Genomic DNA, 55,892 nt, shown 5'->3' with positions numbered 1-55,892 from the left:
AACCCCTCGGCGCGCCGCGCGACCGGCTCGCCGTCGACGAAGAGGACGAACAGCGGGACGCTCCGCACGTCGAACCGCTCAACCAGCGGCGGGTCGTCGCGGGGGTTCACCAGACCGACGGCGAGGTCCGTCTCGACGCCGCGGGCCACGTTCCCGATCACCGGCTCCATGCTCGCGCAGATGCCGCAGCCGTCGGTGTAGAACTCCACGAGCGCGGCGTCCGCGTCGGCGACGAAGGCGTCGAGGGCGGCTTCGTCCGATAGCGACACCGGCCGATCGGCGCCCGATCTCCCGTCGCCGGACGCGCCGGCATCCTCGGCGTCGTTCGATACAGTATTGGATTCCATACGCATTATTGGGTGCGGGGAGGGATAACTGCTTGTGTCGTCGGAGTCGACCGCGGTCGGGAAGACAAAATCCGGTGAGAAGAGATCTGCGCGTCGGAAATCGCGTCGCTACGCCGGCTTGTCGCCCTCGGGCTCGGTCCGCCACCCGCCCTTCAGCGTGACGAACCAGATCGAGAGGCCGGCGAGGACGAAGACGGCCGCCATGTACGGGATGATCGGCAGTTCGATCCCGACGAAGTCGAGCACGGTCCGGAGCTCGTAGACGATCACGCCGAAGATCGCGAGCGTCACGAGCAGTCCGCCGCGGCTGATGTCGACGGTCATCGGACCACCTCGGCGAGCGAGGCCGACGCGTCGACGACCGCACTGAGCAGCGTCGCCGCGTTCGCGAGCGCGTCGACCAGCGGCGAGAGCCACACCGGATACGTGCCGACGCCCGGACCGAGCAGCCCGCCGCGGCTGATGATCGCCGCCAGCGGGAGCGCGTACGCGAGGACGACGAGCGTCAGCGCGATACCGACCCACAGCCGGAGGTTGTCGAGCACCTTCGGGGAGTCGTCGGGGCCGGAGAGCGCCGGCGGCAGCGGGTCCGCAAGCCCGGATATCTTCGGGTTCCCCATCGTGAGCACGAGGTTCCCGATGAACAGGACCGTCGAGACGAACAGGAGCGTCCCGCCGATCGCGATCTGGATGTTGAGCTCCTCGAATCCGCCGAACATCGTCGCGTACTCGAACCCGGAGTACTCGGGTTCGGCGGTCCGGCGCGGAACGCCCATGATCCCCTGTGCGTGCATCGCGTTCGACATCAGCGCCATCCCGATGAACCAGACGACGACCTGGACCAGTCCGATCGTCCGGCTGTAGAACGGCTTGTTAGTGATCTGCGGCCAGAGCCAGTAGGTGGCGGCCATGAACGTGAGCGCCACCGCGGTCCCCACGGTGAGGTGGAAGTGCCCCGGGACCCAGATCGTGTTGTGGATCATATAGTTGATGTTCATCCCGGCGTTCACCATCCCGGAGAAGCCGCCGGCGGCGAACATCAGTCCCGCGAGCATCATCCCCGTGAACTCGGGCTTCCGCCACGGGAGGTCGGTGAGCCAACCGAGGAGGCCGCTCCCGCCACGCTGTCGGGCGCCGTACTCGACGCTCGCGACCACGGTGAACGCGGTAAGCAGGCTCGGCAACAGCAGGAACATCGTGTTCGTCATCGAGATGAATTTGAACCCCTCCGCGATCCCCGGGTCGAGGTACTGGTGGTGGATCCCGACGGGAGTCGAGAGGAGCAGGAACAACACGAACACGACCCGCGCGAGGGGGTCGCTGAACAGCCGCCCGCCGGCGATTTTCGGCAGCACGGTGTACCAGAGCAGGTACGCCGGCATCAGCCAGAAGTAGACGACCGGGTGGCCGAAGAACCAGAACAGCGTCCGGGTCAGCGTCGGGTTCACCTGGTCGATCAGCCCGAGCGACCACGGCAGCAGGAAGATCAGCACCGAAGCGGCCACGGCCGAGGAGGCGATGTACCACATCGCCATCGTCGTCAGCACCATGAACGTCTGTAGCGGGATCCGCTCGTCCGGGTTGTCGCGCTTCCACGCGAGCCACGTCCGGAAGTAGTCGGCGCCCGCGATCCACGAGCCGACGATGAACACCGCGAGCCCGGCGTAGAACATCGGGTGCGCCTGTAGCGGCGCGTAGAACGTGAACAACACGTCCGCGCTCATATCGATGGAGTCGACGAAACCGGCGAGGATCGAGACTCCCGTCATCGTCATCCCGGCGGCCATCAGCCCGTACCACGTCCACGTGATCTTGGTGTTGAGCAGCGGCCGGTCGAGGCTCCGCACGACCGCCCACGTGAACAGGCCGACGAGGAAGAACGTCGTGAAGCTGAGCGCGAGGAACACCCCGTGTGCGGTGAGCGAGGTGTAGTAGTCGGTCGAGGAGATGAACCCGCGGAACACGCCGGTGCGGTGGAGCGTCTGGATGATGCCGAATATCGCGCCAAGCGTGAGCGCGAGGAACGACCCGAGCAGCGCCGCGCGGACGATCCGCGCCTCCTCGGGGAACTTGTCGGCGAACGTCTGCTCGGCCTCGATGGCCTCGCTCATTCGCCGTTACCCCCGTCGTTCCGGTCGTCGAACTCCGCTTGACTGACGACGTTCACCTTCCCCTCCATCACGTGATGGCCGGCGCCGCAGTACTCGTTACAGATGAGCCCGTACTCCTGTCGGTCGTCGGTCTCGACCGTGATCTTCGAGACCTCCCCGGGGACGACCATCGTGTTGGCGTTCGTCCCAGCGACCTCGAACCCGTGGATCACGTCCCGAGAGGTGACGTAGAACGTCACGGTGCTGTTCTCGGGCACGACGATGGGGTCGGGCTGGAAGCCGAACTGGTAGGCGACGACGTACGCCTCGTACTCGTTCTCGCCGACCTGTTCGACTCGCGGTTCCGAGAACCGGTCGTCATCGTCTAAGCCGCCGGCGTCGATCGCCTGCTCGCTGTCGCTCACCATGGCGACGCCGGGCCCGACGGCGCCGTAGGTGACGGAGCCGAGGAGGAGCAGGATCAACAGCACCGACGCGGCCAGCCAGATTTTCTCGTAGTTGTGAATGTGCATTCGTGATCACCCCACGACGACGAGGTCGCGGCCGAGGAACTCGATGTAGTAGATGTACACCCACGAGAGCACCAGAATGACGAAGTAGATCGCGATGAGTGTGAGGGTCCCGATCGGGTCGAACTCCTCCGTCTCACCGCTCGCGTCGTCCGTCGGAGCGTGTGCGGTCTCATTTTGGCCCATGGGCGGCCTTATCGGTAGTAGACCATATAACACCTACCCGTTCCCGAACCCTGAAAACACGGGTGTTATATATTTTCGGCGGCCGATAGGAGACGATATGGACTTCTCGATCCAACAGGCCGTGCTCCTGATCCTCGGCGGGCTCGTCCCCGCGGCGGTGTTCATCGCGGATCGGGCGGAGCTGTTCGTCGCGATCACGCTGGTGAACGTCCTGCTCATCTGGGCGAGCCTCCGGATCGCGACCGGCGGGAGCCTGCCGGGATTCGGGGGCGACGCGACCGATCCGGAACGAGCGTAGTCGACCGAAACGGGCGTAGTTGACCGGAACGCGCCGAGCCGGGACCGACAGGCCGGGGGCGCGGGCGCCCGGCGGAACGGCGGAAGCGACCACACATGACAGGCTGTACGCTCTGTGACCTCCCGACCGGGGACGACCCGCACACGGCCCCCGACGTCGACGGCGAGTTCTGCTGCCGAGGCTGCCTGACTGTCGCGCGCTCGCTCGACGACGTCGAGGACCTCGAGGACCTCGACGCCCGGCGCCCGGACGCGACGCCGGGCGAGGAGTTCGACGGCGAGACGACGTTCCTCCACGTCGACGGGATGCACTGCGCGACCTGCGAGTCGTTCCTCGAGATGACGGCGGGCGAGCAGGACGGGGTCGCGGCCGCCGAGGCGAGCTACGCCACCGACACGATCCGGGTCGACTACGACCCCGAGACCGTGGACGCGGACGAGCTCCCCGACAGGCTCTCGGTCGCGGGCTACTCGGCGAGCGACCGGGCGGACCCGGACGCGGCGGACAACGACGCCGTCGTCCGGTTCCTCATCGGCGGCGGCTTCTTCGGGATGATGGCGATGCTGTGGTACGTGCTCTTCCTGTACCCGACCTACTTCGGGTACGAGCCGATCGTCGACCTCGGCGGCGTCTCCGGGACCTACCTCTTCGCGCAGATCTGGCTGTTCGCCTCCATCGTGCTGTTCTACACCGGCTACCCGATCCTACGAGGGGCGTACGTGAGCCTCCGGGCGCGACAGCCGAACATGGACCTGCTCGTGTCGCTCGCGGCGACGAGCTCGTACGCGTACAGCACGCTTGCGCTGCTCGTCGGCCGGACCGACCTCTACTTCGACGTGACCATCGCCGTCATCCTCGTGGTCACCGCCGGCAACCACTACGAGTCGATCATCAAGCGGCGGGCGACCGGAATGCTCGCCGACCTGACGACAGCCGAGGACCGCACCGTGCGGACCGAGGCGGGCGAGACGGTCGCCGCCGACGCGGTCGACCCAGGCGACCGCCTCCTCGTTCGCCCCGGCGAGCGCGTGCCGTTCGACGGGACCGTCGCCGAGGGGACCGCCGCGGTCGACGAGGCCTTGGTCACCGGCGAGTCGCTGCCGGCGACGAAACGCGAGGGCGACCCGGTCCGCGGGGGCACCGTCGTCACCGACTCGCCCGTCGTGATCGAGGTCGGCGAGGACGCGGCGAACACCCTCGACACCCTCGTGCGCCTGCTGTGGGAGATCCAGAGCTCGCGGTCCGGGATCCAGCGGCTCGTCGACCGGCTGGCGACCGTGTTCGTCCCGCTCGTCGTCGCGGTCGCGGCCGTCGGCGCCGCGGCGACCCTGGCGCTCGGATCGGCGCCGATCGACGCCGCGCTCGTCGGGCTGACGGTGCTGATCGTCTCCTGTCCGTGCGCCCTCGGACTGGCGACCCCGCTCGCGGTCGCCGCCGGCATCCGCGACGCCGCGAAGCGCGGGATCGTCGTCGTCTCCGACGCCGTCTTCGAGGCGGCCGACGACGTCGACACCGTCGTCCTCGACAAGACCGGGACGCTCACCGACGGCGAGATGCGGCTGCTCGACGCGACCGCGGCCGAGGGGGCCTCGGTCGACCGCGTGCGCGAGCGCGCCGCCGCCGTCGAGCGCGCCTCGGCCCACCCGGTCGCCGAGGCGATCGTCTCGGGCGTGCTGGGGGACGCGGGAGACGGGACGACAGGACGACCGGCGACGGACGGCGGCGCCGCGGCCGCCGGCGATTCGACCGTCCCCGACTCGGCCGACGACGGTGTCGACGCGGCCGGCGAGCCCGTCCCCCCGGCCGGCCCCTCCGCGACCGACGTCGACGTCCTCGACCGCGGGGTCGCGGGGCGCGTCGACGGCGACGAGGTCGTCGTCGGCCACCCCGACCTCTTCGAGGAGCGCGGCTGGCCGGTTTCCGACCCGCTCCGCGAGGCCGAGGCGGCCGCTCGCGACCGCGGGAACGTCCCCGTTTACGTGGGCTGGGACGGCCGGGTGCGCGGGGTCCTCGCCGTCGGCGACGAGGTTCGCGACGGCTGGGAGGCGGTCGTCTCCGACCTCGACGCGGACGGTCGCCGAGTCGTCGTACTCACCGGCGACGCGCCCGCGGCCGCGAGGCGGTTCGCGGACCACCCCGCGATCGACGAGGTGTTCGCCGAGGTGCCGCCGGAGGCGAAAGCCGAGACGGTCCGGCGGCTCCGCGCCGACGGGTCGGTCGCGATGGTGGGCGACGGGAGCAACGACGCCCCGGCGCTCGCCGCGGCCGACATCGGCGTCTCGATCGCCTCCGGGACCGACCTCGCGGCCGACGCGGCCGACGCGGTCCTGCTGGAGGATCGGCTCTCCGCGGTCCCGGAGCTGTTCGCCGTCACGCGCGGGACGAACCGGCGGCTGAAGCAGAACCTCGGCTGGGCGTTCGTCTACAACGCGGTCGCGATTCCGATGGCGCTCTCGGGCGTCCTCAACCCGCTGCTGGCCGCGCTCGCGATGGCGTCGAGCAGCATCCTCGTGGTGACGAACTCCGCCCGCGCCGTTTATAAGGGCAACTGAGGGGCGATGGCGCGGACGAGGCGATTTAAAAATGGGCGGCGGCGCGTGCCTGCGAGCGGCCGCCCTCGGCGGCCGCGAGTAGGGAGAGACCGAAGGTCTCTCTGACAGCCGGCGGCGAAGCCGCCGGCGAGAGCACGCGCGAGGTCGTCGGGCTTCGCCCGACTGCCAGAGGGACCTTCGGTCCCTCGCTGGAGTCGGCGGTCCGGAGCGAAGCGGAGGACCGCCGACGAGGCTGGGGAGGCGTGAGGCTGCGGTCCCGCGAGCAACGCGAGCGGGAGCACGGAAGTCGCAGCCCGCGCAGCGAACGCAGTGAGCGAGCAGGACCGTCTTCTGGTGGTGCTGTGCGGGGTGAGACTCAAAGGGGCAGCCGTGAGGCGGGCGCACGCCCGCCTCACGGCTGGGGCTTTGGAGTGGTTCGTCGTCGATCCGTCACCGACGAGTTATAAGGGAGCGGCTTGGCTTTTGGCGACGCTGCCCGCCGATCCGTGCGACGCTGTTTATAAATAAACGGCCGAGTGTTACGCCGCTGCGCCAACGTGCGGCTTGACCGCGCGGACGATGGCGTCAACGTCGTACTCGTCTTCCGTCTTGTCGAAGACGACCTCGTCGTCCGCCCGGACGACGAACACGCCCGCGTCGCCGGTCACGAGGGCGACCTCGTCGATGCTCTCGCCGAACTGTTTGAGGATCGCCTCGGAGACGTCCTGCGCGCGGTTCAACATGCCACAGGGGACGCAGTACTCGACTTCGACGCGTGTCATGCGCGGAGATAGAGCGCGAACCGGATTAAAAGGGAGGGTCGCGATCGACCCGCTTCACGCGCCGAAGAGAGACGACCGCCTCAGACCACCAGCGCGTCAAAGACGACGGCGAACAGCAGCAGGCCGAGGTAGGCGTTCGAGGCGTGGAACGCGCGGAACGCCGCGCTCTCGGTCTGCTCGTAGTGGAGCCGGACGACCGCCCAGAGGAAGACGGCCCCGACGCCGACGCCGACGACGGCGTACAGCGCGCCGAGCGGGTCGGCGGCCGCGGCCAGCGCGACCGCGGCGACCAGCGTCGCGCCGAGGTACCAGAGGATGTGCCGGCGCGTCGCGGTCTCCCCGCGGACGACGGGCATCATCGGGAAGCCGCCGCGCTCGTAGTCGTCCTTGTACGCCAGCGCGAGGTTGTAGAAGTGCGCGGGCGTCCACAGGAAGATGACCGCGGCGAGCAGCAGCCCGCCGCCGCCGACCTCGCCCGTGACCGCGGCCCAGCCGATGAGCGCCGGCAGCGCGCCGGCCGCGCCGCCGATGACGGTGTTCTGGACCGTGTTCGGTTTAAGAACGAGCGTGTACACGACGCTGTAAAATAAGATTGCGACCAGCCCGAGCGCGGCCGTCAGCGGGTTCACCGTCCAGAACAGCGCGAGCGAGACGACCGTCAGGACGCCGCCGAACGCGAGCGCGTGCGAGACGGGGACGAGGTCGGTCGCAAGCGGGCGGTCGCTCGTGCGCTGCATCCGCTTGTCCACGTCGCGCTCGAAGACGTGGTTGAACGTCCCGGACGCGCCGATCGAGAGCGCGCCGCCGGCCAGCGTCGCCGCGACCGCGTACGGGGTGAAACCGGGGCCGCCCCGGAGCGCCATCGCCGCGGCGGCGACAAGGCAGAGCAGCCACATCAGCCGCGGCTTCATCAGCCGGAAGTAGGCGGCCGCGGTCGCCTTCAGGCGCGGGAGCGTCGCGGACGGGATCTCCGGCTCCGGCGCCTCCTCAACCGGCGGCAGGTCGTCCGTCCCGGGCTCGAAGTCGTCGGGGGCGTCGCCGGGGGTTCCCGTCTCGGCCTCCAGCCACCACGCGAGCGCCGCGAGGACGGCGCCGAAAATGCCGATCCCGAGGAGGAGGTGGGCAGAGCCGAGCGCGGCCGGCAGGTCGCCGAGCGCGACGAGCGCGCCGACCCCCGCTTGGGCCGGATAGACGACCAGCGCGGCCGCGAGCGCGAACCGGACCCGGCGGTCGGCGCCGCCGCGCCACGCGAGCGCGGCGGAGAGCGCGACGAGGAGGCCGACGAGGACCGCGAGGACGCGGTGGCCGAGGGCGATCCACCCGGCGGTCTCCGCGGGGAGGGCGGCGCCGCTCCCGCAGGCGGGCCAGCCGCCGCAGGCGGTCGCCGCCTCCGTGAGGGAGGTGGTCGCGCCGACAACGACGAGCAGGTACACGCCCATCGCGGCCGCGGCCAACACCGCGGGGAATCTGTCTGGGAGCGTCACGTGGTCTCGATTACGGAGCCGACCCATATATGTTCCGCGCTTCGAAAAAACGGCGGCAAGAAGGGGGGACGACGCGGTCCGCGAGCGGTAGACGACCGCCCGGGGTCAGCTCCGGTTCGCGTCTGCCTCGCCGCCGCGCTCGCGCAAGATGCGGTCGACGATGTCGCCGCTGGAGAGCAGCTCGTCCTCGTAGTTCGGCTCCCGGCCCGACGCGCGCTCGACCCGGCAGTCGATGCCGCGGGCCTCAAGCGCGGCCGCGATGTCGGCCTCGTCGTGGTGCTGGTCAAACCCCAACACGATCACGTCGGGGTCGAGCCGCTCGATGGGGACGAACACGTCTTCCGGGTCGCCGAGGTGCGCCTCGTCGACGGCGTCGAGCGCCTCGACCATGTCGCGCCGCTGGCGGGCGCAAAGCACCGGCGCGGGCTTGTGCGTGACGTTGGTGCGGCGAGCGACGATTGCGTGGAGCTCGTCGCCGTACGTCGCCGCGTCCTCCAGGTAGTGGACGTGCCCGGGGTGGAGCAGATCGAACGTTCCCTGCGCGACGACCCGCGTCATTTGAACCACGAGAGGAAGCCGCCGGCGTCGCGATCGTCGAGCTCGCGGTCGATATCCTCCTGAGTGAAATCGAAGAAGTGCTCGTCGGGCACCTCGACGTCGAGGACGTCGAGCGTGGTCTGTTCGCCGTCGTTGTCGAACGCCTTCCAGTTGCCCCAGCCGTAGGGGGCACCAACGATGATGTGCACCTTTCCCTGCCCGAACGTCGCGAGGTCGGCGTCGCTCGGGCGCAGCGCGCCGTTCGGATGCGAGTGGACCGACCCGACCGCGCGCATGTCGTTCGGCTTCATGTGCGTGCGGACGCTGGCGCTTGTCGGGCTCGACTCCGTGCCCGGGATGACGAGCACGTCGGTGATCACCTGGCCGTCCCGGTCGAGGTCCAGCTTCCGGGCGTCGTCCGCGCGGAGGAACCCCATGTACTCGTTGGGGTGGGTCTCCTCGCTCGCCTCGAGCACGAACTCCAGCGTCTCTCGGGCGATGCCGAGGAGCTCGTCCGAGCGGAACAGTCGCATAAGCGAGATAAGTCGCCGTCGCCTCATAGGGGTTCCGGACCGCGGGACGCGGGACGGGCTCTCGGCGGACGGCGAACGGAGTCCGGAGCCGTGAGCCCCGAGAGAACAGGCTTAACACCGCCCGTTCCCGAGACGTGTCCATGAGCGAAAACACCGCCGGGGATTCCGGCACGCGGGGCGATTCGAGCCCCGAACCCGACGCCGACGCGGCGGAGGGGACGGTCGAGGACCGGTCGGAGCGCGCCGACGACCGCCCGACCGTCTACGACCTGGCACCGGACTGCACCCTCGAGGACGCCGACATCGACGCCTTATACCACGCCGAGGTCAACGGCGTCGTCGACTACGGCGTGTTCGTCGACCTCTCGGACGCCGTGAGCGGGCTCGTCCACGAATCGAACATCGACGGCGACTACGCCGTCGGCGACCGGCTGATCGTCCGGCTCACCGAGGTGAAGGAGAACGGCGACGTCGCGTTCGACGACGTCGACCCCGACGACTACCGCACCGAGACCGTCGCCCACGAGCCGACGGTTTCGCGGGTTCGCGGCCTCACCCCCGGCGACGAGGTGACCGTCGAGGGCGAGGTCGTCCAGGCGAAACAGACGGGCGGCCCCACCATCTTCGCCGTCGCGGACGCCTCCGGCGTCCTCTCGTGTGCCGCCTTCGAGTCCGCCGGTGTCCGGGCGTACCCCGAGGTCGAGGTCGGCGATATGGTCCACGTCTCCGGGACGATCGAGAGCCGCGAGAACGCGCTCCAGCTGGAGGTCGACTCCCTGAAGCGGCTCCCCGACGAGCGCGCCGCCGAGGCCCGCGAGCGCTTCGAGGCGGCCCTCGACGAGCGCGCCGAGCCCGCCGACGTCGACCCCCTCGTCGAGTGGGAGGCGTTCGAGCCGATCCACGAGGACCTCCGCGACCTCGCGCGGCTGCTCCGCCGGACCGTCCTCGCCGGGCGCCCGATCCGCGTCCGCCACCACGCCGACGGCGACGGGATGTGTGCCGCGATCCCGGTCCAGCTCGCGGTCGAAAACCTGATCGAGGAGGTCCACGGCGACCCCGACGCGCCACGGCACCTATTTAAACGGCTCCCGAGCAAGGCGCCCTACTACGAGATGGAGGACGTCACCCGCGACCTCAACTTCGCCTTAGAGGGCCGCGCCCGCCACGGGCAGAAGCTCCCCTTCCTCCTCATGTTAGACAACGGGTCGACCGAGGAGGACGTGCCGGCCTACGAGAACCTCGCGCACTACGACATCCCCATCGCCGCCGTCGACCACCACCACCCAGACCCGGAGGCGGTCGAGCCCCTGCTCGACGCCCACGTGAACCCGTACCTCCACGGCGAGGACTACCGAGTCACCACCGGGATGATGTGCGTCGAGCTCGCCCGGCTCGTCGACCCGTCGCTCACCGAGGAGCTCGAACACGTGCCGGCCGTCGCCGGCCTCTCCGACCGCTCGAAGGCGGAGGCGATGGACGACTACGTCGCGCTCGCCGAGGCGGCGGGCTACGACGAGTCGGACCTCCTCGACATCGGCGAGGCGCTCGACTACGCCGCCCACTGGCTCCGCTACTCGGAGGGGAAGACCCTCGTCAACGACGCGTTGAACGTCGGCTGCGACGACGAGGCACGCCACGAGGAGCTCGTCGAGTTCCTCTCCGAGCGCGCCGAGCGCGACGTGGAGCGCCAGCTCGACGCGGTCAACGATCACGTCGAGCACGAGCGGCTGGCCTCCGGTGCGCACCTCTACCGCATCGACTTAGACGAGTACGCGCACCGCTTCACCTACCCCGCGCCGGGCAAGACCACCGGCGAGCTCCACGACGCGAAGGTGAAAGAGACCGGCGACCCCGTCATCACCATCGGCTACGGCCCCGACTTCTGCGTCCTCCGCTCGGACGGGGTTCGGCTTGACATCCCGAACATGGTGACCGAGCTGAACGAGGAGCTGCCCGAGGCCGGCGTCTCCGGCGGCGGCCACCTCGTCGTCGGCTCCATCAAGTTCGTGAAGGGACGCCGAGGCGAGGTGATCGAGGCGCTCGTCGAGAAGATGGCGGGCGCCGAGATCGACGAGGCGCTCTCGTCGACGATCGCGCTCGACGACTGACCGCGGCGGCGACGACCCGCACGACACCGGTTTTTAGCCGAACTCGATCTCCCGTCGAGCGACGGCGCCCGCCCCCGCGAGCGCGACGACGAAGCCACCGACGAAGGCGATCGGGAGCTGGATCCCGCCGCCGCGCCAGTCGGCCGCGTACGCCCGGGCGTAGAAGTCCGCGACCGACTCGTCTTCGACCGCGAGCAGCACCTCGCGGTTGTTCGTCGCCGCGCTCGGGTTCCAGTTGAGGCTCCCGACGACCGCCGCGTCGTCGACGACGAGCCCCTTCGCGTGGACCTTCCCGAACCGACCGCGCGGCTCGGCGAGGTCGACGGCGATCGGCTCGTCCGCGAGCCGCTTCGAGAGGTTCCGGTTCGCCTCCCGGTCGTACCACGCGTCCGAGAGCAGCAGGTGGACGTCGACCCCGCGGTCGGCCGCCCGTCGGAGCGCGCGGACGATGCGGTCGTTCGGACCGCCCACACGCGGCACGACCGCGAGGACCCGCTCGTCGGCGGCGTCGATCCGCGCGACGATCCGGTCGGCGGCGTTGCCGGGCGCGGTCAGGACGGTGACGTTCGCCGCCGCCGCCGGCTCGGCCGGGGCTTCGAACCGCGTCGGGTAGGTGCCGTTCGCGCGCCCGCCCTCGTGGAACTCGGCGTCGGCGCGGAAGTCGCTCCAAGGCCGCGCATCGCGGGCCTCGAAGTCGTCGCGGAACAGCGCTGCGAGGTCGTCCGCGACGGCCGGGTCGCCCTCGGTTCCGGTGCTGCCCCCGGTTCCGGTTCCGCGCTCGGCGCCGGTACTGCCCTCTGCGCCGGCACTCCCCTCGACGACGACGCCCCACCCGCGGTTGCTCCGCCCGCCCGTGCCGGACGGCTTCCAGTTCTCCGTGAGGATGACGGCGCGGCCGTCCGCGACCGCGTACTTCGGGTGGTGAAAGCGGAAGCGCTCGACCTCGCCGTCGAGGATCCGGACCTCGACGCCGGCGGCCGTCAGCCGGTCGAGCAGCACCGCGCTCCGGGCAGAGAACCCGCCGACCGGCGACCCTTCCAGCAGCACGCGGACGCGCACGCCGCGGTCGGCGGCCGCGACGAGGGCGTCGGCGACCCGTTCCGAGGTCAGCGTGTAGCCGGCGACGAACAGGCGGTCGTCCGCGTTCCGGAGCGGCTCGACCGGCACGCCGGGACTGTCGGGGAGGACGAAGGGAGTCACGGCCGCGTCCGCCGTCGGCCTCGGCGAGCGCGGCTCGTACCCGCGGGGGCGCCACTCGCCCCACGCGGCGCGCCAACGGTGCCCCTCGGGGGCGCGGTCGTAGGCGACGACGTCGACCGCCGTCCCGTTTCGACGGAGCTCGATCCGGTCGCCCGACGCCGACAGCGGGAAGTGGTCGGTCAGTCGCCGGATCTCGCGCGGCGCGCCGTCGGCCTCCGTCCCGGAGCCGCCGGCGAGGATCGACGCGGTCCGGTTCGGGGCCATCGACAGCGCCACCCGGCCGCTCGCGTTCGCCGGAACCGCGACGTCGTAGTAGCCGTCGGAGAGCGACCAGTTCCCGCGCTCGGGGAGGGAGACGACGAGGTACTCGCCGCGGTTCTCCGGGGTCGTCGGGTTCGGGTACAGCTCGACGATCCGCGGCTCGCGGGCGACGTCGGAGGCGTTGGGCGACGATGGGTCGGTCTCGTCGAGCGTGGCGGCCGCCGCGGGCGGACAGAGAAGGACACTCGCGGCGGCGACGAGCAGGACGAGCGTCGCGAGGCGAACCGGCCGTTTCGGACGAGGGAGCGGCACAGAGCGCGTGGCTCCGGCATCAGATAAAAGCGTTCGAGGCGAGACGGCGAAGGGGCAGAGCGTGTGGCGGCGGAAGAACAGAGCGCGTGGCGGCGAAGAGACGGAGCGCGTGGCAGCAGAGCGCGTGGCGGCGAAGAGACGGAGCGCGTGGCAGCAGAGCGCGCGTCTCAGGCCGTCGCGGCCGGCTCGGCGTCGTCGAGCGCGCGCTTCGCCTTCTCGCCCTCCGTCGAGACGACGAAGGAGCGCTCGTCGGCGTAGTCGGCGACCGCTTCGAGCGCCTCGCGCGTGCCGATCTGGCGGAGCGCCCAGCCGGCGGCCGCGCGGACGTCGTCGGACGGGTGCGCTTCGAGCGCGTCGGCGAGCGGCTTGACGGCGCGGGTGTCGCCGATCAGGCCGAGCGCGCGGGCGGCGTGGGGGCGGACGAGCTCGTCGGTGTCGCCGTCGGGGTCGAGCTGGTTCGCGAGCGGCTGAACGGCCGCCGACGCGCCAATTTCGCCGAGCGCCTTGAACACGGCCTTCTGGAGCTGCGGGTTCGAGTCCTCGTCGACGTACTCGACGAGGGTGTCGGTGGCCTCCTCGGCCGCCATCTTCCCGAGGATCCGGATCGCGGGCCGGTCGCGCTTCTCGGCGCGGCCGAGGACCTCCTCGACGGACGCCTCGGTCTTGCCGCGCTTGCCCATCCGCTCGAACGCCTCCAGGCAGTGGCGCTCCATGAACTCGGACTGGAGGGAGTCGAGCGCGAGCAGGATCATGTCGACGTTGCCGCGCGCCTCGTGTTCCTTCAGCGCGGCCCACTCGACCGGGAAGTCCTTGTAGTGGCCGAGCACGTCGTAGTATCCCTGCGCGCGGAGCTGCTCGTGGGTCTCGAGGTCGTCCCACTCCTCGGCGTCGTCGAGGTCGGCGTCCAAGCCGTCGGTCGCCTCCAGCAGCGCGGCGATCACGTCCGCGTCGTCGTCCGCGTCGAAGTCGGCGTCGGCGACGGCGGCGGCGACGGCGTCGAGCGCCGCGACGAGCTGATCGACGGAGGTCGGCTCCGCGGCGTCGCTCTCCTCGCCGTCCGCGGCCTCGTCTAAGAGCGCCTCGGGGTCCTCGTCCGCCTCGTCGATCGCGCCGGGGGCCGCCTCGTCTATCGCGTCGGCCGCCTTGCCGACGAACGACGTGACGGCGGCCGCGACGTCGTCGCGGCCGTCGGCCGTCCACTCGGTCTCCTCGACCCTCTCGGCTGCGGTCTCGACCGCGTCGACGACGTCCTCGCCGTAGGGGCCGCGGGCATCCTCGACGCCGTCGCGGAGCTCCGCGATGCGGTCCTCGAGGTCGGCACGGGGGTCGTCGGCGTCCTCGTCGTCCTCGTCCGGCTCGGGGAGGTCCGCCTCCTCGATGCCGGCCTCCGCGTCGTCTAAGAGCGCCTCGACGTCGTCGAGGTCGGCCTCCGTCTCGGCGGCGTCGAGGCGGTCGGCGATCTCGTCGAGGTACTCGTTCAGCGACTCCTCGGTCGCGTCGTCGGGGAGCGTCGGAGCGGCCGTCTCCGTCGACTCGCCGGCGTCTCCGCCGTCGTCCGCGGCGTCCGCCTCCTCGGAAGCGTCGGCCGGGTCGTCGTCGCCGTTGCTCATATACCACGACCTCCGTGTGTAGTCCATTAAGAGGTTTCCCTTCGTAGGCGCCGACGACCGCGTGCGAGGGGCCGAGCGCCGTCACCCGGCGAACTGACCGCACGCGCTCTGGTCCCGTGAACCGACCGCACGCGCTCTGGTCCCGTGAACCGACCGCACGCGCTTCGCCCCGACGAACCGACCGCACGCGCTCCGCCCCGGAGCGCCGGACGCCGCCCCGACGAGCGGTTCGTGTTCACGACCAGCATACTTTTATTATCTCCTCCTAATACCGGAACGATTCGATGCTGGACGTCGACCGCGAGGCGATAACGGACGGGCCAGTCGGGCGAGTGCTGCTCGTCCTCGCCGCGCCGCTCGTCGCGCAGAACGTCGTCTACGTCGCCAACGCGCTGGTCGACACCTTCTGGCTCGGGCGGGTCGGCGAGGACGCCGTCGCCGCCGTCGGGCTCAGCCTCCCGATCCAGTCGCTGCTCGGCGCGACGGTGGTGATCGGCGCGGTCGGGACCCAGATCCTCGTCTCGCAGCGCGCCGGCGACGGAGACGACGCGGGCGCGCGCCGCGTCGCGGTCAACGGCGCGCTCGTCGCGCTCGCGGTCACCGCGGCGGTCGCGATCCCGGTGGTCATCTACGTCGAAGAGGTGGTGGCGCTGCTCGGGGCGGATCCGGCGCTGGCCGGGACGACCGCCACGTACCTCGCGATCGTGATCGCCGTCCTCCCGGTCGGCGCGGTCGGCGACACCGTCGAGAACTGCTTCACGGCGTACGGCGACACCCGCGCGGTGTTCCACGTGAGCCTCGTCGGCGTCCTCGTCAACCTCGTGGCCGCGCCGGTGCTCATCTTCGGGGTCGGCCCGGTCCCGGAGCTGGGCGTCGCCGGCGCCGCGCTCGGCACCGCGCTGGCCGCCGTGGCCGGCCTCCTGTGGGTCATCGGGTACGCCGCGGGAATCGGGCGCGACACCTTCCGGCTCACCCGCGAGGCGTTCGCGCTCGACCCGGCGACCGCCCGCGAGGTCGTCTCGGTCGGGCTCCCGCTCGGCGGCCAGCGCGGCGTGAGCGAGCTGGTCCGCGTCCTCGTCGTCGGCCTCGTCGCGGTCGCCGGCGGCGCCGCGGGCGTCGCGGCGTACACGGTGGGTGCGCGGGTCGCGACGCTCGCGATCGTCCCGGCGCTCGGGATACAGCAGGCCGCCCAGTCGATGATCGGGCAGAACCTCGGCGCGAATGCCCCCGAGCGCGCCCGCCGGACGACCGCGGTCGGGACCGGGATGGTCGTCGCCGGTTTCCTCGCGCTCGGCGCGGTCCAGTTCCTCTTCGCCGGCGGGATCGCGGACCTGCTCGCGCCCGACCTCACCGCCGACGGGCGAGGCCTCGCGGTGACGTACCTCCGGATCCTCGGCGCCTCCTACTGGGCGCTCGGCGGCACGTACACCCTCTTGGCGGGGTTCAACGGTGCGTCCCGCACCCGGACCTCCTTCGTCGCCGACCTGGTCAAGTACTGGGCGGTCCGGTTCCCGATCGCGGTCGCGGCCGTCCCGGTCGCGACGACGTTCGGCGCGTTCGGCGTCACCGTGACGCCGGGGCTGGGCTGGGGCGTCGAGGCCGTTTTCTGGGCGGTCGCGGCCTCGAACGTCGTCGGCTTCCTCGGGCTGGGCGCGTACTTCCTGTACACGACGCGGCGCGGGATGTTCGCGAACGCGGCCGAGCGCGCGAGCGGCGGGGGCGCGGAGGCCGCGGACGCCGCCGACGACTGAGCGGGACCGCGTCGGGCGGCGGGAACTCCCGTCAGTCCGCGAGCAGGTCGGCACTCTCGACGACGGTCGCGAACTCGCCGTTCAGGTGTGCGAGCGCGACGCGGTGGGAGGTCTCCGGATCGATCCGCTCGCCGTCGGGCGCCTCGCGGGCGTGCGTCGCGGTCGCGTCGGCGACGACGCGCACGTCGTAGCCGCGGTTCTCCGCCTCGCGCGTCGTCGTCGAGACGCAGTGATCGGTGGTCAGCCCGCAGACGACGAGGGAATCGTGGCCCGCCTCGCGGAGCCACTCGGCGAGCCCGGAGTCGAGGAACGCGCCGTTGACCGACTTCTCGAACGTCGGCTCCCCGTCGACGGGCGCCGTCTCCGGCTTCCACGCGAAGCCGGGGGCGTCCGGGCGCAGCGTCGAGTCCGGCTCCGTCGAGGCGTGGCGCACGTGCGCGACGGGGCGGTCGAGCGCGCGCCAGCGGTCGAGGAGCCCGGCGGCGGCCGCCTCGGCGTCGGGGTTGTTGCGCTCGCCCCACCCCGGCTCGTCGAAGCCGACTTGGAAGTCGACGAGGAGGAGGACGGCGTCGGTCGGGGGGTCGGCCGCCTCAGTCATCCGCGCGCCCCGCGACAGCTGAATCGGTCCGGTCGCCATCTGCGAACCGCCGCCACGCGCCGGGTTCGAGCAGCGACGCGGGCGCCTTCGGGTGGTCGCGGGTCGGTTCGAGGGGACAGGCGTCGGGGCTCGCGTCGTCGTCCTCGCGGAAGAGGTACTGCTTCCACTCGCGGTCGCCCTCGGCGCCCCAGTCGCCGAGGTCCGCGTGGGGGCAGACCCCGTCGTAGTCGCCCATCCGGTCGCGGATGGTCTCGCGGGCGCGCTCGCCCGCCTCGGTGTCGGCCGTGATCCCCTCGAAGACGGTGCGGGGCTGGAAGGTGATCTCCAGGCCGACGGGCGAGTACCGGCTCTTCCGCTCCTCGTAGAAGGGCGCCCGCGAGGTCGGGAACAGCGCCTCGCCGCCGAAGCAGAACTCCCAGCGCGGCGTGTCGGGGTCGGTCGGGATGTCGTCGGGCCACGGCTCGGGGTCGTGGACGTGGAGGAATTCCAGCACGTGCCAGAGCCGCTCGTGGTAGTGCGCCTCGCCGCGCTCGTCGTCGGGCGGTCTGAAGAACACCGCGAGCGGCGCGCGGTCGGCGTGGTCCTCGTAGCTGTCGAGGTACTCCAAGAGGACGTCCCGGAACCGCAGCAGCGCGGCCGGGTCCGTGGTCGACTCGCAGGCGGCGTACAGGAGGTCCCCCTCGCGCTCGACCTCGATGCCGAAGTAGCAGGGGAACGGCGACCCGTCGCGCTCGCCGAGCATCGACTCCCGGAAGGTGCGGTAGTGCTCGCGGAGCCAGGGCGGCGCGTCGTCGAGCCGACCGTGGAGCGTCTCCTGGTCCAACAACACGCCCTCGGTACCGGGCTCGTTCATACGCGTTGTCGGGGCGAGACGGTCTTTTGGCTTTCGCCGGCTTCGGCGCGGTGGGAACGGTTCGGCGGGCTACGTTCCCCGACAAGTGCGGTGGCGCGCGCCTCCGAGCGGCCGCCTCCGGCGGCCGCGAGGAGCGCGTGCGAGGGAGTCGGTCGCCCGGAGCAACGCGGAGGGCGACCGACGAGGCTGGGGAGGTGTGAGGCTGCGGTGCCGTGCGGGGCGGGGTGGGACTCAAAGGGGCAGTCGCGAGGGCGGCGCAGGCGACGTAAGCACCGCAACGAGGGAGCGAACGGAGTGAGCGACCGAGTGAGGAGCGCAGCGAGCGTGCGTCGCCCTCGCGACTGGGGCTTTGGAGGGATTCGCTACCGATCTGCGAGGTATCATTTATAAACGAGCGACTGGGGCTTTGGCGGTGTTCGCCGCCGATCCGCGATCACTCATTTATAAGCGAGCGGCTGGGGCTTTGACCGGGTTCACCACCACTCCGCCGGCGAGGAGACACGAACCGCGGGACGACAACGCCCCGACCCAGAGACGATCAGTCGCTTACCACCGCGAACCGCGAGGCGTCGCCCTCCTCGGTCGGCGCGGTGACCAGCGAGACCGCGACCGTCAGCGCACCGGACAGGACCATCAGCCCGAGCGCAACGTCCCAGCCACCGAGGACGGTCCGCGGGAGCGTCGGGACGGCGCCGACGACCGCCGACAGCACCACCGCGAGGTACGCGACCTGCGGGACCGCGACGCCGGCGATCATCCCGGTGCGCGTCGTCCGCGGCCAGTAGAGCGCGCAGATCACGGGGAGCGCGAGCAGCGCGAACCCGGAGAAGGCGGTGTCGCCCACCTCGATCAGCGTCCCCGGGCGGAACAGGCTCGCGACGAACGCCAGCGTCGCGAACGCCGCCACGCCGATCCGGGCGATCCACGCCTCGCGCCGCTCGGAGGCGTCCGCGTCGATCAGCGGTCGGTAGAGGTCGCGGGTGAAGTACGACGACCCGGAGAGCAGCATCGAGTCCGAGGAGGACATCATCGCGGCCATCGCGCCGGCGACGACGAGCGCGGCGAACCACGCGGGCGCGTACTCGTTCAACACGACCGGCAGCACGTTCGCGCCCTCGGGCACCTCGATCGGCATCCCGGCCGCCCACGCGCCGAGCATGAACGCGGGGAGGAAAAGCAGCAGCACCAGCACGGGCCACAGCGCGAACGACCGCTTCAGCACCGCGCCCGACTTCGCGACGAAGAACCGCTGGTTGATCTGCGGGAACATGGTCACCCCGAACGCGATGGTGATCGCCGTCGAGACGATGAACCCGGGCGTGTACGTCCCGCCGCCGAAGCTCCCGAACTCGGGTCGTGCCGCGAGCATCCCCTCGGTCGCGGCGCCGACGCCCCCGACCGCCGAGACGATCCACGCGGCGGCGACCCAGACGATAGAGAGCATGAACAGGCCCTGAAGGGTGTCCGTCCACGCCACGCCGCGGAGCCCCGCGACGGCGACGTAGAGGATCATGAACCCCGTGATGAGCGCCGCGCCGCCCCAGTAGGGGACCGCGCCGTCGGTGAGCCCGACGAGCGCCTCGCCGGCGCCCATCTGCTGAAGCATCACGTAGGGGAACAGCCAGAGGAGGCTCACCCCGGCGACCAGCGCGCGCAGCCCGGTCGAGCCGAACCGGTCGCCGAGCATCTCGCCGAGCGTCACGTAGCCGTTGCGGGCGCCGATCAGCCACTGCTTGTAGCCGATGACGTACCACAGCACGGCGAATAAGACGCCGTCGAGCGTCCCCATCACGACCAACCACTCCGGACCGGCGGCGTACGCGAGGTTCGGGCCGCCGAAGAAGGTGAACGCCGAGAGCAGCGTCGCGAACGTCGTGAAAAGCAGGACGAGCGTCCCGATAGACCGGCTCGCGAGGTAGTAGTCCTCGGCCGTCGTCTCGGAGACGCGGTACGCGACGAGACCGAGCGCGAGCGCGACGGCGAGGTAGCCGACGACGACCCCGAGCGAGACGCCGAGCGTCACGGGCGGTCACCTCCCAGCGTCATCGCCGGTCACCCCCCAGCGTCATCGCCGGTCACCCCCCAGCGTCATCGCCGGTCACCCCCCAGCGTCATCGCCGGTCACCCCCCGGCGCGGGGCCGCCGCTCCGACCGTCGCTCGATTCCGGCCGCCGTCCCATCCCGCGCTCCCACGCGCCGCTCCGGACGAACAGCGCGAACAGGGCCGCGCACAGCCCGAGCCACGCCACGTGCCACCAGATCCAGGCCGGCAGCCCCGCAACGACGCGATCGACGCCCCACAGCGGCCACGGCACTGCGAACGCCACGAGTATTGCGAACGTCGGTATCCACACGAGATCGCTCCGTAAGCGCACCATGTGCGATAATAGTACGTCTATAAACACTAAGAACTATCGGATAAGTTCGAACTCAAGTATTGGAGAGAAATTCTCTTCAATAGCCGGCGCCGGAGGGGCGTGGCGATAGCTATTTTCCGCGAGGAGCGCAACCATACACGGACGGGCGCTACCGCCCGCCATCACCATTCACCCATCATGAAAGACACAGAGAAATACCTGATACACGCCACCATCGCGGCCGACGGCGTCGTCGAGCGGAGCGACGTCGTCGGCGCGGTGTTCGGCCAGACGGAGGGGCTCCTCGGCGACGAGTTGGACCTCCGGGACCTCCAGGAGTCCTCGCGCGTCGGCCGGATCGACGTCTCCGTCGAGTCCGAGAACGGCCAGTCGTTCGGGGAGGTCACCGTCGCGTCGAGCCTGGACAAAGTCGAGACCGCGATCTTAGCGGCCGCGCTGGAGACGATCGACCGCATCGGTCCCTGTCACGCCTCCGTGGAGGTGACGAGCATCGAGGACGTGCGGGCGGCCAAGCGGCGCGAGGTCGTCGAGCGCGCCAAGGAGCTGATCGCCGGCGGCTTCGAGGAGACGAGCCTCGGGAGCAGCGACGTGTTAGACGAGGTGCGCGACGCCGCGCGCGTCGAGGGCATCGTCGACTACCGGGGGCTCCCCGCCGGGCCGCGCGTCGGCGACTCCGACGCCGTCATCGTCGTCGAGGGGCGCGCGGACGTGCTCACGCTGCTCGACTGCGGGATCAAGAACGCCGTCGCCGTCGAGGGGACGAACGTCCCCGAGGCGGTCGCAGAGCTGACCGCCGACCGGACCGTTACGGCGTTCCTCGACGGCGACCGCGGCGGCGAGCTCATCCTCCGCGAGCTCGCGCAGGTCGGCGAAGTCGACTACGTCGCGTTCGCGCCGCCCGGCGAGTCCGTCGAGGACCTCGGCCGGGACGCCGTCTTCGAGGCGCTCCGCGGGAAGGTCCCCTACGCGAGCCTCGCGGACGCCGCCGACCTCCGAGCGGCCGCCAGCGACGACGAGGCGACCGACGGCGACGAACCCGGGTCGGTCGCCCGCGTCGGCGACGGCGGTGCGGTGCCGGGCGACTCCGCTGGCGGCGACTCGGCCGGGACCTCGACCTCGGCGCCCGCCTCGCCTGAACCCGGTTCGGAGGCGGAGGACCCGGACGAATCGGACAACGCCGACGCGACGGCCGAGACCGGCGCGGCGGCGAGCGTCGAGCCCGACACCGACGACGGCCACGACTCACCGACCGACGAGCCCGAGTCCGCGACCGGCGAACCCCATTCCGCGACCGACGAGCCCGATCAGGCGTCGGAGCCGATCGGCGAGTCGGACGCCGAATCGACCGCGGCTTCGAACGCGGAATCGGCCGTCGATACGGAGCCAGATGCTGACGGCGAAGTCGACCCCGATGAGGCCGCCAGCGACGACGCAGTCGAAATCGACGAGGTCGACGCGACTGCCGAAACCGACGAGGCTGCCGAAACCGACGCGACTGACGAAACCGACGAGACCGACGCGACTGACGAGCCGCGATCGATCGCGGCGCACGTCAGCGAGGTCGTCGACGAGGGGACCGGCCGCGCGCGGCTCCTCGGCGACGAGGTCGACGTGTTAGCCGAGGTCGACGCCGCGGACGCGTTCGACGCGGTCGAGGGCGCCGACCCCGCGCCGCACGCCGTCGTCGTCGACGGGACCGTCGACCAGCGGCTGCTGGACGTTGCGGCCCAGCGCGGCGTCGGCGACGTCGTCGGCCGCGACCTCGGCGAGTTCGTGAAGCGTCCGGTTGGGACGCGAGTCCTGACGGCGGCTGACCTCCGCGCCGGAAGCTGACGAGACGATGCGGTCGTCGTCGTTTATTTATAAGTAGTTGACAGCAGAGCGGCGGTGAACGCCTCCGAAGCCCAAGCCGCTCGCTTATAAACAGTTGATCGCGGATCGGTGGTGAGCGCCTCCAAAGCCCCAGTCGCGAGGGCTCGCGCGACTCGCTGTCGTTCGAGACGCCGAAGGCGTCTCGTGATGTCGTCAGAATCCGAATGATTCTGACTGCTAGCCAGAAATATCCGATTTCTGGCGATGACGAAACGGCTCCGCCGTTTCGAACCACGGTCCTCGTCGCTCGCTTCGCTCGCTCCTGCGGTCCTAGCGTCGTCGTGCTTCGCCCTCGCGACTGCCCCTTTGAGTCCCACCCCGCACAGCACCGCAACCGCACCTCACGCCTCCCCAGCCTCGCGGTTCGCGCTCTTCGAGCGCTCACCGCGTCCCTCGCACGCGCTCTCGCCGGCGGCTCCGCCGCCGGCTGTCAGAGAGACCTTCGGTCTCTCCCTACTCGCGGCCGCCGAGGGCGGCCGCTCGGAGGCGCGCGCCGCCGCACCGCCTCGCTCATTTATAAATAGCGTCGCCGGTTCCGGCTCACACCAGCCCGACCGCGCCGAGCAGCGCGAACAGCGCGTCGCCGAACGTCAGCGAGACGAGGAGGCCGACCGCCATCGGGACGACGAACGGCATCCCGGGCGAGACCAGCACGCGGTCCTCGCGGGCGACGACGTCGAGGCCGTCGCGGAGCGTCGCGGCGTCGGTGCCGTAGGCGCCGTGGTCGATGTCGTCGAGGAAGCGCTCGGCCGCCCATGGGTCGTCGAGGTCGGCGGGCGCGCCGGCCGAGCCGTCGGTTCCGGCGTCGACCGCGCGCCCCCCATCGGTCCGCGGCCCGACGTGGGTCCCGCCGTCGGTCGGGTCGAACGTCTCGCCGACCGAGTCGGGGTCGCGCAGCTCGTCGGAGTCGCGCCGCAGGGCCGCGAGCGTGAGCCCGCGCCAGCGGAGGTACATCCGGAGCGCGTCGAGGTCGAGCCCGCTTCTGGTCGGCCCGTCCGGGTCCTCGAACAGTCGGCCGTGGCGGTCGGGCAGCGAGTCGGTCGCGACCGGGCGCGCGAGGAACATGCTCGACGAGACCTCGCCGCGGACGAGGTTGCGGAGGGCGAGCCCGGCCGGGTACGCGAGGCCGAGCAGCACCGTGTTCGTGAGGACCGTCAGCGAGAACACACCGATGTCGGTGTCGACGAGCGGGAAGACGAGCCCCCCGACCTCGTAGGCCGGGAACGTCGGGAAGATCACCGCAAGTGCGATCATCGCCTTGGCGTCGGCGCCGCCGAACGCGCCGAGGTACCAGAAGGCGTAGCCGAGCGGCGCGACGAACAGCAGGCTGATCGCGGCCCGAAGGAGGAACACCCGCCCGTCGAACCCGGCGAACGGCCACAGCGAGACCGCCTCCCAGATCAGGAGCAGCGCGCCGAACAGGTACAGCGGCGGCCACAGCCGGTTCGGGAGGCGCCGAGTCCGGACGTCCCGAATCGCCGCCCACGCGAAGACGGGGACGACGAGCAGTCGGAGGAGGTCCGGCAGCGTCGCGAACATGTCCCCACGGGCGAGACGGGACCAATTAGGCGTTCGGGTTCGGCTATCGCGATCGATACCTCCCCGATCCGCCGGGGCTTTGTGAGTCGCCCGCCGACCGGGTCGCAATGCGCCGCCGCCTCGGCACGAGCCTCTATGCGGGGCTGCTGTTCACCGTCCTCGGCCTCGTCGCGTGGGCGACCGGCCAGCCGTTCATTTTTCCGAGCCTCGGTCCGTCCGCGTTCGTCCTCGCGTTCGACCGGCGGAGCGAGCGCGAGCGCGCCGTCCGCGTCGTCGGGAGCCACCTGATCGGCGGCGTCGCCGGGCTCGCGGCGTGGACGGTGATCGCGGACGGCGCGGCGCTCACGGCGACGCCCCCCGCGTTCTCTCCGGAGGGATTCCGGCTGACCGCGAGCGCAGTCGCCTCGCTCGTCGCGACCAGCTGGGCGATGATCGCGACCGACTGCGTCCACCCGCCGGCGTGTGCGACGACGCTCATCGTCTCGCTCGGGCTCCTCTCGACGCGCGCCGAGGTGGCGATCATCGTCGCGAGCGTGGCGGTCCTCGTCGCCTTCCACGCCGCCGTCATCCTGCTCTTCAAGCGGCTCGTCGGGGACACGCACCCGCTGTACGGGCGAGAGGAGGCGCGGAACGGAAGGGGTTCGAGCTAACTGTCCGGCCGATCCGCTTCCCTGTCGAAGACGTCGAGGATCGGCTCGGGATCGGCGAGTCCCGGAATCCGGTACTCGTCGTCGCGGAGTTCGATCACGACCGTCTCGGTCCCGAGGCGCCGGTCGAGGCGGCTCCGCTCCACCCGGAGGTCCGTCTCGTCCCACGGCTCGACGCGCCACAGGGTCACGCCGGACAGGCGGTCGCGGGCGACGAGCGCGTCGTCGCCGGCGCGGTACGCGACGAGCCCGTGCCGGAGTTCGTGATCGAGCGCGGCGAGACCGAGGGGAAGCGCGATCGCGGCCGTGACGAGGGTGACAGCGGTCGGCCAGTTACCCCCGATCGCGAACGCGAGACCCACGAGCGCGAGGATCCCAGCGAGATACCAAAGCCCCGGATGGCCTAGGGGCGTCGTCAGCGCTCCCACGACGCGGGCACGTCGGGGCTGGCGAACCGTCTCGACCGGCGCTGCGAGCGATCCGTCGGCCGGTTCGGGGGCAGGCGGGTCGTCGGAGAGGCCCAGATCGAGCGACGACGACTCGTCGAACGCCGCCAGCCGGTCGCCGTACAGCCCCGCGAGGTCGAAGGCGAACTTCACCGCGACGATCCCGAGCAGGAGCGGGACGCCGATCGCGTCCGGGTCGAGCGCGGCGATCGGCGTGTCGTCCTCCAAGGTCCCCGCGGCGACGACGACGACGGTGAACAGCGCGCCGAGGAAGATGGCCGCGCCGCGGGCGAACACGCCCCGGATCGCCGTCTGGGCGCTGTGGTCGCGGTACTCGCCGCGGCCGAAGTACTCGACGAGCGTCGTCGCCCCCTCGCCGACGAAGACGGCGAGGATCGCGAGCGCTACGGTGTCGAGCGCGCCCGGACTCAGTGCCCCATCCGCGACGACCCCGACCGTGAGCGTGCCGACGAACAGCCAGACGACGGCGAGGACCGGCGCGGCGATCGGGAGCACGAGCAGCGAGGAGAGCCGGAGCCGAACGTCGGTCCGCGGGATCGACAGCCCGACCCGGCGCTGCGCGAGCGGCCCGGAGATCAGCACGTCGCGCTCGATCTCGGACGGCCGGCCGGCGAACAGCGCGCGGACGACGGCCCAGAGGGACGCGATCCCGAGCTCGAACCAGTACATCGCCAGCAGCGCGGCCGCGTTCCAGCCGAGCGCGACGACGCCGACGAGCGGGAGCAGGTTGGCGACGGCCACCGAGAGGGCGCGGGGCCGGCGACCGCGACCGAGCGCGCGCACCCGGTCGGTCAAGGGGCGGGAGGGCATCCGTCGGTCGTTTCTAGTCGTCTCACATAAGCGGCCGGGAGCGTTCGGCTGATCCGGGCCGGCGTCGTAGTCGCCTACCGCGCTGGGCCAGCGTCGCAGTCGCCTACCGCGCCGGGCCGGCGTCGCGGTGGAGGTACATGTAGACGAGCACCGGGACGATGGTGAAAACGAGCGTCGAGAGCGCCCAAAGAGCCGCGTAGCGGCTCCCGCGCGCCCTCGCGTCGCGGTAGATCCACGCCGCGGCTGCGACGACGACGCCGTAGATCACGAGCGTGAGCGGGAGCGACCACGGGAGAGCGAGACCGAAGAGCGTCATAGGTTCCCCGTGAGGTCCGCGCACATCACGAAGTCGGGTTCGCCCGCGACCGCGACGCGGTTCGCCCCGGTGTCGCTCACGTGTTCGACCGTCTCGGGGATCAGCACGCGGGCGTCGTCGGCGTCGGCCGCAGCGGCGTCGGCGGCGACAGCGTCGTACAGGACGCCCGCGGCGTCGACGCCGCGCCACGCGGCGACGCCGTACGTCGCCGTCCGGGTCGTCTCGCCGTCGATCTCGCGCTCCGTCACGCGGGTCCGGACCGCAAAGCCGGCGAGCGCGTCCGCGTCGGCGACCGCGAGCAGCCGGTCCTCGGCGGCCGCGGCCGCGAGCCGCTCGCGGGTGAGCTGCGAGCAGGCCCACGACTCGTCCGGATCGAGCGCGAGCCCCCGCAGGTGGTCGCGGGCGTCGCTGTCGCTCCAGAACGCCCACGCCGCGTCCGGGTCTGGGTCAGCGAGAGCAGCGATACGGCCGGCGCCGGCGTCGAGCGCGTCCGGGTCGGGCTCCGGCTCCGCGAACCGGAACTCCGTCTCGGGCTCGAAGCCGACCGCGCGCGACTGGCCGAGCCCCATGACGTTCCACGAGAACACCATGTTGCGACAGACCGTCGCGCCGCGCTCGCGCGCCCAGTCGAGCGCGGCCGTCGAGAGCGCGGAGCCGACGCCGTGGCCGCGCGCGGCGGGGTCGACGCGGATCCCCTGTCCCCACGCCTCCCACTCGGAGAGCAGGACGCCCTGGATACAGCCGACGACCGCCTCCGGTTCGCTCGCCGCGGCCGCGCCCGTCCCGTCGCCCTCGACGAGGGTGTCGCCCGCCGCTCGGCCGTCGAGGGAGCCGGCGTCGGCGGCGTCCGGCGGAAGCGTCGCGACGAAGGTGCCGCGGTCGGGGTCGTCGGATGCGGCCCACTTCGGGAACACCCGCGGGATGTAGTCCTCCTGGCGTTCGCCCCACGTGTCCCGCGTGAACGCCGCGACCGCGTCGGCGTCGGCCGGGCGCGCCTCGCGGACGACGACCGGCGGGTCGCCGGCGTCGGAGTTGGACACCGAGTCGGCGTCGGGCGCCGGCTCGCCCTCCGATCCCGTCATCGCCAGGGCTGCGACTCCTCGGTCAGCTCGCCGGCGAGGTCGCGGCCCATCGCGTCGGCGGGGTCCGAGCGGTTCGCGAGCGCCCACATCAGCTTCACCTTCGCGGTGCCGGGGAGGGTGTCGCCGGCCTCGACGACGCCGGCGTCGAGCAGGTCGCGGCCGGTGTCGTACACGCGGTCGCAGACCCGCCCAGCGAGGCACTGGCTCGTCATCGCGACGACGGTGCCGCCCTCGACGAGCGACTCGATCCGGGGGATGAGATCGGTGTGGACGTGGCCGAGCCCGGTCCCCTCGATCACGACGCCGTCCTTGTCGTCGAGGTAGTCCCAGGCGGCCGGATCCATCCCGGGGGTGAACTTGACGAGTTCGACGTCGCCGTCGAGGTCGGGCGCGAGGTCGACGTCGTTTCCGTCCCCTTCCTCGCCGTCGCCGCGCGGGAGCGGCTCGCGATTCCACTCGATCGCGGCGTCGGCCGCGTCGCCGTCGGCGCCGGCCTCCGCGGCGGCCTCGTAGTCGATCAGCCCGAGGGGCTCGGCGCCGACCGTCTCGAAGGCGTCCCGGCGGGAGGTGTGGTTCTTCCGGACGCGCGTGCCGCGGTGGAGCGCGCAGGCGTCGTCGGAGGAGCTCGCGTGCATACAGACGAGGGTCTCGGCGTGGTCGGCCTTGGCGGCCTCGACGGCGCAGACCGCGTTCATCACGTTGTCGGAGGAGGGCCGGTCCGCGGAGCGCTGGCTCCCGGTGAACACGATCGGGACCGGCGAATCGAGCATGAAGGAGAGCGCGGACGCGGAGTACTGCATCGTGTCGGTGCCGTGCATCACGACGACGCCGTCGGCGCCCGCGTCGATCTCCTCGGCGACGGCCGCGGCGAGGTCGCGCCAGATGGACGGGTCCATGTTCTCCGAGAGGATGTTCGCGACCACGCGCCCGCGGTAGTTCGCGCGGCCAGCGAGCTCGGGAACGGCGCGGAGGACGTCCTCGGCGTCGAACTGGGCCGTGACGGCGCCCGTCCGGTAGTCGACCGTGGAGGCGATGGTCCCGCCGGTAGAGATGAGCGAGACGGTGGGCAGGTCGTCGTCGAAGGTGATCTCCGAGGCGGCGTCGCCGCCGTCGTCGGCCGCGGGGTCGACCTCGCGGACGCCGGACTCCAACACCTCGACGTCGGCCGCGTCGCGGTCGATACCGACGTTGTACCCGCCGTCGAGCTTGACGACGAGGTGGTCGCGCGTCGTGGAGGGGAGCAGTACGCCCTCGTTGGTGACGCCCCCGCGGTCGACGCGGACGCGATCTCCCGGTTGCATACGACCGGGTTCCGCCGGGGCGGACTTGAATCCAACCGTTCGCGGCGGCGCGCGGGTCGCTCTCGTAGAAGTCGGGACTGGGAGGGATCCGGGGACGGAGGAGAAGAAGGGGGAAGCGGCGAAGGCCGACGGCTGCGAGTCAATCGCGGGAGCGGCGGGCGGGGCCGGTCAGTGCTCGATGTACTCGGCTTCCCAGTCGGTGCGGGCCTCGATCTCGCGGCGCCCGCGGCGGGTCAGCGTGTAGTAGTTGGTGCGGCGGTCGCGCTGGCCCTTCTCGACGAGCCCCTTCTCGACGAGCGTGTCGAGGTTGGGGTAGAGCCGGCCGTGGTGGATCTCTTTCTCGTAGTACTCTTCGAGTTCCTCTTTGATGGCCAGCCCGTGCGGCTCGTCGAGCCCCGCGATCACGTAGAGCAGGTCTCGTTGAAAACCTGTGAGGTCGTACATACAACTGCCAGTACATACCTATTGAAAATAAATAAATATACCGTTATATCAGTCCACGTACGACCACGCACCGGCCCCTACGCCCGCGAAACAGACGGCGACGTTTTGTCAATTCCGCAACTCGCACGGGACGCGGATTCGGCATTTCGCGGCCGAAGGTCGTTTTTGACGTCTGATACGTATGGCGGGTTCGAGGACAGCGCCCCGTCAGTCAGGGCACTGTGAGCAAGAGGACGCCGGAACGGTCAGTGGGGACGTGCGTCTGGACGCCGCCGAGACGCGGGCGCGAGGTGAAATGCGAGCGTGAGGTGAAACGCGAGCGCGAGGCGAGAAACGAGAAGCGGAACGCTCGGCGGTCGAGTGTCGGAAGAAGGCACGCCCGACGCGGAAAAAAGCCGCGTCGGGCCTGCCGATTGGTCCCCGCTGACGCTTCGGCCCTCCAGACGAAGCGTCACCTGGGTGTACTGGGTAGAGCGTGATAAACGTGTCGTACGGCGCTTACATATGTTCTTCTTCTAACACCCAGCCGAGCGCGCGCTTGTAGTGCGTGAACAGCTCCTCGACGCCGCGGTGGTTCATCTCCTCGTCGTCCAGCTGCTCGCGGAGGAACTCGTACTGCTCTCTGACCTCCTCTTCGGAGCGCATGGGAGGCGATAGGGAGCGCCCCCAGATAGTGTTGTGGCCGAGAGGATCCGGGTGGTCGAGGGTTATCGGTACCACGCGACGAGTGGTCCGGCTATCAGCAGCACGCCGACGACGGTCAGCACGCCGCCGAACCGCGGCGACCACCCGAGCGCCGCCACGCCGAGGAACGTCGTCACGCCGAGCATCGTCGTCACAAGACCGGCGATGAGGAAGACGGCGCCCCACACGACGTCGGGGACTAGTTTGGCAATCTCACCGATGACTACGTCGAATATCTCGTCGAGCATGGGGACCAGCCGTGTGCGGGCATCGATGCTGCGGGCCAAAATACTGCCGACGACCGCTAGGCAGTTTCAGTAGCGGACACCGCCAAGACCTCAGCCGATCACTTATAAATAATCGACTGCGGATCTGCGGAGAACCCCTCCAAAACCCCAGCCGCTCGTTTATAAAAATTTGATTGTGGATCGGCGACGAACACCTCCAAAGCCCCAGCCGGGAGGACTCGCGCGCCTCGCTGCGCGCCTTGCTCGCTCCGCTCGCTGCGGTGCTTGCGTCGTCGGGCTTCGTCCTCCCGGCTGCCCCTTTGATTCCCACCCCCCAGCCCCGCACAGCACCTCACGCCTCCCCAGCCTCGTCAGTCGCCTCCGCTTCGCTCCGGCGACTGACTCCAGCGAGGGACCGAAGGTCCCTCTGGCAGCCGGCGCGTAGCGCCGGCGACCTCGCGCGTGCGGTTCGCGCCGCGGTGCGGCGCTTGCCGGCACGCGCCACCGCCTCGTTTCATTTATAAGCGAGTCTCGTTGCGGTCGCGCGCGAACGGTAACGTTGATACGTCGACCGCGGGTATGAAGGGAGACATGGACGACCGGACCCGCGAGTACCTCCGGGGGCGGTTCGGCGACTACTACCGGTCGGTCTCGCTGTCGCTCCCGCCCGACGCGAACCTCCGCGAGTGGGGCCACATCCCGTGGACCCCGGGGTCGGGGACGACGATGGTCCGCCACCAGTCGCTGTTCGACCTCGGCGACGTCGACACGTTCTTCGCGGACAACGCCCCCCGTCACGCCTACTTCTCGGCCGCGCGCTACGACAACCCGGGCGCGGCGACGATGGGACAGAAGGGGTGGCGGAACGCCGACCTCGTCTTCGACTTAGACGCCGACCACCTCCCCGGCGTCGACCCGGAGACCACCTCGTACCCGGAGATGCTGGCGACGTGCAAGGACGCCCTCCTGCGGCTGCTGGATTTCATCGACGACGACTTCGCGTTCGACGACGTGACCGTCGTCTTCTCGGGCGGGCGCGGGTACCACGTCCACGTCCGCGACGAGAGCGTCCGGGAGCTGGACAGCGACGCGCGCCGCGAGATCGTCGACTACGTGCGCGCCATCGACCTCGACACCGACAACCTGATCCGCACCGTCTCCGACCGCGGAACGACGAAGCGCGTCCTCCGGACCGAGGGCGGGTGGGGCGCGCGCGTCCACGACGCCCTGATCGAGTACGCCGACGACCTCCGCGAGATGGACGACGACGAGGCGCGCGAGCGACTGATGGAGCTCGACGGCATCGGCGAGGGGCGCGCGAAGACGATCCTCGGCGCATTCGACCGGAATCCGACCGCGGTGCGCGAGGGCAACGTGGAGGCCGGCGGCCCGGGCGTGCGGCGGCTCGTCTCCGCGCTCGCCGCTCGCGTCGCGGCGACCGACGCGGCGCCGATCGACGAGCCCGTCACCACCGACACGCGGCGGCTCATCCGACTGCCGGGGACGCTCCACGGCGGCTCCGCCTTGGTCGTCACGCCGCTCGACCGCGACGAGCTCGCCGACTTCGACCCCCTTCGGGACGCGGTCCCGGACCGGTTCGTCGGCCGCGAGATCCGGATCGAGACGGACGCGAATCGGACGGTAGAATTAAACGGCGAGCGCGTCAGAGTTGAATCCGGTAGAAACACCGTGCCCGAGTTCGCGGGAGCGTTCCTGATGGCCCGCGGCGAGGCGCGGAAAGCCCCCGAACGATGACCGACGACAGATGAACCTCGACGAACTCCGGTCCGCGCAGGCGAAGGAGCGGCGGAAGGACAGCCTCCAGCACCTGCGGGACTCGTTTTACGACGACGTGGGCGCGTACGTCGCGGACCTCCGCGCCGCGCGCGACCGCCGCGCCGAGCAGGTCGAGAACCCGTTCGCGGACGACGACGTCCGCCGGCTCTCCGACGAGGTCGAGACCGCCGAGGAGGTCGCCGAGGCGCTCTACGAGCGCCGGGTCGGCAAGGTCGTCAAGCTCGCCTCCTTCGCCGCGGCCGACATGTCGGTCGACGAGGAGGGGATGACGACCGAGGAGCGCCGGCTGTTCGACGACCTCGTTGAGCGCATCACCGCGAACAAGTCTGAGGTGCTCGACGTGCTCGCCGGCGAGTCGCCGATTCCGGACGACTCCGGAACCGCCGACGAGAGCTCGGTCTCCCCCGACCCAGCGGGGTCGCGCGACCCGGCGCCGAGCGATCCGACACCCGAAACCGATGCGTCCCCGGCCGATGCGTCTCCGACCGATGCGTCTCCCGCCGATGCGGAGTCGACAGGCCGAGATCCGACGGCCGCACACCCGACGCCCGCGGACTCGGCGGGGACAGATCCGAGTGCCGACGTGGCGGACGCCGAGAGCGGCCCCGACGCCTCCGACGCGCTCGCCGGTGCGATGGGCGGCGGCGAGGCGGATTCGTCACCGAACGCTCCGAGCGCGCCGCCGGAGCCGGCCGAGGGCGACGCCGCGTCCCCCGCTCCGGAGCCGACCGACGGCGCCGCGGCCGACAGCGCCGCGACCGACGGCGACGACGAACCGACGCCGGTGCCGCCAGAGCCGGCCCCCCCGGGAGCGGTCGGCGTCGACGCGGACGACGACGGGAGCGACCAGTTCGACGGCGGCGCGGCCGACCGCCCCGCAGACGACGCGAGCGAAGAGGTCGAGCCCGGAGCGACGACGGACGGCGGCGCGGTCCCCGAGACGACGGCGGGCGGCGGGCCGGACCCCGATTCGGACCCGGACGAGGGAGCCGGTCGGGCCACGGTTCGGATCACCCGCGACGTCGGGGCCATCTTCGGCGTCGACGAGCGGGAGTACGAGCTCGCCAGCGAGGACGTCGTCTCCCTCCCGGTCGAGAACGCCGACCCGCTGGTCCAGCGCGACGCCGCCGAGCGGATCGACTGACGCCGGTCGAGACGCCGACCGCGGCCGGCTCGCCGGCGTCCCTCCCTGCTTCGGCCCGACCGACGGACACTAACGCCGCGGGCGGCTACGGGGTTCCGATGGAGCTGGAGTTCCTCGGCGGCGCCCGCGAGGTCGGCCGGAGCGCCCTCCTCGTCGACGATACCCTTCTTTTAGACTACGGGCTCATGACCGCGGACCCGCCTCGGTACCCGGTGCGCGACCCCGAGCCCGACGCGGTCGTCGTCTCGCACGGGCACCTCGATCACGTCGGCGCCGTGCCCGCACTGCTGAAGGGCGACCGCCGGCCGCCGATCCACTGGACGCCGCCGACCGGCGAGCTGGCGCGCACCCTCGCCGAGGACACGCTGAAGCTTCACGGCAACAGCCCGCTGTGTCCGTTCGGCGCCGAGCACGTCGCGCGGCTGGGCGAGGCCGAGCGGCGCCATGGCTACGGCGAACCGTTCCCGGTCGCGGGCGGAATCGATGAAGGGGGGTACGAGGTCACGCTGTTCGCGGCCGGCCACATCCCGGGCTCCGCGCACGCCCTCGTCGACGACGGCGACGCCCGACTGCTGTACACCGGCGATTTCCACACGGACGACCAGCGGCTGGTCGCGGGGACGACGGCGCGGCCCGACGCCGACGTCGTCGTCTGCGAGGCCACCTACGCGGACGTGACCCACGAGGACCGCGCCGCGGTGGAGTCGGCGTGGGCGGAGCGCGTCGAGCGGACGATCTGGGAGGGCGGCACCGTCGTCGCGCCCGCGTTCGCCATCGGCCGGACGCAGGAGCTGCTCCTCGTCGCGGCCGCGCACGGGCTCACGCCGTACGTCGACGGGATGGGCGTCGAGGTGACGGAGACCCTCCGGCGGTACCCGTCGTTCCTGCGCGACGCCGAGGCGTTCGGCGAAGCGGTCGGGCGGGCGCGCGTCGTTACAGGCCGCGACGGGCAGCGCGAGCGGATCGCGGCCGAGAACGCGCTCATCGTTACCACCTCCGGGATGCTCGCGGGCGGACCGGTTCACACCTACCTCCCGGAGATCCGGACGAGCCCGACGAACCTCGTGACGCTGACGGGGTACCAGGTGGAGGGGACGCCGGGCCGCGAGCTACAGGAACGTGGACAGTTGGAGCTGAACGGGCGGGTCCAGCCCGTGAGCGCGCGGGTCGAGTCGTACGATTTCTCCGCGCACGCCGACCGCGAGGGGTTGGAGTCGTTCCTAAACGAATATCGGGACGCACGGGTGCTGGTGAACCACGGCGACCGTTGCGAGGCGTTCGCGGACGACCTGCGGGAGGACGGGTTCGCGGCGAGCGCGCCCGAAATCGGGGAGCGGATCGAACTGTAAACAGGTCAGGTCGCAGCGGGATCAATTGTCGGCTCCGTCCTCAACGACCTCGCCGTTCTCAACGGAGGCGTTCAACAGGAACGCCTCGTCGACCGTCCCGTCGTACGCGACGCCGTCACTCGTTTTCGGGGTATCGTACACGCCCTCGTTCCACTCTGGATGGAGGTAAGTAACGTTCCTATCGGGGAACTCGACGGCGACGATCGTCCAATTTCCGGTGAGCCCTGACGAGGATACGTTGTTGACCTGGTTGCGGATCTTGTCGGACGTGTCGAACGGGTCGTCTCCATCGAACGTCACCTCGGTGAGGTCTCCGACCCCCTCGACCGGCGGGGTCTCGGCGACCCACACTTCCGCGCTGACCTCGTCGTGTCCGCCGTCGACGATCACTCGGCCGTTCGCGGCGTCGTTGAACGTGACTCCCGTCACCGTCGGGCCTTTCGGCACGCAGGTCACCGTGTGGACGCGGTCCAGCGAGACGCTGACGCCGCCGCCGTTCCCGTCGGCGCGGAACAGGAGAGCGACCGGCTCTTCTTCCGAGCAGCTCAGGGTAACGCTGACCGGCGCGGCGGATCCCCTGTCCAGCGACGAGGGCGTCTCGACCGACCGGATCGCGGCGTCCGTCAACTCGGGGTCCGCGATCGAGACGTCGACGTCGAACTCCTCGAGGTCGGAGCCGAACTGGTTGCGGTAGTCGACGACCGCAGTGGGCTCGCCGTCGTGGACCTCGTCGGTGACCGCCTCGTAGCCGAGGTACGCGCTCTCGTCGTCGGTGACGTTGACCGAGAGCCCGCGGTCGGCCTCCATCGCGGTGAACCCGGCGGTGCCGAAGATCAGCCCGACCGCCGCGGTGAACGCGAGCACGAGGCTCAGCGCGCGGAGCGGCCGCACGCGGACCGTCGGCGTCCGGGTCGCGGTGCTCATTCTCGTTGTCGGAGCTCGGGCGGTTTTTCTGTGTTCCCCAACCGCGCCCGGCGACCGATGACGTGGTGGGCGGCGGCCGAGATGCCGAAGGCGGTGGCGGTGAACACCCCTACGTCGAGCGCCTCGAGGCCGGCGAACCCCGGCGTTCCCGTGCCGACGGCGAGCAGGAGCGAAGCGGCGAGGCCCGCGAGCCCGACGTAGTAGAGGCTCCACGGGATCTCCTTGCTCCGGAGGACCTCGACGTAGATGTCGAGCTCCTCCAGCTCGGGCGTCGGCTCGACGAGGTTCTCCTCCTCGTGGACCGTCACCACGTTCTTTTCCTCCAGCTTCGGCAGGTGCGTGCGCTGGAGCGTGCTGTACACGTTCCGGCGGTCCTCGTACTGGACGTCCGCCGGGTCGACACCGCGCTCCCACGCCGTGACGTGCGTGGAGAGTTCCGAGACGTCCAGCGGCTCCTCCGCGCGCTTGAGCGCGTGAATGACGAAGCGGCGCCGCCGGTTCGACAGTACCTCGAAGATCTCGTCTTCGGACAGTTCACCCCCGTTTCGACTTCCCCGCTGTGTCGTGGCACCCGTAGAGAGCATCGATGTGAACACCCAGATTCCGCGCTGCCGGATCCCTCCCAGAAACCGGCAGTATTCACTCCTTGCGTGCGCAGGTATCTATCATAAATAGGTTGGATAGTTAACCTGTTAATTTGTGGATTCTGATAGTAATACGTTCGGATCGTCGTTTCTTAATGCGTGATTAAAACAAAATCGGACCAAGAACAGGGGGTTTCAGGGAGTCGTTGCGGGCCAAGCAGAGGTCAGACGTTGGACTACAACGGGTTTACATGGGGTTTCAGGATCGGATCGATACGGGGTTTGAGGATTGATTGCCTTGTATCGAGTCACTCACGTCGCGTATCGAGTCCGACACGCGAACATGTCGAGAATATCATAACGAAGTACCATCCCCAGCATGGACTATCCGAGCGCTCCCGGCCCGGACGACCGGGCTGCGGGGGTGCGTGAACACAGGTGAGATACGATATGGAACGACGCAAGTTCGTGATTGGTGCGGGATCGCTCGCTGCCGGCGGGGCAGCCGCAATGGGAACTGGTGCGTTCAGTGCGGCACAAATCAGCGGTCGGAAAGCGAATATTCAAGTTTCTGATGACAGCGAGGCCCTCTTACAGCTCATCCCCGGCCACGAGTTTACTGACGGTGACGGTACAGTCAGCTCTGATCGTGTTTTTTACCAGGATGGCCAGTTGAGTATTACTTTCGACGATAGCGGCGGTGGTGCTGACGGCAGTGGTACCGGTATCGCTCCTAACTCAGTGTACCAAGTTGGTGCGATAAGTCAGGGTTTTGATGATATAGACTACTGGGCTGATGATGATGATGATGGTGATCCCTCTCTTACCGACGATGTCCTCTACGGTGATCTGGTGGATGATGACGAACCAACAGAGAGTGGAGACCCAGCGTTCGTGGTTCGGAACGAATCTGATGAGACATACAGTGATATTGTCATCGCGTGGGAAGGCGAATCTGCTCCAGACCGCGACAAGGCTACCGCCGCAATGAACGTTCGTGGTGGAGGAGCAGGCACATCTGTGTTCTCGCTTGAAATTTCAGGCGGGACCGACCACGCTAGTTTCGAGCTCGCGCCTGGTGAGGCGGTGTATGCTTCACTGATCGCTAGTACCGGCGACTTTGACCCGGAAAACACTGATAGTTGGATTGGTGAATTAGTCATTAACGCTGGGAACACCGACAGGTTCGAGGAGCCAACTACTGACGCCTGAGGGGAGCGTGTGAAAATTCCCAACTATTAGAATAGTACACTATGAAAAGACGAAAATTTATTATTAGTGCGTGTGGAATCACCGCCGCCTCTAGTGGACTTGTTGGGACTGGGGCTTTTAGCGCCGCACAGATCGCCAGAGAGGCCAATATTGCTGTTGTTAGTGACACGAAATCGCTCATTGGCCTTGTTCCTAATCCGGACGTTGCGGGCGTACATGACAATAATGGTGAACTGACTATTGACCTAGACGATCCGGGAATTAACCAGAATTCGGTCTATCAGTTTGGATTCTTCGCCGCCACGGACGGTGTTAGTATTAATGGCGATTTCCCGGTTACAGCTGACGCTCCGTCGGCGCGTGATGATGGTGAATTCGGATCAGCGTTTCTCATCGCAAATCAAACAGGTAAACAACAACAAATTAAAATAGATTATCGGCTAGAAGAGAACGACGACGAGGACAGCGATGGGTTCGACACCTCGTACTGGTTCGAGGTTCACCGAAAGGGGACTCGAAAACTCTTACACGAGCCAGTGAATGACACCGCAGAAATCACGCTAGGAAGCGGTGAAGCATGTGGTGTCTCGTTCATACTTCAGGTTCCGGGAGACACTACTGGTGAGGAAATTACTGGAAGTCTTTCGGTCGCTGTTGGTGAAGCAGTCGACGGGTAGCTCCTCAGTCCCCAGCTACTGTTTTATTGACACTGTCTAGAGCGAGTGAATGCCAATATATTCCTTAATATGTGTGGTGAGGTATCATACCGAGACCGAGTTCTAGTTCGAGACGTATAACGACGGCGAACAGAAGGGACTGATCGACGAGGGAGTAAATGGCAGTGAAAGATAGATCTCGCTCCTGGCCAGGCGTGTGAGGTGTCGTTCCTCATCTACGCTCCTCCGGACAAGGACACGCTTGGACAAGAAATCACGGGCAGTCTCTCGGAGACTGTAGGCGAAGCAGTTAGCGGCAACTGATGGTCATCGGACGACGGTGATTAGACGGCTCCGACGCAGTCTAGTTACCTACCTCCCGATTTTATATATAAACATGTGGACTAACCTGTATCATTACAGCTATCTGAACATTTAGGTCCGTAGACCAACGCACCGATTGTCCGTATCGCGAATAAACTGGTTTCCTAAACGCTCGCTCGATATTCCATCGAGGACCGATTACTTTGGTATCTCTAGATAGATCACTGTATTTAATGTCGTCCCGGGGATCGACCGCTTTCTTCGCGCTCGCCGTCGTCGGAGCGGCGATCCTCTTCGCAGTCTCCACCGGCGCGGTCGTCCTCGATGGCCCCACCGATCCGATAACCGACGACGTCGCTCTCCAGCCCGGCGACAACCCCTACGCCTACCTCGACGAAGACGGCGAACTCGCGATCGACGTCACCGAGGACAATCCCCGGATCGACGCCGAGGGGGTCAACGTCGACGCCGTCGCCGCTCAGGAGGCGCTCTTCTACATCACCTATGACGGGAACGCGTCCGCCGAGGCGTGGATCGAACACGAGGGGACGGGCGTCACCTTCGTCGTCAACGGTGAGCCGGTCGAGAGCCCCGAGCGGGCGGTGCGGCTCACGCCCGAACGCGACGCCGTCCCGGTCGGCGTCGAGATCGACACCCGCGTCGCAGAGATCGCGCCGGGCGACCGACTCATCGACGAGATCTCGGTCCGTGCGCGCCCCACGGAGCCGGAGAGCCCCGAAGAGCCGGGCGGGGACGACGGAAGCGACGGCGACGGGGAGAGTGACGGTCTGGACCCGACCGCGGGACCGACCGCCTCCGTCGAGCGCCCGGACGCGACACACCGGGAGGTGGAACTCCTATCGGTCGTCGGCGGGTCGGAGACGGAGGTCGACCTGCGAGGCCTACACGTCGGCGACCCGAGCGTCCGACTCGACGACCTGACGTTCGTCCGAGAGTCGCCCGGCGACGTCGAGTTCGCGGTGCGGGGACGGACCGACCGACCCGCCGAGGTGCCGCCGGTTCCGCCCGGCGTCGACCCGATCGGGTACTACACGGTCGAGTTCGCGGAGCCCGGCCAGCCGATCGCGGAGGCGACAGCCGAGATTACCGTGGACCGTGAGCGGCTCGAAGAGACCGGCGTCGCCCCAGAGCGCTTCGCCGTCTACCGTGAGACCGATGTGGGCTGGGAGCGCGTCGAGACGCGCGTCGTCGGTGCGGGAACCGAGACGGTCCGGTTCCGGGCCGTCAGCGAAGGGTTCTCCGCGTTCGCGGTCGCGGCCGAGCGTCCGGCGCTGGCCCCGGCGGAAGCGAGCCTCTCCGACGATCAAGTCCGGGCGGGCGAGCCCCTGACGGTCGCGGTCGACATCGAGAACATCGGACGAGCCCCCGCTCGCGACGCCGAACTCCAAGTCGCGGCCAGCAACGGGGAGTCGCTTGCGACCGGCGAGCGGGTGGGGGTCGATGTCGCGCCCGGAGGGACCGCGAGCGCCTCGGTGACGGTCCGATTCGACGATCCCGGAGAGTACGACCTCGTTCTCGCGGGCGAGGCGGTCGAGGCGAGAGCGACAGACGAGAGGCCGGTCCTCGGATCCGTCACGGTGGCGGACCGAGCAGACGGCCCGGGGGACGATGGAACCAAGCTTACTGATGGGGACGGAGTAGGAGCCGACAGCGGTTCCGGGTCAGGGGATGACAGCGGTTCCGAGTCAGTGGGCGATAGCGGTTCCGAGTCAGTGGGCGATAGCGGTTCCGAGTCAGTGGGCGACAGCGGTTCCGGGTCAGGGGACGATAGCGACGAAACGAGCCCGGAACTGTCCGAGTTCGATCTCGGCGACGTCGCGGGGCTCGCGGCGCTCGTCGGGATCGTCCTCGCGACGCTGTTCCTGGTTCGACGTGCGCCGCGGTGATCGCTGCGAGAAGCGTTTGGGATCGGGAGGGAGCGAGAAAAACGACTGTGAGGCCGGCCTTCGCCTACTCCCCGCCGTCGGTGTACGCCCAGTCGTCGAGTACGCGCTCGGCGACCGCGTTCGCCTCCGCCGGCGAGGGACAGGTGCCGTCGACGACGTCCTGGCAGAGCTCGCCCGCGAGGTCGTACACCGCGGATCCGTCCGCGCGCTCGGCCACGCGCTCGAAGGTGGGCCGGTAGCCCGCGGCGGCGCGCTGACCGATCTCGTCGAGCGAGGCGTCGATGGTGTACTCGAGCTGACGGACCGCTTCCTCTGGTTCCATACGCGGTACACCGGCGCCGACCCACTTAAAGGTACTCGGATTCGAAACTGAGTTAATTTCGATCCGCGCCCCGCGCCGAACCGACGTTTATACGCGTCGGGGGCGTCGACTGGGGGCATGACCGACGAAGCCGAGCGCGGCGCCGCCCCGGGCGACCGCGACGACGCCGCCGCCGAGCCCTCCCCCGTCACGGACCGCGCGGACGACGTCGCCGAGCGCGCGGCCGTTGCGAAGCGCGCCGCGGAGGCGGGCGCCGCGGTCGCGAACGAGAGCTTCCGGAGCGACATCGACGTGGAGACGAAAGGCGAAGACGACGTGGTGACGGAGGCCGACCGCGCCGCCCAGCGCACCGTCATCGAGAGCATTCGCGAGTCGTACCCGGACGACGCGATAGTGGGCGAGGAGGAAGAGGAGCGCAAGACCGTGCCCGACGACGGCGCCGCGTGGGTGATCGACCCCATCGACGGGACGAACAACTACGTCCGCGACATCCCCGTGTGGGCCACCGCGGTCGCGGCCGTCGTCGACGGCGAGCCCGTGGCGGCCGCCATCGTCGCGCCCGCGCTCGGCGACACCTACACCGCCGACGCCACGGGCGCGTACTGCAACGGCGAGCCGATTTCCGTGAGCGACGTGTCCGAGCCCCGCGGCGCCGCCGTCGACCCGACGATCTGGTGGGCGTACGACGCACGCGAAGAGTACGCCCGCGCCTGCGAGGCGATCGTCACCCGCTTCGGGGATATGCGCCGGCTCGGCGCCGCGCAGGTGGTGCTCCCGACCGTCGCGGCCGGAGGGCTGGAGGGGACGATCACGAACGTCGCCGCGAACCCGTGGGACACGGTGGCCGGCGTCTTCGTGATCCGGCAGGCCGGCGGGCGCGTGACGGACCTCGACGGGAACCGGTGGCGGCACGACTCGAAGGGGCTCGTCGCCTCGAACGGCGCCCTCCACGACGAGGTGCTCGCGGCCGCGAACGAGATCGAATCAGACTCGTAAGCGATTTTCGGGGCGGTCGCGAGTCGACTTCGGGCCGGTAGAAATCAAGCCGGGGCTGGCGATCGGTCAAGGGTGAAGGCCTCCGAAGCCACAGCCGCTCGCTAATAAATGGCTGATAGCGGAGCGGCGGCGAACACCGCCAAAGCCCCAGCCGCGACGGCTCGCGCGGCTTGCTGCGTTCCTCGCTCGGTCGCTGTCGCTCCCTCGCTGCGGTACTTACTGCGCCGTGCTTCGCCCTCGCGGCTGCCCCTTTGAGTCCCACCCAGCACAGCGACCGCACCTCACGCCTCCCCAGCCTCGTCGGGCGCATCCTTCGGGCTCCCTTCGGTCGCCCTCGGAACGCCCGACTCCCTCGCGCGTGCGACTCGCGCCCTCCGGGCGCTCGTCGGCACGCGCCACGGCATCGCGTGAGGTGTTCGAAGGCGCGGTCGCGTCCCGGAGCCGAGGGTTCAAATCCGGGGCCGGCAAATCTCGTCGCATGTACGCGGTCGTCGGCTGCAACGAGTGCGCCAACATGTGGCTGGTCACGGACCCGGAGACGAGCGAGACGGCGAAGTGCTCGCGGTGCGGCAAGACCCACCGGACCGCCAAGCTCAAGCGCTTCTTCGAGTCCGAGGACCGCGCGGCGGCTCGGGAGGCGCGGTCGGCACTGCTCGCGAAGAAGCGCGGCGACAGCGCCTCGTTCGCCGAGGTCGACCACGTCTCGGAGCTGGAAGCCGCCGTCGAGGACGCCGGCATCGACGACCGCGAGTACCTCGAATCCGCGGGGATCGACGCCGACGCGGTCGACGAGGCCGCCTCAAGAGCCGAAGGCGGCGGGGGCGGCTCGCGGAGTCGCACCGAGGTCGTCCGCGACGCGGTCAAGGGTGTCGACGACCCCACCGAGTCGGCGGTGGTGGAGCGCGCCGCGGCCGACGGCGTCCCCGCCGACGCGGCCCGCGAGATCCTGACGCGCCTCGCGCGCCGCGGTGAGGTCACCGAGTCGAACGGCCGGTATCGCGTCCTCTGAGGCTGATTTTTCGCCCTTCGAGTCGACCACTGGACAAAGCACTTATATCGGGCTCGTAACGGGTCGCACATGGACACCCGCACGGCCCTCCTGGCGGCGGCCGCCGCGCTCCTCGTCGCGGGCGCGGTCGGCGCCGTCGCCGCGCCCGAGGCTATCAGCGACCCCCGAGAGGCGAACGAGCCGCCCGGCCGGATCGACGTCGCCGGCGCGACGGTCGCGCCCGGCGAGGTGCGCGGCGAGACCGCCGAGCTCCGCCTCGGCACCGACCTCCGTCACCGCGGCTCGGCGGTCGAGAACGTCACCGTCCGGCACCGCGCGATCGGCGCCGAGTCCGGCCTCCTCGTCAACGAGACCACCGTCGACGTCGGCGATGTCGACTTCGAGGGCGAGCGCACCGTCAACGGGACCGTCACCGTCGAGCGCGAGGGCGGCTACCGCATCGAGACGGTCATCTTCGCCGACGGCGAGCGCCGCGAGCAGCAGACCACCCGCGTCGCCGGCGTCGCGGCGCTCACGCCCGACTACGCCGACACGCAGGTCGGCTTCACCGACGGCTCCGTCTGGCCGACCGTCGCGGTGAGCGTCGTCGAGGCCGACAACGAGACGGCGACGCTGTCCGCGTCGGTGTCGGTGACGAACCGCGGCGACGAGCCCTCCGACGACGTCGACCTCCGGCTCTACCTCCGGCAGGCGGAGTCGAACGTGATCGCCGCGGAAGCGACGGAGACGGTGGGCACCGTCCGCCCCGGCCGCACCGACACCGTGACGACGACCGTCGAGGTCCCCCAGGGGTACAACTACTACGTCGACGCCGCGCTGTTCGACGACGACGTGCTCGTCGACGAGACGCAGGGCGTCGCGAACCTGAATCCGCAGGAGACGATCAGCCCGAACCAGACCGTCCGCGACGTGGCGTTCTCCGTCGAGGACTTCCAGCGCGGCGAGGACGGAGTTTCCGGCGACGACGGCGCCGACCGCGCGCCGAGCGACGGGTCGACCGACGACGCGACGCCCGGCTTCGGCCCCCTCGTCGCGCTCGTCGCACTCGTCGTCGCGGCGCTGACCGCGCGGAGGCGACGATGACCGACGGACCGCCGCGCGACGACCCGGCAGACGGCGACGCGACTGACGACGAGGCGACCACCGAGACCGACCACACCCGCGACCCACCACAGCCAATGACTGACGACACCGACGCGACCGACCGCACGGCGATCGACCCCGACCGCACGGAGACCGACGCCGACCGCACGGAGACCGACGCCGACCGCACGGCGACCGACCCCGACCGCACCGAGGAGGACTACTCGACGGAGCCGGTCGATTCCTCGGGCTTCGGCCGCCTCTCGACCGACGACCTCCGCGGGCTGCTCGACCGCGTCGGGCTGGCCGCGATGTCGCTGCTCGCGGTCGTCGCCGGCTGGGGGTTCTACAGCCAGTCCGGGAACGCGATCCGCACGTGGTTCGACCCGGCCTACCAGTCCGTGGCGCTCGCGGTGTTCAACCTCGCGGTCCTGCTCGTCGCGGTCGCGGGCGTCGCCCACCAGCTCCGGCGGATCCGCGCGGCGGAGTCCGGCGGTCACGAGCGGGAAGCGACGGAGAGGCGAACCGAGCGGTAAGCGACTGAATCCGGCGGCCCCGAGTGGAACCCCGGTCCTACTCGTCGGGGATCTGATCGGTGCTGGCCGGGATCTGTTCGACCTGCCCCGCGAGCGTCGCGGCGTCGCCGGCGACGGTGGAGGGCTCGACGCCGGCCTCGCCCGCGACCAGCCTGACGTGCGCGGCGAGCAGCGCGAGCGCCCGGAGGCCGGCGCCGTCGGGGTCGTCGTCGGTGCGCTGGGCGAACGTGGTGTCGACCTCGCCGTCGCGGACGACGCCGACGTGGACCGCGTCGATGTCGTCGCCGTCGAGGAGGTCGCGGGCCCGGGCGAGTTCCGTCTCGAAGTCGTCGCTCGCGGATGCTTCGGAAGCGGCGTCGTCGTCGCTCATGTCGATACCTCGGGCGAGCGGCGTGAAAAGCGCGGCGACGGTCGCGTCGAAAGCGCGGCGACGGTCGCGTGAAACACGGAAACGAGAGGTAACGCAGAGCCAGGAACGAGACGGAGGGGCTTACTCGTCCGGCCGGGGGCGGGCGATGAACAGCGCGTCCTCGATGGTGAAGGGGTCGTACACTGACTGGTGGCAGACGCAGTACGTCCCGTCGGCGGCGTCGTAGCGCGCGGACTCGTCTAACACCTTGTAGCCGGGGATACAACAGAAGTGCGTACAGACGTTGAGGTACGCCATGAACCCCTGGTCGGTCGAGGCCTGGAGCCACTCGTTGTTCTGGGCCGCCTCCTCAATCTCCGGCGAGCGGATGACGACCGCGTTGAGGTTCGTCTCGGCGTCCTCGGAGCGCCACGTGACCGCGGCCGGCTTGCCGACGCCGTCGCTGCCGATCCCGTTGCCCCATTCGGTGTAGTCGTCGAAGTCGTCGATGTGGATCTGGTCGCCGCCCGAGTAGGTGTCGGCCTGCCAGTCGTACGGCGGGCCGCTCGCGGCGCGGAACAGGTTGTCGGACTCGAAGTTCGGCTGGACGTTCTCTTGGGACTCGACGCCGCAGTACTGGTACCACGCGCCGGAGTAGGTCTCCCCGCCGAGCTCCTCTTGGGCGACCTCGATCTCCTGTCCCTCCTGGGTGACGGTGGTCGTCTCGGGCCAGATGCCCTCGATGTACCCCTCGTCCGTGACCCGGACCGGGATCTGCGGCAGGCCGCGCGGCGCCGGCCCGCCGGTGTGGGCGATGGTCTTCGCGATCGTCGACCCGCCGCCGACGCCGCCGGCGGTCGTCAGCGTGTTCACGGTCGCCGACCCCATCGCGCCGACCCCGGCGAGGGCCGCGCCGCCGACGACGCCCTTCACGAAGCGTCGCCGCCCGGACTCAGACGGATACTTGTCGGACGCACTCATACTCGCACCTGCGGTTGGATCGGTAAAAAGGGTGACGAACCCTCCACCGGCGCGAGAATCGCGGGGATCGTCCGACGACGCCGACGCTTTCGAGTCGGACCGCGCTGTGGACCGTCGGACGCTTCGTCGCGCCCCAGTCACCGTGGAACGTTCGTGACGAATTAACTCGGAAGCGAGGCAAACATTCGTTCAGCCCGCGGTTTTAACCGACCGCGCGCGCAGTGTGTGTGGTATGAAGTTGCACAATCGGGACGTGCGGACGGACGTTCGAGAACTCGGGGCGTTGGTGGGGGACGTCCTGGCCGCGCAGGCCTCGACTGAGGCGTACGAGACGGTCGAGACGCTTCGGAACGCGGCGATCGACTACCGGCGGGGCGACGCTGATGACCGAGCGGCCCTCCACGAGGCGGTCGACGACCTCTCGACGACCCGCGAGGAGGTCGTCGCCCGCGCGTTCACGACCTACTTCGAGCTGATCAACCTCGCCGAGGAGCGCGAGCGCGTCCGCGCGGTCCGGAACGCCGACGACGGAAGCGCCCTCCACGACTCCTTCGACGCGACGATAGCCGAGTTCGCCGAGGCCGGCGTCGACGCCGACGAGCTGGAGGAGCTGCTCGCCGACGTGCTCATCGAGCCGACGTTCACCGCCCACCCGACGGAGGCTCGGCGGTCGACGGTGAAGTCCAAGCTCCGTTCCATCGCGAACCACCTGGGCGAGCTCGACGAGCGCAACCTCACCGACCGGGAGCGGCGCGCCGTCTGGCGCGACGTCACCGCCGAGGTGACCAGCCTGTGGGGCACCCGCCAGGTCCGCCAGCGAGCCCCCGAGCCGGAAGACGAGGCGCGCAACGTCCAGTGGTACCTCGAAAACACCCTCTTCGACGTCGTCGGCGACGCCTACGAGGAGTTCGAAGAGACCATCTCGAAGGAGTACGACGACGTCGACTGCCCCAAGCTCTTCGAGTTCCGTTCGTGGGCCGGCTCCGACCGCGACGGCAACCCGTTCGTCACCCCCGAGGTGACCGACGAGACGCTCGAACGCCAGCGCGAGGTCGCCGTCGAGAAGTACCGCGACCGGTGCAAGCGGCTCTCGGCGGTGCTGAGTCAGGACGGCGACCGGTACGCCGACGGCGACGCGCTGGCGCGGTCGCTCGCGGCCGACGCCGAGCGGTTCCCGACCGTCGTCGAGGAGGCCCGCGAGCGCTACCCCGACGAGCCGTACCGCCAGAAGCTCCGGCTGATGCGCGAGCGGCTCGACCGCGTCAACGACGTCCGCCCGGGCGAGTACCCCGACGGCGACGCCTTCCTCGACGACCTCGACGTCATCGCCGAGTCGCTGCGCGAGGACGGCCAGGAGTCGGTCCTCGAATCCTTCGTCGAGCCGTTCCGCCGGCAGGTGGACACGTTCGGGCTCACGCTGGCGTCGCTCGACCTGCGCGACCACCGCGAGAACCACACCGAGGCCGTCGCCGAGGCGGTCGCCGTCGAGGGCGTCGACTACGAGGGGATGGACGAGTCCGAGCGCGTCGACTTCCTCACCGAGGCCATCCTCCAAGAGGAGCCGGTCGTCGACGTCGACGAACCGGGCGACGTCTCGGAGATAACGGAGCGCGTCCTCCGCCGGTTCGCGTCGTTCGCCGAGTGGCAAGAGGAGTACGGCCAGCAGGCGATAGACACCTACTGTATCTCGATGACGGAGGAGCCCAGCCACGTGCTGGAGGTGCTCTTCTTGGCCGACCAGGTCGGCGTCGTCTCGCTGCCCGACCACTGCGCGGTCGACGTCGTCCCCCTCTTAGAGACCGAGTCGGCGCTCAACGGCGCCGAGCGCATCCTCGGCACGCTCTTCGAGAACGAGGCGTACGCGACCGCACTGGAGGCCCGTGGCGAGGTACAAGAAGTCATGCTCGGCTACTCCGACTCCAACAAGGAGAACGGGTTCCTCGCGGCGAACTGGGACCTCTACGAGAACCAGCGCCGGATCGCTCGGTTCTGCCGCGAGGAGGAGGTCACCCTCCGGCTGTTCCACGGCCGCGGCGGCTCCATCTCGCGCGGCGGCGGCCCGATGAACGAGGCGCTGCTCGCGCTCCCGAACGAGACCGTCACCGGCCAGGTGAAGTTCACCGAGCAGGGCGAGGCGATCGCCGAGAAGTACGCCAACCCGCAGATCGCCGAGCGCGAGCTCGAACAGATGCTCGACGCCCAGATCCGCGCTCGGAAGGAGGCGAACGAGGAGCCCGTCGAGGACGTGCCCGACCGCTGGGTGGAGGCGATGGAGATCATGGCGCCCGCGGCGCGCGAGACCTACCGCGACCTGCTGAACACGGACGGGTTCGTCTCCTACTTCGAGCAGGCGACACCGATCACCGTCGTCGAGGACCTCAACCTCGGCTCGCGGCCCGCCTCCCGCTCGGGCGAGCGCAGCGTCGAGGACCTGCGGGCGATCCCGTGGGTGTTCTCGTGGACCCAGACCCGGCTCATCCTCCCCGGCTGGTACGCGATCGCCACCGGCATCGACGCCTACCTCGACGAGGTGGGCGACGAGGAGGGGATGGAGACGCTCCGCGAGATGTTCGACGAGTGGCCGTTCTTCCGGACCACGCTCGACAACGCCTCGCTGGCGCTCGCGCGCACCGAGCCCGAGATCGCCGCCGAGTACGCCGACCTGGCCGACGACGACCTCCGCGAGCGCTTCTTCCCCGAACTCGTCGGCGAGTACGAGCGCGGACGCGAACTGGTGTTGGAGATTAGCGGCCGCGACCAGCTACTCCGCCGCGAGTGGCTCGAGGGGAGCCTCGACCGCCGCAACCCCTACGTCGACCCCCTGAACCTCCTCCAGGCGAACCTGCTCGGGCGCACCCACCGCACCGACGAGGAGGAGCGCACCCTGCGGCTCACCGTCAACGGCATCGCAGCCGGGATGAAGAACACCGGGTAGCGCGACCGAGTCAGTCGAACCGAGCGGACACCGCCCGCGGCCCCTCTTTGCTTCGCCGACATCGACGCGGTAGCTGGCTCTCGCTTACCCGACCGCCAGAGTCGACGGCGCGCCGCTCGGCCGGAGGGGACCGACGGCGACGCCGTACCAATTCTGTATAGCGGTCAGCAATTTATTGCGGAAGACCGGCGCGCACTACCGAGTGACGGGGACAGCCGACGAAACGCCGCCGAACGGCCGTCTCAGGGCCGCTCAGCGGATCTTCAGCTAGTGGGGATCGGCGAAAACGAACAGAAGAAGCGGTCTACGCGTAGCGTTCGAGTTCCGGGCGGTCGAGGTCCTCGAAGACCTCGGTCGCGACCTCCGAGAGGAACGCCTCGCCCTCGTCGGAGAGGCGGCGGCCCTCACCGGAGGCGGTGGTGACGAGGCCGTCCTCTTCGAGCGCCTGCAGCGCCGAGCGGATGAGCTTGCGGGAGCCCCCCTCGTGTTCGCCGGGGCGGACGACGTAGCGGTTCGAGCCGCGCTTCTTCGAGCCGTACTCGGTCGCGAGCCGCTCGATGCCGATCGGCTCGTTCTGGGCGACCTTCCGCAGGAGACTCGCGGAGCGGACGTACCAGAAGTCCTCCTGTTCCGGCGGGAGTTCCTTCCCGGCGCCGGTCTTGGCGAACTCGACCCAGTCGGGCTCGTCGATGCGGTCCTCGAGTCGCGCCGCGACGGCCTCGATGAGGTCGTCGGCCGGCACGTCGTAGATGGTTACCATTGGGTCTCGATTCACGCCAGCGTCGTTTAAAACCATCGTATCGCGTACGGCCCGTGTGAGCCGTTTTCACGGGGTTGCGGGCCGCTGCGGGCGACTCACGGATCGGAGAAACCGAGCGGCGACGGGCGCGGCCTACTCGACGTACTCGTACTTCCGCTCGTTCATCCGGCCCCAGCCGGTGAAGACGAACTCCCCGTCGGGCTGGGTGAACTCCTCGATTTCGCGTTCGACGTCCATGTCATACTCGTGGACGTCGTGGACGTCCTCGTACTCGTCCCACGTGAGGTCGTAGCGGGCGTCGAGCTGGTCGTCGATGTCGAGGCCCGCAATCTCCGCGCGCCACCCCTCGCGGATCGTCTCGGCGTGGATCTCGGCCTGCGCGCCCGAACCGTAGGAGGCGACGAGCAGCGTCTCGTCGACAAACTCGCGGTCGCGGGTCAGGGCGTCGCGCAGGGCGCTCACGCGAGCGATGTGGACGGAACTGGTGTACCAGTTGCCGACCTCGCGAGAGAGGCCGAGCGTCGGCTCGACGGTCGCGTCGTACCACGTCTGGTACTGCTCGGTCGTCTTCAGGTCGTCCATGTACCCGCGGATCGCCTCCTCGTACGCCTCGCGGTCGTCGTACTCGCCCTCGCGGGGCTGGCGGCCGATCTCGTCGGCCAAGGCGTCCTCGTGGGCCGTGTCGCGGATGACGTGCCGGTACGCCAGCAGCGCCGCCTTCCGGACCATGCCCGGGAACGGCGTGTGGAACGGGGCGTACGCGAAGTCCTCGAGTTCGATGTCGTCGGTGACGGACTCGTAGTCCTCTAAGGCCTCGCGCATCCGGGAGAGGTACACTTGGACCGAGCGCTTCCCGTCGACGCTGGGGAACTGCTGGTTCGGCTTGAGGAAGTCCGTCTCGTCTTTCGAGCCGTACCCCTGGTCGGTCGAGAGCTCGACGACGGAGGGGTCTTCGTCGATCAGCATCGCGACGGCGCCCGCGCCCTGCGTCGCCTCGCCGGGGTCGCCGCGGGCGTACAGCGCCGTGTCCGTGGTGATCACGATCGCGGGGCGACCGCGGTTGCGGCCGGCGCGGATCCAGTTGTACGCGTCGTCGATGGCTTGTGTCCCCGCCAGGCAAGCGAACTTGCGCTCTCCCTTGTTGGCGTGGGTGAAGTCGCCGTCGTACACCTGTTCGAGACAGCCCGCGATGTACGTCGACACGGGCTTCGAGTGGTCGAACGCCGACTCGGTGGCGACGTCGATCCGCCCGACGTCCTCGGGTTCGAGCCCCTTCCGGTCCATCAGTCCCTTCGCCGCGTTTGCCCCCATCGTGACGATGTCCTCGTACACGTCGGGGAACGAGGAGTTGTTGAGCCCGAGCCCCTTCGTGTACTTCTCGGGGTCGTCGCCCTGCTCGGGCGCGAACGTCCCCGGCAGGTCGAGCTTGAGCTTCCCGGTCCAGATCTCGATGCCGTCGATCCCGACTGCGGTCATACACGGTCGTTCACGGGACTGGCATATGGTTTTGTCGATGGGGATTACGTCGATCGTGGTACTGTTTTCGGCACTACCATTGCTCCCGCGGGTTAATTTCGAAGTGGTCGAATCATGTGTCGGCTACTGCTCACGGACGTCAGGTTGCCCGAGATCAACGCTTCCTCCATTGTTTAGCGACTCGACAGTTGAACCCGAGTCAAGCTGCTCACTGATCGACTGGAGGCCACCTTCGTTAACGGAGTCATAGATATCAGGATTGAGGAGATCTATTTCATTCCCCGTGCCTAGATCTTCTGCTGCGGCGCCCGTGAGAGTCAATTCCTCGTTATTAAACGCTCCGCCGTCAATAGTTACTGTTCCGCCATAGTTAGCGCTGTTACCCGACCGATCAACATTGACATCAAAGCTGAACACTTCGCTGCCGCTATTGACTTCGAAATCTGCGTCGATATCGCCGCCATTTCCAAGCGACTCCTCGCCTTGGACGAACACCCCGAACGGTTCACCACCGACGACCGTCGAGTCCGTGTCGAGTTCGTTTTGTTCCGCATCACTCTCATAGAGCGTAGCGACAATTTCGTCGCCGGCAGCCACGCCGCCGGCATCAGCTGAATCGACTGTCGTTGTCTGTCCGTCGCTCGATTCGAATGATTCGGTCTGACCGGTATCGATGTTCTCAACGACGACCCATCCCTCTGCGAGGTTCTGATACTGGTCGGTCGTCACCTCGAAGCTCCCGTCACTGTCCTCAATATTGTCTTGGAGGTCCACCTGCCCGACTGGTCCCTGGGTAACCGTCGTGACGAACTGCTCGGTCCGCCGTTCCCCGTCGATTTTGTACCCCACAGTCACGCTAAATGTCTCATCGACGACATTGACGACGTTCGCCGTGTTCTGCCCGACTTCGTAGAACTCGGCTAGGGTAATTGTCGCACGTTCGTTAGACCCCAGCGGGACCTCTGCGCCGGCAAATTCGGTCTCAGCATCGACGTATGCCTCCGCACCAATGTCGTACGCTCGTTTTTCCGGACCACGCTGGAGGTTCAGCCGAAGTCCGCTGTTCGGTACGAACGTGTACTCCTGATCGAGTCCTAAGAGTACGTTCTTTTCGCCGACAACACCGCCAGCAGACTCAACGTACAGTTCTGACCGCCCCGGTCCAGAGCCGGCAGCTTCGTCCGATAGCCCGTTGAGGTTGGGATCATCCGGGAGCACGGTCACGTCAGTGATGCGAATCGCCCCGTCGTGCTGGTTCTCGACGTCGAGTTGGAATCCGCCTTGTTCAGCGGATCCAGGACCGTTGAACGCGACTGCTTCATCTGGTGCGACGAGAAGCGATTCCGTTCTATCACCGCCACCGGCGCCAACGCCGACGTTTTCGAACAGAACGGACTCCCACGTTTCCGTCCCGGCATTGATCTCCATTTCGACGTCGGAAACGTCGGTGACCTCGTAGCTGACGCGACCCTCACCGTCGGTCCGTGTCGTCTCTTCGAAGGCTCCGTCGACCGAGATGTTGACCTGCGCGTCCTCAACGGGGTTGTTGTATCGATCACGGACTTCAGCGACCGCGACACCGTTGTTTGAGGAGATCTTCGTGATGTATCCGTCCGACTCGTTCGGAGCACTCGTTCCGTCACCGACTCCTACCGCACCCAAGCTAAGACGATAGGCTTCGGCGCCGTCGAGTTCAATCCGTACCGTTCCGCCCGATACGGTGACTTCTTCTACGTCCGTACCGAGGCGATCGCTCCACACCTGCTCGAGATCTCCGGATCGGTCCGGCGAGACATCGGTCGGGAGTTCGAGGACGATCGGATCACCTCCAGCCGACGTCAGGCGCACCGAGCGCCGACTCTGGGAGAGCGCGTCAGGGTCCACACTCGTCCGCCGAGTGTCAGACTCGTCGATATTTCCGTTCAACGCGATTAACCGGATCCGATTATCGCTATCCACCACCGTCTGTCCACTCCGGCCGAGAGCGGTGTTATCAAACTCGGCAACGACGAAAGAATTCTCGTACACGAGGTCGGGGCTGTCCCGGAGTTCGTTGTATTCGGGTGAGTACCGCAGCGACCGCGTGTCGAACGCGATGGCCCCGTCCATGTTAGTTCGGTTCTGCCAGTAATCGACGACGTTTGACCCTCCTTCGACGGTGGCGTTCTCTACGCGTAGTTCACGCGGAGCGCTCGTGGACAGTCGGCCGAAGGCCGGTGGTGGATTCAACGCGAACGTACGCTGTGGATACCGCGTTCCGAGTTTCACCGAGGTCGATCGACCGGTTCCGGTGCGACTGGCGCTCAAGACCGCGTTCCGTACGTCGAGGAACTCTCCCTCGACTTGCTGGCTGTGGTCGAACTCCACTTGCGTATTCTCCTGCGGAACGATCTGCACCTGATACAGCGAGAGCGCTAAGATCAGGAAGCCGAACAGGATCACCGTCCCGACCACGACCGACTGGCCCCGACGGTCGCGACTGAATCGCATTGTACGGTGTCGACGCCGAGCGGGTATAAAAGCCTCCGTCCGACCTCTCAATCGCGATACTCGGGCGAGTGCTGTCGAGAGCCGGGGGACCTGACTCAGTCGCCGCCTGCGCGCCGGTCCGTCAGCCACGCCGACGCGACGGCCACGACGCCGGCGAACCCCCCGAGCAGCACCGCTTGCGTCCAGTTAAAGCCGAGGAGCGTCCCGGCGACCAGCGTGACAAGAACGAACGCGACCGTGAGGGCGCCGATCGTCGAGGCGAGGGAAGCGTCAGCGTCGACCATACGCGAACGGAGAGTTCTCGGGCGATAAATCGGCCGATTCGCCCGAAGCCGTCGCGCTCATCGAGAGGAGACTGACGGCGCCTCGACCCGCTAATAAATCTCATATCGCGATATCAAATTCGTCTCGCGCCGCCACCCCCGCCTGCCGACCGGTCCGTTTTTGCGCGCGGCGGCTGTCCCCGCTCGTATGGCGAAACAGCCGCACCTGCTGGTCGAGGAGGGCGACGTACACGACATCGCGGTCATCCCGGGCGACCCGGGGCGCGTCGACCGGATCGCGGACCTCTGTGACGACAGCGAGGTCGTCGCGCAGAACCGCGAGTACAAGGTCGTCAACGCGAGCTACGAGGGGACCGACCTCACTATCTGCTCGACCGGGATCGGCTGCCCGTCGGCCGCCATCGCCGTCGAGGAGCTCTCGCGGGTCGGCGTCGAGACGTTCGTCCGGTGTGGCACCTGCGGGGCGCTCCAGCCGGAGATGGAGGTCGGCGACATGGTCGTCGCGACGGGCGCGGCCAAGGAGGAGGGGACGAGCAAGCGCTACGAGTCCGCGAACTACCCGGCGGTCCCCGACTACGACGTGCTCACGGGGCTCGTCGGGGCGGCCGAGGACAACGACGAGGAGATCCACGTCGGCCCCATCGTCTCCGACGACGCGTTCTACAACGAGAGCAACGAGTACGTCGACGACTGGAACGACGCGAACCTGCTCGCGATCGAGATGGAGGCCGCGACCGTCTTCGCGCTCGCGCGGCGGAAGGGGCTCGCCGCCGGCGCCATCTGTACCGTCGACGGCAACCTCGTCGCCGGATCACAGAAGGGGGCGGACTCCGACGACGAGCTGCCGGAGAAGGCGAAAGATAACGTCGAGCGCGCGATCCGGATCACGCTGAACGCGATCACCTCGCTGTAGTCGGGCGGAGCGGCCGCCGATCGTTCGGTTTCTACTCCTCCGCGCGGAACTCCACGAGCGTTAGCTCGCGGTCGAGCGCGCACGTCTCGTGGGGGGGATCGCCGAGCACCTGATCGATGACGCGCTCCTCGTCGAAGTCGGCGCCGTCGGGGACGCAGTAGCCGTGGCTGGGGCACTCGGTGTGCGGACAGGGGCCCGCGAGCGACACCTTGCTACCGGCGTACGCGCGCTTCGAGGGGACGTTCGCGGGGACCGACGCGGGTTCGACCTCGACCGCCCGGACCCCTGCGTCGTGGACGGCGCAGTCGAGCGTCTGGGCGTTCTCGCGGATCCCGGTCACCCGGTAGCGGGTGCCCTCGGAGAGGTTGAGGCACTGGCCGCGGTAGGGGCACCCCTCGCAGTCGGTCGATTCCCCCTCGTAGACGAACTCGCGGCCCACGTCCGCGAGCCGCGTCCCGATGAGCGTGACCGTGGTCATGCCCGGAGCGACGCGCCGAGCGTCCGTAAGCCTCCCGCCTCGGCGGGCGTCGCCGGGTCGCCCTGAAAACGGGGCGAAGAAGTCCGGAGGGCAAGACACATCCGCGCGCCTCGGCAACCACGACCGAAGATGATCGCGGGAGTCGCGCGCGACCTGCGCGCAGAGGCCGAGCGGGCGAACGAGCGGCGCGTCCTCGTGCTCGCGGGCGACCGCAACCGCGCGATCGACGCCGCCTACGACGCGGTCGAGTCGCTCGGAGTCGACGACGGGGACGTCTCCATCGTCTCGACGCGCGGGGGGTTCCGGTTCGAGGAGTGCCGCCCGCGAAACGCCGACGAACTCCTCGGTCGCACCCGGGAGGCGGTCGTCTTGGACTGCCACGAGCGGTTCGTCCCGAACGCGCTCGGCCGCGCGGTCGGCGCCGTCGACGGCGGCGGGCTCCTGATCCTCCTGACGCCCGCGCTCGACGACTGGCCGGCGATCCGCGACCGGTTCGACGACTCGCTCGCGGTGCCTCCCTTCGGCATCGACGACGTGACCGGGCGGTTCCGCGAGCGCCTCGTCGCGACGCTCCGCGGACACCCCGGAATCGCGGTCGTCGCGCTCGGCGACGAGCCGGCCGCCGACGGCTTGGAGCGCGACGGACTCACCGGGGGACAGCGTGACGAGCGCGACGAGGCGGTCGACGCCGGCGACGCGGTCGACGAGGCGGTCGGCGACGCCGCGGTCGACGCCGCCGATTCCCGGAGCGCGCCGCCAGGGGCGACGTTCCCCGCGGCCGCGTACGGCGCCTGCCGCACGGCCGACCAGGCGCGGGCGCTGCGCGCGTTCGAGGCACTGGCCGAGCCCGGCGCCGCCGTCGTCGTCGAGTCGGATCGGGGGCGCGGGAAGTCGAGCGCGGCCGGGCTGGCGGCGGGCGCGCTCGCGCTGGCGGGCCGCGACGTGCTCGTCACCGCGCCCGCGTTCCGGAACGCCGCGGAGGTGTTCGCGCGGGCCCGGGAGCTGATCGGGAGCGAGAGAGACGGGGACGGCGAGGGCGACCCCGCCAGCGACGCGGACGAGCGCGATCTTCGAACGCCGGCCGGCGGTCGCGTCCGGTTCCTGCCGCCCGCGGCCGCCGCGGCAGAAGCGGGCGAGGCGGACGCGGCGATCGTCGACGAGGCGGCGGCGCTCCCGGTGCGGCTGCTGGAGGGGTTCCTCGACGCGCCCGCGGTCGCGTTCTGCACGACGGTCCACGGCTACGAGGGGGCGGGGCGCGGGTTCGCCGTCCGGTTCCGCGAGCGGCTGCTCGCCTCGCGGTTCGCGGTCCGCGACGTGCGGCTCGACGAGCCGATCCGATACGCGCGGAACGACCCGGTTGAGGCGTGGGCGTCGCGCGCGCTCCTCTTGGACGCCCGGCCCGCGGTCGACGAGGCGGTCGGCGACGCCGCGGTCGACGACGCGGCCTATCGCGCGCTCGACCCGGACGACCTGCTTGCGGACGAGACGCTGCTCGGCGAGGCGTTCGGGCTGCTCGTCGCCGCCCACTACCGGACCGAGCCGAACGACCTCGCGCGGCTGCTCGACGCGCCGAACCTCGTCGCGCGGGCGCTCGTCGCGAACGGC

At 69.4% G+C, this 55,892-nt stretch carries 52 protein-coding genes (2 of these 52 running past the window's edge); 19 read left to right on the top strand and 33 right to left on the bottom strand.

What is annotated here, in order from left to right; genetic code table 11:
• From F3H13_RS03655 to F3H13_RS16095, 5 genes are all read right to left on the bottom strand, one after another.
• Positions 1–347, bottom strand: the 5' portion of a protein-coding gene (locus F3H13_RS03655; protein ID WP_149797702.1) for a thioredoxin family protein. It extends 49 nt beyond the left edge of the window; only the first 347 of its 396 coding nucleotides appear in the window; the start codon lies at positions 345–347; its stop codon lies off the left edge, out of view.
• 108 nt (positions 348–455) lie between these two features.
• Positions 456–671, bottom strand: a complete 216-nt coding sequence (locus F3H13_RS03650) for a CbaC protein (RefSeq protein WP_149797701.1) — start codon at positions 669–671, stop codon at positions 456–458.
• Positions 668–2,458 (bottom strand): b(o/a)3-type cytochrome-c oxidase subunit 1, encoded by a 1,791-nt coding sequence (locus F3H13_RS03645; protein ID WP_149797700.1) that lies wholly within the window; start codon positions 2,456–2,458, stop codon positions 668–670. Before F3H13_RS03645 ends, F3H13_RS03650 begins: the two co-directional genes overlap by 4 nt.
• Complete coding sequence (locus tag F3H13_RS03640) at positions 2,455–2,970, bottom strand: cytochrome c oxidase subunit II (protein WP_149797699.1); 516 nt, start codon at positions 2,968–2,970, stop codon at positions 2,455–2,457. The genes F3H13_RS03645 and F3H13_RS03640 overlap by 4 nt, the downstream gene beginning before the upstream one ends.
• A gap of 6 nt (positions 2,971–2,976) precedes the next feature.
• Entirely contained in the window at positions 2,977–3,153 is a 177-nt protein-coding gene (locus F3H13_RS16095) for a hypothetical protein (RefSeq protein WP_188127986.1), read from the bottom strand.
• A gap of 97 nt (positions 3,154–3,250) precedes the next feature.
• Between F3H13_RS16095 and F3H13_RS03635 the strand changes: the two genes are divergently transcribed.
• Both F3H13_RS03635 and F3H13_RS03630 read left to right on the top strand, forming a co-directional pair.
• Positions 3,251–3,451, top strand: a complete 201-nt coding sequence (locus tag F3H13_RS03635) for a hypothetical protein (RefSeq protein WP_149797698.1) — start codon at positions 3,251–3,253, stop codon at positions 3,449–3,451.
• 95 nt (positions 3,452–3,546) lie between these two features.
• Positions 3,547–6,003 (top strand): heavy metal translocating P-type ATPase, encoded by a 2,457-nt coding sequence (locus F3H13_RS03630; protein ID WP_149797697.1) that lies wholly within the window; start codon positions 3,547–3,549, stop codon positions 6,001–6,003.
• A gap of 518 nt (positions 6,004–6,521) precedes the next feature.
• Here the strand turns inward: F3H13_RS03630 and F3H13_RS03625 are convergent.
• The 4 genes from F3H13_RS03625 to F3H13_RS03610 form a co-directional block, all read right to left on the bottom strand.
• Positions 6,522–6,764, bottom strand: coding sequence for a SelT/SelW/SelH family protein (locus tag F3H13_RS03625; RefSeq protein WP_149797696.1), 243 nt, complete (start codon positions 6,762–6,764; stop codon positions 6,522–6,524).
• Between the two features lie 80 nt (positions 6,765–6,844).
• Complete coding sequence (locus tag F3H13_RS03620; protein WP_149797695.1) at positions 6,845–8,248, bottom strand: heme o synthase; 1,404 nt, start codon at positions 8,246–8,248, stop codon at positions 6,845–6,847.
• Between the two features lie 105 nt (positions 8,249–8,353).
• Positions 8,354–8,806, bottom strand: a complete 453-nt coding sequence (locus F3H13_RS03615) for an adenylyltransferase/cytidyltransferase family protein (protein WP_149797694.1) — start codon at positions 8,804–8,806, stop codon at positions 8,354–8,356.
• A complete protein-coding gene (locus F3H13_RS03610; protein ID WP_149797693.1) occupies positions 8,803–9,318 on the bottom strand; it encodes a Mov34/MPN/PAD-1 family protein in 516 nt (171 codons plus the stop codon). The genes F3H13_RS03615 and F3H13_RS03610 overlap by 4 nt, the downstream gene beginning before the upstream one ends.
• A gap of 140 nt (positions 9,319–9,458) precedes the next feature.
• Here F3H13_RS03610 and F3H13_RS03605 point away from each other — a divergent pair, with 140 nt between their 5' ends.
• A complete protein-coding gene (locus tag F3H13_RS03605) occupies positions 9,459–11,426 on the top strand; it encodes a DHH family phosphoesterase (RefSeq protein ID WP_149797692.1) in 1,968 nt (655 codons plus the stop codon).
• Positions 11,427–11,459: 33 nt separating this feature from the next.
• Here the strand turns inward: F3H13_RS03605 and F3H13_RS03600 are convergent, their stop codons facing one another.
• Positions 11,460–13,151 carry a phospholipase D-like domain-containing protein gene (locus F3H13_RS03600; RefSeq protein WP_149797867.1) on the bottom strand — a complete coding sequence of 564 codons (1,692 nt, stop codon included), beginning with the start codon at positions 13,149–13,151 and terminating at the stop codon, positions 11,460–11,462.
• A 215-nt stretch (positions 13,152–13,366) separates the two neighbouring features.
• Positions 13,367–14,809, bottom strand: a complete 1,443-nt coding sequence (locus F3H13_RS03595) for a HEAT repeat domain-containing protein (RefSeq protein WP_149797691.1) — start codon at positions 14,807–14,809, stop codon at positions 13,367–13,369.
• Between the two features lie 284 nt (positions 14,810–15,093).
• Here F3H13_RS03595 and F3H13_RS03590 point away from each other — a divergent pair, with 284 nt between their 5' ends.
• On the top strand, positions 15,094–16,560 hold the full coding sequence (locus F3H13_RS03590; RefSeq protein ID WP_149797690.1) for an MATE family efflux transporter: 1,467 nt from the start codon (positions 15,094–15,096) through the stop codon (positions 16,558–16,560).
• Positions 16,561–16,591: 31 nt separating this feature from the next.
• Here F3H13_RS03590 and F3H13_RS03585 read toward each other — a convergent pair whose 3' ends face one another.
• The 4 genes from F3H13_RS03585 to F3H13_RS03570 form a co-directional block, all read right to left on the bottom strand.
• Positions 16,592–17,158: a cysteine hydrolase family protein gene (locus F3H13_RS03585; RefSeq protein ID WP_149797689.1), complete on the bottom strand. Its 567-nt coding sequence runs from the start codon at positions 17,156–17,158 to the stop codon at positions 16,592–16,594.
• Positions 17,151–18,011, bottom strand: coding sequence for a YqcI/YcgG family protein (locus tag F3H13_RS03580; protein ID WP_149797688.1), 861 nt, complete (start codon positions 18,009–18,011; stop codon positions 17,151–17,153). Before F3H13_RS03580 ends, F3H13_RS03585 begins: the two co-directional genes overlap by 8 nt.
• Before the next feature lie 538 nt (positions 18,012–18,549).
• Positions 18,550–20,034, bottom strand: coding sequence for a sodium:solute symporter family protein (locus F3H13_RS03575; RefSeq protein WP_149797687.1), 1,485 nt, complete (start codon positions 20,032–20,034; stop codon positions 18,550–18,552).
• A gap of 88 nt (positions 20,035–20,122) precedes the next feature.
• Positions 20,123–20,389, bottom strand: a complete 267-nt coding sequence (locus F3H13_RS03570; RefSeq protein ID WP_149797686.1) for a DUF3311 domain-containing protein — start codon at positions 20,387–20,389, stop codon at positions 20,123–20,125.
• Positions 20,390–20,566: 177 nt separating this feature from the next.
• Between F3H13_RS03570 and dnaG the strand changes: the two genes are divergently transcribed.
• Entirely contained in the window at positions 20,567–22,222 is a 1,656-nt protein-coding gene (dnaG, locus tag F3H13_RS03565; RefSeq protein ID WP_149797685.1) for a DNA primase DnaG, read from the top strand.
• 579 nt (positions 22,223–22,801) lie between these two features.
• Here the strand turns inward: dnaG and F3H13_RS03555 are convergent.
• Positions 22,802–23,800 (bottom strand): prepilin peptidase, encoded by a 999-nt coding sequence (locus F3H13_RS03555; RefSeq protein ID WP_149797683.1) that lies wholly within the window; start codon positions 23,798–23,800, stop codon positions 22,802–22,804.
• A 107-nt stretch (positions 23,801–23,907) separates the two neighbouring features.
• Between F3H13_RS03555 and F3H13_RS03550 the strand changes: the two genes are divergently transcribed.
• Entirely contained in the window at positions 23,908–24,450 is a 543-nt protein-coding gene (locus tag F3H13_RS03550) for an HPP family protein (RefSeq protein ID WP_149797682.1), read from the top strand.
• Here F3H13_RS03550 and F3H13_RS03545 read toward each other — a convergent pair.
• The 7 genes from F3H13_RS03545 to F3H13_RS03520 all read right to left on the bottom strand — a co-directional run bounded on the left by F3H13_RS03545 (position 24,447) and on the right by F3H13_RS03520 (position 29,799).
• Positions 24,447–25,724 (bottom strand): DUF6498-containing protein, encoded by a 1,278-nt coding sequence (locus F3H13_RS03545; RefSeq protein ID WP_149797681.1) that lies wholly within the window; start codon positions 25,722–25,724, stop codon positions 24,447–24,449. The two genes, F3H13_RS03550 and F3H13_RS03545, sit on opposite strands and share 4 nt — an antisense overlap.
• A gap of 103 nt (positions 25,725–25,827) precedes the next feature.
• The gene (locus F3H13_RS03540; RefSeq protein ID WP_149797680.1) at positions 25,828–26,040 is read right to left on the bottom strand and encodes a hypothetical protein; all 213 of its coding nucleotides are present in this window, start codon (positions 26,038–26,040) and stop codon (positions 25,828–25,830) included.
• Positions 26,037–27,122, bottom strand: a complete 1,086-nt coding sequence (locus F3H13_RS03535) for a GNAT family N-acetyltransferase (RefSeq protein ID WP_149797679.1) — start codon at positions 27,120–27,122, stop codon at positions 26,037–26,039. Before F3H13_RS03535 ends, F3H13_RS03540 begins: the two co-directional genes overlap by 4 nt.
• On the bottom strand, positions 27,119–28,423 hold the full coding sequence (gene gatD / locus F3H13_RS03530) for a Glu-tRNA(Gln) amidotransferase subunit GatD (RefSeq protein ID WP_149797678.1): 1,305 nt from the start codon (positions 28,421–28,423) through the stop codon (positions 27,119–27,121). The genes F3H13_RS03535 and gatD overlap by 4 nt, the downstream gene beginning before the upstream one ends.
• 168 nt (positions 28,424–28,591) lie before the next feature.
• Positions 28,592–28,867, bottom strand: a complete 276-nt coding sequence (locus F3H13_RS03525) for a PadR family transcriptional regulator (protein WP_004597247.1) — start codon at positions 28,865–28,867, stop codon at positions 28,592–28,594.
• 498 nt (positions 28,868–29,365) lie between these two features.
• A complete protein-coding gene (locus F3H13_RS16090; protein WP_007345373.1) occupies positions 29,366–29,512 on the bottom strand; it encodes a hypothetical protein in 147 nt (48 codons plus the stop codon).
• 62 nt (positions 29,513–29,574) lie between these two features.
• A complete protein-coding gene (locus F3H13_RS03520; RefSeq protein ID WP_149797677.1) occupies positions 29,575–29,799 on the bottom strand; it encodes a hypothetical protein in 225 nt (74 codons plus the stop codon).
• Positions 29,800–30,369: 570 nt separating this feature from the next.
• Here F3H13_RS03520 and priS point away from each other — a divergent pair.
• The 3 genes from priS (at position 30,370) to F3H13_RS03505 (ending at position 34,068) form a co-directional block, all read left to right on the top strand.
• Positions 30,370–31,533 carry a DNA primase small subunit PriS gene (priS, locus tag F3H13_RS03515; RefSeq protein WP_149797866.1) on the top strand — a complete coding sequence of 388 codons (1,164 nt, stop codon included), beginning with the start codon at positions 30,370–30,372 and terminating at the stop codon, positions 31,531–31,533.
• Between the two features lie 10 nt (positions 31,534–31,543).
• Positions 31,544–32,719: a hypothetical protein gene (locus F3H13_RS03510; protein ID WP_149797676.1), complete on the top strand. Its 1,176-nt coding sequence runs from the start codon at positions 31,544–31,546 to the stop codon at positions 32,717–32,719.
• Positions 32,720–32,817: 98 nt separating this feature from the next.
• Complete coding sequence (locus F3H13_RS03505; RefSeq protein WP_149797675.1) at positions 32,818–34,068, top strand: MBL fold metallo-hydrolase; 1,251 nt, start codon at positions 32,818–32,820, stop codon at positions 34,066–34,068.
• Between the two features lie 21 nt (positions 34,069–34,089).
• Here F3H13_RS03505 and F3H13_RS03500 read toward each other — a convergent pair whose 3' ends face one another.
• On the bottom strand, positions 34,090–34,992 hold the full coding sequence (locus tag F3H13_RS03500) for a hypothetical protein (RefSeq protein ID WP_149797674.1): 903 nt from the start codon (positions 34,990–34,992) through the stop codon (positions 34,090–34,092).
• Positions 34,989–35,576, bottom strand: coding sequence for a DUF7344 domain-containing protein (locus F3H13_RS03495; RefSeq protein WP_149797673.1), 588 nt, complete (start codon positions 35,574–35,576; stop codon positions 34,989–34,991). The genes F3H13_RS03500 and F3H13_RS03495 overlap by 4 nt, the downstream gene beginning before the upstream one ends.
• A gap of 450 nt (positions 35,577–36,026) precedes the next feature.
• Between F3H13_RS03495 and F3H13_RS03490 the strand changes: the two genes are divergently transcribed.
• The 3 genes from F3H13_RS03490 (at position 36,027) to F3H13_RS03480 (ending at position 39,675) form a co-directional block, all read left to right on the top strand.
• On the top strand, positions 36,027–36,788 hold the full coding sequence (locus F3H13_RS03490) for a hypothetical protein (protein ID WP_149797672.1): 762 nt from the start codon (positions 36,027–36,029) through the stop codon (positions 36,786–36,788).
• A gap of 41 nt (positions 36,789–36,829) precedes the next feature.
• Positions 36,830–37,465 carry a hypothetical protein gene (locus F3H13_RS03485; RefSeq protein WP_149797671.1) on the top strand — a complete coding sequence of 212 codons (636 nt, stop codon included), beginning with the start codon at positions 36,830–36,832 and terminating at the stop codon, positions 37,463–37,465.
• A gap of 536 nt (positions 37,466–38,001) precedes the next feature.
• A complete protein-coding gene (locus F3H13_RS03480) occupies positions 38,002–39,675 on the top strand; it encodes a PGF-pre-PGF domain-containing protein (RefSeq protein WP_149797670.1) in 1,674 nt (557 codons plus the stop codon).
• Between the two features lie 64 nt (positions 39,676–39,739).
• On the opposite strand, the gene F3H13_RS03475 is transcribed toward F3H13_RS03480, so the two are convergent.
• Positions 39,740–39,997, bottom strand: a complete 258-nt coding sequence (locus tag F3H13_RS03475; protein ID WP_149797669.1) for a hypothetical protein — start codon at positions 39,995–39,997, stop codon at positions 39,740–39,742.
• A 117-nt stretch (positions 39,998–40,114) separates the two neighbouring features.
• Between F3H13_RS03475 and F3H13_RS03470 the strand changes: the two genes are divergently transcribed.
• The 4 genes from F3H13_RS03470 (at position 40,115) to F3H13_RS03455 (ending at position 43,621) form a co-directional block, all read left to right on the top strand.
• Positions 40,115–40,993, top strand: coding sequence for an inositol monophosphatase family protein (locus F3H13_RS03470; protein WP_149797668.1), 879 nt, complete (start codon positions 40,115–40,117; stop codon positions 40,991–40,993).
• Positions 40,994–41,471: 478 nt separating this feature from the next.
• Positions 41,472–42,002, top strand: a complete 531-nt coding sequence (locus F3H13_RS03465) for a DUF5817 domain-containing protein (RefSeq protein ID WP_149797667.1) — start codon at positions 41,472–41,474, stop codon at positions 42,000–42,002.
• 69 nt (positions 42,003–42,071) lie between these two features.
• Positions 42,072–43,085: a DUF7490 domain-containing protein gene (locus F3H13_RS03460; RefSeq protein ID WP_149797666.1), complete on the top strand. Its 1,014-nt coding sequence runs from the start codon at positions 42,072–42,074 to the stop codon at positions 43,083–43,085.
• Positions 43,082–43,621, top strand: coding sequence for a hypothetical protein (locus F3H13_RS03455; protein ID WP_149797665.1), 540 nt, complete (start codon positions 43,082–43,084; stop codon positions 43,619–43,621). The genes F3H13_RS03460 and F3H13_RS03455 overlap by 4 nt, the downstream gene beginning before the upstream one ends.
• Before the next feature lie 37 nt (positions 43,622–43,658).
• On the opposite strand, the gene F3H13_RS03450 is transcribed toward F3H13_RS03455, so the two are convergent.
• Together F3H13_RS03450 and F3H13_RS03445 are read right to left on the bottom strand one after the other, a co-directional pair.
• Positions 43,659–43,991: a hypothetical protein gene (locus F3H13_RS03450; protein ID WP_149797664.1), complete on the bottom strand. Its 333-nt coding sequence runs from the start codon at positions 43,989–43,991 to the stop codon at positions 43,659–43,661.
• Between the two features lie 120 nt (positions 43,992–44,111).
• Positions 44,112–44,951 (bottom strand): ubiquinol-cytochrome c reductase iron-sulfur subunit, encoded by an 840-nt coding sequence (locus tag F3H13_RS03445; RefSeq protein WP_149797663.1) that lies wholly within the window; start codon positions 44,949–44,951, stop codon positions 44,112–44,114.
• A 232-nt stretch (positions 44,952–45,183) separates the two neighbouring features.
• Between F3H13_RS03445 and ppc the strand changes: the two genes are divergently transcribed.
• Entirely contained in the window at positions 45,184–47,886 is a 2,703-nt protein-coding gene (ppc, locus tag F3H13_RS03440; RefSeq protein ID WP_149797662.1) for a phosphoenolpyruvate carboxylase, read from the top strand.
• Positions 47,887–48,190: 304 nt separating this feature from the next.
• Here ppc and F3H13_RS03435 read toward each other — a convergent pair whose 3' ends face one another.
• From F3H13_RS03435 to F3H13_RS03420, 4 genes are all read right to left on the bottom strand, one after another.
• A complete protein-coding gene (locus F3H13_RS03435) occupies positions 48,191–48,646 on the bottom strand; it encodes a 30S ribosomal protein S19e (RefSeq protein ID WP_149797661.1) in 456 nt (151 codons plus the stop codon).
• 132 nt (positions 48,647–48,778) lie between these two features.
• Complete coding sequence (gene hmgB, locus F3H13_RS03430; RefSeq protein WP_149797660.1) at positions 48,779–50,122, bottom strand: hydroxymethylglutaryl-CoA synthase; 1,344 nt, start codon at positions 50,120–50,122, stop codon at positions 48,779–48,781.
• Between the two features lie 123 nt (positions 50,123–50,245).
• Positions 50,246–52,612 (bottom strand): Ig-like domain-containing protein, encoded by a 2,367-nt coding sequence (locus tag F3H13_RS03425; RefSeq protein ID WP_223174367.1) that lies wholly within the window; start codon positions 52,610–52,612, stop codon positions 50,246–50,248.
• Between the two features lie 95 nt (positions 52,613–52,707).
• Positions 52,708–52,896 carry a hypothetical protein gene (locus F3H13_RS03420; RefSeq protein WP_149797659.1) on the bottom strand — a complete coding sequence of 63 codons (189 nt, stop codon included), beginning with the start codon at positions 52,894–52,896 and terminating at the stop codon, positions 52,708–52,710.
• A gap of 187 nt (positions 52,897–53,083) precedes the next feature.
• Between F3H13_RS03420 and F3H13_RS03415 the strand changes: the two genes are divergently transcribed.
• Positions 53,084–53,809, top strand: coding sequence for a nucleoside phosphorylase (locus F3H13_RS03415; protein WP_149797658.1), 726 nt, complete (start codon positions 53,084–53,086; stop codon positions 53,807–53,809).
• Between the two features lie 31 nt (positions 53,810–53,840).
• On the opposite strand, the gene F3H13_RS03410 is transcribed toward F3H13_RS03415, so the two are convergent.
• Entirely contained in the window at positions 53,841–54,287 is a 447-nt protein-coding gene (locus F3H13_RS03410) for a UPF0179 family protein (RefSeq protein WP_149797657.1), read from the bottom strand.
• Positions 54,288–54,416: 129 nt separating this feature from the next.
• Here F3H13_RS03410 and tmcA point away from each other — a divergent pair, with 129 nt between their 5' ends.
• A protein-coding gene (gene tmcA / locus F3H13_RS03405) for a tRNA(Met) cytidine acetyltransferase TmcA (protein WP_149797656.1) crosses the window boundary here: on the top strand, positions 54,417–55,892 show its 5' portion. It continues 864 nt past the right edge of the window; the window shows 1,476 of its 2,340 coding nt (coding positions 1–1,476); it begins with the start codon at positions 54,417–54,419; its stop codon lies off the right edge, out of view.

The sequence above is a fragment of the Halorubrum xinjiangense genome, from assembly GCF_900102375.1.
Classification (GTDB): Archaea; Halobacteriota; Halobacteria; order Halobacteriales; family Haloferacaceae; genus Halorubrum; species Halorubrum xinjiangense.
Note: the sequence above shows the minus strand (reverse complement) of the source record. Positions and strands in the feature narration are given on the sequence as shown.

Bases quoted from the DNA above. Each gene is read 5' to 3' on its own strand.
- F3H13_RS03505 (WP_149797675.1), top strand. From the start codon at position 32,818: ATGGAGCTGGAGTTCCTCGGCGGCGCCCGCGAGGTCGGCCGGAGCGCC.
- F3H13_RS03445 (WP_149797663.1), bottom strand. From the start codon at position 44,951: ATGAGTGCGTCCGACAAGTATCCGTCTGAGTCCGGGCGGCGACGCTTC.
- F3H13_RS03635 (WP_149797698.1), top strand. From the start codon at position 3,251: ATGGACTTCTCGATCCAACAGGCCGTGCTCCTGATCCTCGGCGGGCTC.
- F3H13_RS03465 (WP_149797667.1), top strand. From the start codon at position 41,472: ATGTACGCGGTCGTCGGCTGCAACGAGTGCGCCAACATGTGGCTGGTC.
- F3H13_RS03650 (WP_149797701.1), bottom strand. From the start codon at position 671: ATGACCGTCGACATCAGCCGCGGCGGACTGCTCGTGACGCTCGCGATC.
- F3H13_RS03555 (WP_149797683.1), bottom strand. From the start codon at position 23,800: ATGTTCGCGACGCTGCCGGACCTCCTCCGACTGCTCGTCGTCCCCGTC.
- F3H13_RS03645 (WP_149797700.1), bottom strand. From the start codon at position 2,458: ATGAGCGAGGCCATCGAGGCCGAGCAGACGTTCGCCGACAAGTTCCCC.
- gatD (WP_149797678.1), bottom strand. From the start codon at position 28,423: ATGCAACCGGGAGATCGCGTCCGCGTCGACCGCGGGGGCGTCACCAAC.
- F3H13_RS03525 (WP_004597247.1), bottom strand. From the start codon at position 28,867: ATGTACGACCTCACAGGTTTTCAACGAGACCTGCTCTACGTGATCGCG.
- F3H13_RS03415 (WP_149797658.1), top strand. From the start codon at position 53,084: ATGGCGAAACAGCCGCACCTGCTGGTCGAGGAGGGCGACGTACACGAC.
- F3H13_RS03605 (WP_149797692.1), top strand. From the start codon at position 9,459: ATGAGCGAAAACACCGCCGGGGATTCCGGCACGCGGGGCGATTCGAGC.
- F3H13_RS03510 (WP_149797676.1), top strand. From the start codon at position 31,544: ATGAACCTCGACGAACTCCGGTCCGCGCAGGCGAAGGAGCGGCGGAAG.
- F3H13_RS03455 (WP_149797665.1), top strand. From the start codon at position 43,082: ATGACCGACGGACCGCCGCGCGACGACCCGGCAGACGGCGACGCGACT.
- priS (WP_149797866.1), top strand. From the start codon at position 30,370: ATGGACGACCGGACCCGCGAGTACCTCCGGGGGCGGTTCGGCGACTAC.
- F3H13_RS03500 (WP_149797674.1), bottom strand. From the start codon at position 34,992: ATGAGCACCGCGACCCGGACGCCGACGGTCCGCGTGCGGCCGCTCCGC.
- F3H13_RS03640 (WP_149797699.1), bottom strand. From the start codon at position 2,970: ATGCACATTCACAACTACGAGAAAATCTGGCTGGCCGCGTCGGTGCTG.
- F3H13_RS03535 (WP_149797679.1), bottom strand. From the start codon at position 27,122: ATGACGGGATCGGAGGGCGAGCCGGCGCCCGACGCCGACTCGGTGTCC.
- F3H13_RS03425 (WP_223174367.1), bottom strand. From the start codon at position 52,612: ATGCGATTCAGTCGCGACCGTCGGGGCCAGTCGGTCGTGGTCGGGACG.
- F3H13_RS03550 (WP_149797682.1), top strand. From the start codon at position 23,908: ATGCGCCGCCGCCTCGGCACGAGCCTCTATGCGGGGCTGCTGTTCACC.
- F3H13_RS03460 (WP_149797666.1), top strand. From the start codon at position 42,072: ATGGACACCCGCACGGCCCTCCTGGCGGCGGCCGCCGCGCTCCTCGTC.
- F3H13_RS03470 (WP_149797668.1), top strand. From the start codon at position 40,115: ATGACCGACGAAGCCGAGCGCGGCGCCGCCCCGGGCGACCGCGACGAC.
- F3H13_RS03595 (WP_149797691.1), bottom strand. From the start codon at position 14,809: ATGAGCAACGGCGACGACGACCCGGCCGACGCTTCCGAGGAGGCGGAC.
- F3H13_RS03420 (WP_149797659.1), bottom strand. From the start codon at position 52,896: ATGGTCGACGCTGACGCTTCCCTCGCCTCGACGATCGGCGCCCTCACG.
- F3H13_RS03475 (WP_149797669.1), bottom strand. From the start codon at position 39,997: ATGGAACCAGAGGAAGCGGTCCGTCAGCTCGAGTACACCATCGACGCC.
- F3H13_RS03625 (WP_149797696.1), bottom strand. From the start codon at position 6,764: ATGACACGCGTCGAAGTCGAGTACTGCGTCCCCTGTGGCATGTTGAAC.
- ppc (WP_149797662.1), top strand. From the start codon at position 45,184: ATGAAGTTGCACAATCGGGACGTGCGGACGGACGTTCGAGAACTCGGG.
- F3H13_RS03435 (WP_149797661.1), bottom strand. From the start codon at position 48,646: ATGGTAACCATCTACGACGTGCCGGCCGACGACCTCATCGAGGCCGTC.
- F3H13_RS03615 (WP_149797694.1), bottom strand. From the start codon at position 8,806: ATGACGCGGGTCGTCGCGCAGGGAACGTTCGATCTGCTCCACCCCGGG.
- F3H13_RS03585 (WP_149797689.1), bottom strand. From the start codon at position 17,158: ATGACTGAGGCGGCCGACCCCCCGACCGACGCCGTCCTCCTCCTCGTC.
- F3H13_RS03610 (WP_149797693.1), bottom strand. From the start codon at position 9,318: ATGCGACTGTTCCGCTCGGACGAGCTCCTCGGCATCGCCCGAGAGACG.
- F3H13_RS03495 (WP_149797673.1), bottom strand. From the start codon at position 35,576: ATGCTCTCTACGGGTGCCACGACACAGCGGGGAAGTCGAAACGGGGGT.
- F3H13_RS03580 (WP_149797688.1), bottom strand. From the start codon at position 18,011: ATGAACGAGCCCGGTACCGAGGGCGTGTTGTTGGACCAGGAGACGCTC.
- F3H13_RS03485 (WP_149797671.1), top strand. From the start codon at position 36,830: ATGAAAAGACGAAAATTTATTATTAGTGCGTGTGGAATCACCGCCGCC.
- F3H13_RS03520 (WP_149797677.1), bottom strand. From the start codon at position 29,799: ATGCTCGACGAGATATTCGACGTAGTCATCGGTGAGATTGCCAAACTA.
- F3H13_RS03410 (WP_149797657.1), bottom strand. From the start codon at position 54,287: ATGACCACGGTCACGCTCATCGGGACGCGGCTCGCGGACGTGGGCCGC.
- F3H13_RS03450 (WP_149797664.1), bottom strand. From the start codon at position 43,991: ATGAGCGACGACGACGCCGCTTCCGAAGCATCCGCGAGCGACGACTTC.
- F3H13_RS03590 (WP_149797690.1), top strand. From the start codon at position 15,094: ATGCTGGACGTCGACCGCGAGGCGATAACGGACGGGCCAGTCGGGCGA.
- F3H13_RS03480 (WP_149797670.1), top strand. From the start codon at position 38,002: ATGTCGTCCCGGGGATCGACCGCTTTCTTCGCGCTCGCCGTCGTCGGA.
- F3H13_RS03545 (WP_149797681.1), bottom strand. From the start codon at position 25,724: ATGCCCTCCCGCCCCTTGACCGACCGGGTGCGCGCGCTCGGTCGCGGT.
- dnaG (WP_149797685.1), top strand. From the start codon at position 20,567: ATGAAAGACACAGAGAAATACCTGATACACGCCACCATCGCGGCCGAC.
- hmgB (WP_149797660.1), bottom strand. From the start codon at position 50,122: ATGACCGCAGTCGGGATCGACGGCATCGAGATCTGGACCGGGAAGCTC.
- F3H13_RS16095 (WP_188127986.1), bottom strand. From the start codon at position 3,153: ATGGGCCAAAATGAGACCGCACACGCTCCGACGGACGACGCGAGCGGT.
- F3H13_RS03490 (WP_149797672.1), top strand. From the start codon at position 36,027: ATGGAACGACGCAAGTTCGTGATTGGTGCGGGATCGCTCGCTGCCGGC.
- F3H13_RS03570 (WP_149797686.1), bottom strand. From the start codon at position 20,389: ATGGTGCGCTTACGGAGCGATCTCGTGTGGATACCGACGTTCGCAATA.
- F3H13_RS16090 (WP_007345373.1), bottom strand. From the start codon at position 29,512: ATGCGCTCCGAAGAGGAGGTCAGAGAGCAGTACGAGTTCCTCCGCGAG.
- F3H13_RS03540 (WP_149797680.1), bottom strand. From the start codon at position 26,040: ATGACGCTCTTCGGTCTCGCTCTCCCGTGGTCGCTCCCGCTCACGCTC.
- F3H13_RS03630 (WP_149797697.1), top strand. From the start codon at position 3,547: ATGACAGGCTGTACGCTCTGTGACCTCCCGACCGGGGACGACCCGCAC.